At 35.3% G+C, this 49,835-nt stretch carries 36 protein-coding genes, 1 tRNA gene and 3 pseudogenes; 31 read left to right on the top strand and 9 right to left on the bottom strand.

All coding sequences use genetic code 11. The features are described 5' to 3' along the window. Nucleotides 1–149 precede the first annotated feature (149 nt). Nucleotides 150–797 carry an orotate phosphoribosyltransferase gene (pyrE, locus tag GQ593_RS04705; RefSeq protein ID WP_160430984.1) on the bottom strand — a complete coding sequence of 216 codons (648 nt, stop codon included), beginning with the start codon at nucleotides 795–797 and terminating at the stop codon, nucleotides 150–152. A 13-nt stretch (nucleotides 798–810) separates the two neighbouring features. Next, nucleotides 811–1,527, bottom strand: coding sequence for a ribonuclease PH (gene rph / locus GQ593_RS04700; RefSeq protein ID WP_160430982.1), 717 nt, complete (start codon nucleotides 1,525–1,527; stop codon nucleotides 811–813). A gap of 159 nt (nucleotides 1,528–1,686) precedes the next feature. Here rph and GQ593_RS04695 point away from each other — a divergent pair, with 159 nt between their 5' ends. From GQ593_RS04695 to GQ593_RS04685, 3 genes are all read left to right on the top strand, one after another. Next, the gene (locus GQ593_RS04695) at nucleotides 1,687–2,553 is read left to right on the top strand and encodes a YicC/YloC family endoribonuclease (RefSeq protein ID WP_160430980.1); all 867 of its coding nucleotides are present in this window, start codon (nucleotides 1,687–1,689) and stop codon (nucleotides 2,551–2,553) included. A gap of 11 nt (nucleotides 2,554–2,564) precedes the next feature. Beyond that, nucleotides 2,565–3,458 carry a DMT family transporter gene (locus tag GQ593_RS04690; RefSeq protein WP_160430978.1) on the top strand — a complete coding sequence of 298 codons (894 nt, stop codon included), beginning with the start codon at nucleotides 2,565–2,567 and terminating at the stop codon, nucleotides 3,456–3,458. Nucleotides 3,459–3,603: 145 nt separating this feature from the next. After that, the gene (locus tag GQ593_RS04685) at nucleotides 3,604–4,287 is read left to right on the top strand and encodes a tetratricopeptide repeat protein (RefSeq protein ID WP_160403728.1); all 684 of its coding nucleotides are present in this window, start codon (nucleotides 3,604–3,606) and stop codon (nucleotides 4,285–4,287) included. Nucleotides 4,288–4,359: 72 nt separating this feature from the next. On the opposite strand, the gene GQ593_RS04680 is transcribed toward GQ593_RS04685, so the two are convergent. After that, nucleotides 4,360–5,739 carry an MATE family efflux transporter gene (locus GQ593_RS04680; RefSeq protein WP_160430976.1) on the bottom strand — a complete coding sequence of 460 codons (1,380 nt, stop codon included), beginning with the start codon at nucleotides 5,737–5,739 and terminating at the stop codon, nucleotides 4,360–4,362. 594 nt (nucleotides 5,740–6,333) lie between these two features. On the opposite strand from GQ593_RS04680, the gene yejK reads away from it, so the two are divergent. From yejK to GQ593_RS04635, 9 genes and pseudogenes are all read left to right on the top strand, one after another. Further along, nucleotides 6,334–7,338: a nucleoid-associated protein YejK gene (gene yejK / locus GQ593_RS04675; protein WP_085247806.1), complete on the top strand. Its 1,005-nt coding sequence runs from the start codon at nucleotides 6,334–6,336 to the stop codon at nucleotides 7,336–7,338. Nucleotides 7,339–7,369: 31 nt separating this feature from the next. Then, nucleotides 7,370–8,212, top strand: coding sequence for a deoxyribonuclease IV (gene nfo, locus GQ593_RS04670; RefSeq protein WP_160430974.1), 843 nt, complete (start codon nucleotides 7,370–7,372; stop codon nucleotides 8,210–8,212). Nucleotides 8,213–8,369: 157 nt separating this feature from the next. Further along, nucleotides 8,370–8,727, top strand: a pseudogene (locus GQ593_RS14175) (DUF4132 domain-containing protein); the annotation flags it as partial. Beyond that, on the top strand, nucleotides 8,724–12,428 hold the full coding sequence (locus GQ593_RS04660) for a DUF4132 domain-containing protein (protein ID WP_160430971.1): 3,705 nt from the start codon (nucleotides 8,724–8,726) through the stop codon (nucleotides 12,426–12,428). The pseudogene GQ593_RS14175 and the gene GQ593_RS04660, both read left to right, overlap by 4 nt. Beyond that, nucleotides 12,422–16,165 (top strand): DUF4132 domain-containing protein, encoded by a 3,744-nt coding sequence (locus GQ593_RS04655; RefSeq protein WP_160430969.1) that lies wholly within the window; start codon nucleotides 12,422–12,424, stop codon nucleotides 16,163–16,165. Before GQ593_RS04660 ends, GQ593_RS04655 begins: the two co-directional genes overlap by 7 nt. Then, nucleotides 16,159–17,256 carry an ATP-binding protein gene (locus GQ593_RS04650; RefSeq protein ID WP_160430967.1) on the top strand — a complete coding sequence of 366 codons (1,098 nt, stop codon included), beginning with the start codon at nucleotides 16,159–16,161 and terminating at the stop codon, nucleotides 17,254–17,256. The genes GQ593_RS04655 and GQ593_RS04650 overlap by 7 nt, the downstream gene beginning before the upstream one ends. A gap of 16 nt (nucleotides 17,257–17,272) precedes the next feature. Beyond that, the gene (locus tag GQ593_RS04645) at nucleotides 17,273–19,828 is read left to right on the top strand and encodes a DUF5682 family protein (protein ID WP_160430965.1); all 2,556 of its coding nucleotides are present in this window, start codon (nucleotides 17,273–17,275) and stop codon (nucleotides 19,826–19,828) included. 9 nt (nucleotides 19,829–19,837) lie between these two features. Beyond that, on the top strand, nucleotides 19,838–21,022 hold the full coding sequence (locus GQ593_RS04640; RefSeq protein ID WP_160430963.1) for a VWA domain-containing protein: 1,185 nt from the start codon (nucleotides 19,838–19,840) through the stop codon (nucleotides 21,020–21,022). Further along, nucleotides 21,019–23,190, top strand: a complete 2,172-nt coding sequence (locus GQ593_RS04635) for a hypothetical protein (RefSeq protein ID WP_160430961.1) — start codon at nucleotides 21,019–21,021, stop codon at nucleotides 23,188–23,190. The genes GQ593_RS04640 and GQ593_RS04635 overlap by 4 nt, the downstream gene beginning before the upstream one ends. A gap of 547 nt (nucleotides 23,191–23,737) precedes the next feature. Here GQ593_RS04635 and GQ593_RS04630 read toward each other — a convergent pair. Further along, nucleotides 23,738–24,943, bottom strand: a complete 1,206-nt coding sequence (locus GQ593_RS04630; protein WP_160430958.1) for a phospholipase D family protein — start codon at nucleotides 24,941–24,943, stop codon at nucleotides 23,738–23,740. A gap of 187 nt (nucleotides 24,944–25,130) precedes the next feature. Further along, the gene (yccS, locus tag GQ593_RS04625; protein WP_160430956.1) at nucleotides 25,131–27,275 is read right to left on the bottom strand and encodes a YccS family putative transporter; all 2,145 of its coding nucleotides are present in this window, start codon (nucleotides 27,273–27,275) and stop codon (nucleotides 25,131–25,133) included. A 580-nt stretch (nucleotides 27,276–27,855) separates the two neighbouring features. On the opposite strand from yccS, the gene GQ593_RS04620 reads away from it, so the two are divergent. The 7 genes and pseudogenes from GQ593_RS04620 to GQ593_RS04590 all read left to right on the top strand — a co-directional run bounded on the left by GQ593_RS04620 (nucleotide 27,856) and on the right by GQ593_RS04590 (nucleotide 32,072). Beyond that, nucleotides 27,856–28,389 carry a hypothetical protein gene (locus tag GQ593_RS04620; protein ID WP_160430954.1) on the top strand — a complete coding sequence of 178 codons (534 nt, stop codon included), beginning with the start codon at nucleotides 27,856–27,858 and terminating at the stop codon, nucleotides 28,387–28,389. A gap of 344 nt (nucleotides 28,390–28,733) precedes the next feature. Beyond that, entirely contained in the window at nucleotides 28,734–29,105 is a 372-nt protein-coding gene (locus GQ593_RS04615; RefSeq protein WP_160430952.1) for a hypothetical protein, read from the top strand. Between the two features lie 206 nt (nucleotides 29,106–29,311). Beyond that, a complete protein-coding gene (locus GQ593_RS13590) occupies nucleotides 29,312–29,866 on the top strand; it encodes a hypothetical protein (protein ID WP_202115372.1) in 555 nt (184 codons plus the stop codon). Nucleotides 29,867–29,869: 3 nt separating this feature from the next. Then, nucleotides 29,870–30,238: a hypothetical protein gene (locus tag GQ593_RS04605; protein ID WP_160430951.1), complete on the top strand. Its 369-nt coding sequence runs from the start codon at nucleotides 29,870–29,872 to the stop codon at nucleotides 30,236–30,238. Between the two features lie 625 nt (nucleotides 30,239–30,863). Beyond that, nucleotides 30,864–31,328, top strand: a complete 465-nt coding sequence (locus GQ593_RS04600; protein WP_160430950.1) for a DUF4279 domain-containing protein — start codon at nucleotides 30,864–30,866, stop codon at nucleotides 31,326–31,328. Nucleotides 31,329–31,534: 206 nt separating this feature from the next. Further along, a pseudogene (locus GQ593_RS04595) lies at nucleotides 31,535–31,795 on the top strand (transposase); the annotation flags it as partial. After that, entirely contained in the window at nucleotides 31,791–32,072 is a 282-nt protein-coding gene (locus GQ593_RS04590; protein ID WP_160430949.1) for a hypothetical protein, read from the top strand. The pseudogene GQ593_RS04595 and the gene GQ593_RS04590, both read left to right, overlap by 5 nt. Nucleotides 32,073–32,304: 232 nt before the next feature. Here the strand turns inward: GQ593_RS04590 and proB are convergent, their stop codons facing one another. Genes proB through gpt form a run of 3 tightly spaced genes read right to left on the bottom strand, consistent with a single transcriptional unit; the run spans nucleotide 32,305 to nucleotide 35,276 of the window. After that, complete coding sequence (gene proB, locus GQ593_RS04585) at nucleotides 32,305–33,432, bottom strand: glutamate 5-kinase (protein ID WP_160430948.1); 1,128 nt, start codon at nucleotides 33,430–33,432, stop codon at nucleotides 32,305–32,307. Nucleotides 33,433–33,459: 27 nt separating this feature from the next. Next, the gene (locus GQ593_RS04580; RefSeq protein WP_160430947.1) at nucleotides 33,460–34,716 is read right to left on the bottom strand and encodes an alpha/beta hydrolase; all 1,257 of its coding nucleotides are present in this window, start codon (nucleotides 34,714–34,716) and stop codon (nucleotides 33,460–33,462) included. 23 nt (nucleotides 34,717–34,739) lie between these two features. Continuing rightward, nucleotides 34,740–35,276, bottom strand: coding sequence for a xanthine phosphoribosyltransferase (gene gpt, locus GQ593_RS04575; protein ID WP_091346754.1), 537 nt, complete (start codon nucleotides 35,274–35,276; stop codon nucleotides 34,740–34,742). Between the two features lie 146 nt (nucleotides 35,277–35,422). Between gpt and GQ593_RS04570 the strand changes: the two genes are divergently transcribed. The 6 genes and pseudogenes from GQ593_RS04570 (at nucleotide 35,423) to serC (ending at nucleotide 43,151) form a co-directional block, all read left to right on the top strand. Then, nucleotides 35,423–36,886 (top strand): aminoacyl-histidine dipeptidase, encoded by a 1,464-nt coding sequence (locus tag GQ593_RS04570; protein ID WP_160430946.1) that lies wholly within the window; start codon nucleotides 35,423–35,425, stop codon nucleotides 36,884–36,886. Nucleotides 36,887–37,126: 240 nt separating this feature from the next. Next, nucleotides 37,127–38,137, top strand: a complete 1,011-nt coding sequence (gene argC, locus GQ593_RS04565) for an N-acetyl-gamma-glutamyl-phosphate reductase (protein WP_160430945.1) — start codon at nucleotides 37,127–37,129, stop codon at nucleotides 38,135–38,137. 78 nt (nucleotides 38,138–38,215) lie between these two features. After that, on the top strand, nucleotides 38,216–38,995 hold the full coding sequence (argB, locus tag GQ593_RS04560) for an acetylglutamate kinase (RefSeq protein WP_160430944.1): 780 nt from the start codon (nucleotides 38,216–38,218) through the stop codon (nucleotides 38,993–38,995). A gap of 104 nt (nucleotides 38,996–39,099) precedes the next feature. Continuing rightward, nucleotides 39,100–40,317, top strand: a pseudogene (locus tag GQ593_RS04555) (argininosuccinate synthase); the annotation flags it as partial. A 214-nt stretch (nucleotides 40,318–40,531) separates the two neighbouring features. After that, nucleotides 40,532–41,905 (top strand): argininosuccinate lyase, encoded by a 1,374-nt coding sequence (gene argH, locus GQ593_RS04550; RefSeq protein ID WP_160430943.1) that lies wholly within the window; start codon nucleotides 40,532–40,534, stop codon nucleotides 41,903–41,905. 160 nt (nucleotides 41,906–42,065) lie between these two features. Next, a complete protein-coding gene (gene serC / locus GQ593_RS04545) occupies nucleotides 42,066–43,151 on the top strand; it encodes a 3-phosphoserine/phosphohydroxythreonine transaminase (protein WP_160430942.1) in 1,086 nt (361 codons plus the stop codon). A gap of 73 nt (nucleotides 43,152–43,224) precedes the next feature. On the opposite strand, the gene GQ593_RS04540 is transcribed toward serC, so the two are convergent. Then, nucleotides 43,225–43,584: a DUF4156 domain-containing protein gene (locus GQ593_RS04540; protein ID WP_160430941.1), complete on the bottom strand. Its 360-nt coding sequence runs from the start codon at nucleotides 43,582–43,584 to the stop codon at nucleotides 43,225–43,227. 205 nt (nucleotides 43,585–43,789) lie between these two features. Between GQ593_RS04540 and GQ593_RS04535 the strand changes: the two genes are divergently transcribed. The 6 genes from GQ593_RS04535 (at nucleotide 43,790) to GQ593_RS04510 (ending at nucleotide 49,698) form a co-directional block, all read left to right on the top strand. Further along, nucleotides 43,790–43,866 (top strand) — tRNA-Ile (locus tag GQ593_RS04535). Between the two features lie 53 nt (nucleotides 43,867–43,919). Continuing rightward, nucleotides 43,920–44,816, top strand: a complete 897-nt coding sequence (locus tag GQ593_RS04530) for a ParA family protein (RefSeq protein ID WP_160430940.1) — start codon at nucleotides 43,920–43,922, stop codon at nucleotides 44,814–44,816. A 41-nt stretch (nucleotides 44,817–44,857) separates the two neighbouring features. After that, a complete protein-coding gene (locus tag GQ593_RS04525; RefSeq protein WP_160430939.1) occupies nucleotides 44,858–46,189 on the top strand; it encodes a replicative DNA helicase in 1,332 nt (443 codons plus the stop codon). 16 nt (nucleotides 46,190–46,205) lie between these two features. Then, complete coding sequence (locus GQ593_RS04520; protein WP_160430938.1) at nucleotides 46,206–47,855, top strand: ParB family protein; 1,650 nt, start codon at nucleotides 46,206–46,208, stop codon at nucleotides 47,853–47,855. 23 nt (nucleotides 47,856–47,878) lie between these two features. Continuing rightward, entirely contained in the window at nucleotides 47,879–48,478 is a 600-nt protein-coding gene (locus tag GQ593_RS04515) for an STY4526/YPO1902 family pathogenicity island replication protein (protein WP_255458431.1), read from the top strand. A 5-nt stretch (nucleotides 48,479–48,483) separates the two neighbouring features. Then, the gene (locus GQ593_RS04510) at nucleotides 48,484–49,698 is read left to right on the top strand and encodes an STY4528 family pathogenicity island replication protein (RefSeq protein ID WP_160430935.1); all 1,215 of its coding nucleotides are present in this window, start codon (nucleotides 48,484–48,486) and stop codon (nucleotides 49,696–49,698) included. Nucleotides 49,699–49,835 lie beyond the last annotated feature (137 nt).

Here is a 49,835-nt window from a genome sequence, read left to right as displayed (position 1 = left end):
AAAATCCAAATTAAAAATCTTATTTATGGTTTAAATAAAAAAATAAACCCCGAATTATATCGAGGTTTGTCATCAATCTGAAACCTCGATATTATTCGAGGTTTTTTAATAATTATATATTAGCCATTGTATATTCAAATACTAATAGCTTATTTTATCCCATATTCAGCCCGATAAGCCTCAACTTGTACTACTTGATCTTTGCGTGATGGATCTTGGTAAAGGTATTGGATCAAATCATCAAGCGTGATAATTGAAATAACATCACAATGATAGATTTGTTTAATTTCTTGAATTGCAGATAGTTCACCACGACCTTTTTCTTGACGGTCTAGGCAGATGAGTACACCAGCGAGTTTTGATTGATTATCTTCTAATATTTTCATCGATTCACGAATTGCGGTACCGGCGGTAATAACATCATCAACCAGCATAACGCGTTGCTGATAGATCGAACTACCTACTAAGTTACCCCCTTCACCATGGTCTTTGGCTTCTTTGCGGTTAAAGCAATAAGGCACATCGATATTATGATGTTCAGAAAGTGCAACAACGGTTGATGAAACAATAGGAATACCTTTATAAGCTGGACCAAAAATAACATCGTATTCTAAGTTGGCATCCATGAGTGCTGCAGCATAAAAACGACCTAATAAAGCCAGATCTTTACCGGTATTAAACAATCCCGCATTAAAAAAATAGGGGCTTTTGCGTCCCGATTTTAAGGTAAATTCACCAAATTTTAATGCTTGTCTATTTAAAGCAAATTCAATAAATTCACTTTTATATGATTTCATCGATTTTCTCCAATTAATCTTTTAAGGACTGTTTTTGCGCATCAATAATTGTTGCGATGCCATTTTTTGCTAATTCTAACAGTTTTAATAATTCGTCATGACTAAATGGTTCGCCTTCGGCAGTACCTTGTATTTCGATGATTCGTCCATCATCAGTCATAACAACATTCATATCGGTTTGTGCGTTTGAATCCTCTATATATTCCAAATCACAAAGCGCTTCGCCTTCAACAATACCGACAGAAACAGCAGCGACCAATGATTTAATTGGATTTTTCTTTATTTTACCCTCTGCAACCATTTTGTTTATTGCATCATTAAGTGCCACACAAGCACCGGTAATTGATGCCGTTCGAGTACCACCATCGGCTTGAATGACATCGCAATCTAACGTGATAGTGTATTCGCCTAATAATTTAAGGTCGATCATGGCACGTAATGAACGGGCAATCAGGCGTTGAATTTCCATGGTGCGGCCAGTTTGTTTGCCTTTAGCCGCTTCGCGCTGGGTACGTGAATTAGTTGCACGCGGTAGCATGCCATATTCAGCTGTTACCCAACCTTGATTTTGACCTTTTAAAAAACGTGGTACACTTTCATCAACTGTGGCATTACACAGTACTTTAGTTTCACCAAATTCAACTAATACAGAACCTTCTGCATGCTTAGTATAATGACGGGTTATTTTTATAGGGCGGACTTGTTCCGCAGATCGACCAGACGGGCGCATGCAATTCTCCAGCTGTTACAATTAAAAATATCTTTTTGAAATAATTATTTAGGAGGACATCAACAAGATAAGGTTGATGTTTAGCCTAAGCTAAGAGCGTATTATACAGAATATGTGATACAATGCCCAGTAAGTTTTTTACAAATTTAGGATGCTATTATGATTTCCAGCATGACTGCCTATTCACGAAAAGAGTTAAATCAACCGTGGGGAACTGCCTCGTGGGAACTTCGTTCAGTTAACCAACGCTATTTAGAAACCTATATTCGCCTACCAGAGCAGTTTCGCTCACTTGAACCAATGATACGTGAACGACTGCGTAAACGTTTAACTCGCGGTAAAATTGAATGTAATTTACGCTTCGAGTTAGATCCAGCTGCGCAGAATCAAGAACTGTCGTTAAATAAAGAGCTTGCCAAGCAAATTCTAAATGCTGCTAACTGGATTCAAACAACGCATCAATCAGGTCAAATCAACCCTATTGATGTACTGCGTTGGCCGGGCGTATTATCAGCTAAAGAACAAAATCTTGACAGCATATCACAAGAAATCCTAACCCTGCTTGACTTCGCTATCGATGAGTTTATAGCCGTTCGTGAGCGTGAGGGTAAAGCACTTAGCGATTTAATTGTTAAACGTTTAGAAGCGATTACCGTCGAAGTCGATAAGATTCGCAACTGGATGCCTCAAATACTGGAATGGCAAAAAGAACGCTTAAATAGCAAATTGGCTGAAGCTAATATTGAGCTTGATCATTCCCGCCTAGAACAAGAGATAGTAATGGTTGCACAGCGAATTGATGTTGCCGAGGAGCTTGATCGCCTGATGACGCATGTTAAAGAAACTTACTCAATCTTAAAGAAAAACGAAGCAATAGGTCGCAGGTTGGATTTTATGATGCAAGAGTTTAATCGAGAATCGAATACTATCGCCTCTAAATCAATTAATTCGGATGTAACAGCGAGTGCAATCGAACTTAAAGTCCTTATTGAACAAATTAGAGAGCAAGTACAAAATATTGAATAATGGCTTGATTAATGAGTAGATATCTTGGTAGTTTAGCTATTGTATTAGCTTCTATTTTGTGGGGGACAACTGGCACTGTAGCCACGTTTGCCCCTTCACTTTCTTCTTTGTTTATTGGTGCAGTTGCAATGGGGATTGGTGGAATTTTGCAGTGTGTGTTAGCTATCCCACAAATTATCAAAGAGCGTGACTTGTTAACCCAACATATCTATTTTCTTATTGTTGGAGCCGTTGCCGTAATGATTTATCCCTTAGCTTTTTATTCTTCAATGCGATTATCGGGTGTGACAATTGGTACGGTTGTCTCTATTGGTTCGGCGCCGATTCTTTCGGCTATAATTGAATATGTGAAAGGTGACTTTCACTTAACTAAGCGATGGTTGATTGGCGCAATGTTTGGCATTTTGGGAATGATACTATTGTCTTTTGCAGAAAATCATTCAACAACTATTGAAAATAATCATATTATTTTTGGCATTTTACTTGGTTTAATAGCTGGATTTACCTATGCTTTATATTCATGGTCAGCGCGTCAATTAATGTTAAAGACAATATCAACCACTTCTGCCATGGGGGCAACCTTTGGATGTGGTGGCATATTATTAATACCGGTCATGGTGCTCACTGGTTCTGGTTTGTTTGATTCATTAACGAATATTTCAGTTTGTGTTTATATGGCATTAATTCCCATGTTTCTTGGGTATTTATGTTATGGCTATGGTTTATCTAAAATATCAGCCAGCTCAGCTATTACTATTAGCTTGTTAGAGCCGGTTATTGCGGCCATATTAGCGATGTTAATTATTGGTGAAAAAATGTCATTAGTTGGGTGGCTTGGGGTTGTATTGATTTTTATGTGTCTTATTTTTGTGACTTTATCGAGTATTACAAACTCATCGCCTTAGACATAATAAGACTACAATACGAGATACTGAGTGGAATTAATAGGTTTTATTTTGATTTTACTAAAAATAGTTCAGTAATTTTAGTTTATAAAAATTTAGAATATATATTTTAACTTCATTAAGTTTTGCTAATAAGGAATATAACGTGAAAAAATTAGTTGCATTATTTTTATTGTTCATATGTTTCTCAAGCCCATCTTATGCTCAAGATTTTCGAGATATTAGTTTTGACGAATTGTATAAAAAAGCGTCAGAAGAAAATAACCCAGAAGCTCAATTCTATCTCGGTATTAGATATCTTTATGGTATTTCTGTTCCAAAAGATGCACAAAAAGCAATAGAATGGTACGAAAAAGCTGCGGCACAAGGCATTGTAGAGGCCGCTTTAAATATCGGTAGCTTGTATTATAAAGGCGAAGAAGTAGAGCAAAATTACAGCAAAGCTTTTGAATGGTATCAAAAAGTGGCAGATAAAAATGCCGAAGCTCAATATAATTTAGGGGTTCTGTACGAAAAAGGTCAAGGCGTTGAAGAAGATCTAACAAAAGCTCGAGAGTGGTATCAAAAAGGGGCCGAAAATGGTAATGTTGACGCTCAATATGCTTTAGGCGATATGTATTTTGATGGTAATACGGTAGATCAAGATTATAGTTTAGCTAGAATTTGGTTTGAAAAAGCCGCTGAGCAAAATGAGCCTTACGCACAATGGAATCTTGGCGTGATATATTCTAATGGCTATGGTGTTAAAAAAGATACCAAAAAAGCGAAAGAATTGTTTCAAAAAGCTTGTGAAAATGGAATTAAGCATGAATTTTGTGAACAAAAATAAAAACAACTGCAGTAAATAAAATTGGGCCAAATTAAAAAGGGCATTAAGCCCTGATTAACTTAAACGGCAGTATTAATTACAACAATGTCTTTTCTTGAGTGATTTAAAATACCAATAAAGTATCAAGCAAGCTGTAAAAGTTGATAACAAATCTGCCGTTGGTGCTGCTGCCCAAACGCCATCAAGCCCAAAGAATAATGGCAAAATATAGAGTGTTGGCAATAAAATAAGGATCTGTCTAGAAAGGCTAAGTAAAATCGATACTTTTGCCATACCAATGCATTGGAAAAAGCTTGTGGTCACCATTTGGAAACCAATAAAAGCAAAAGAAAGTGTGGTATAGCGTAGTGCAATGGCTGATATTGAGATTAAATCCTCGTCAGCACTAAATGCACGAACTAAAATATCCGGAATAAAAAATCCAAGAATAAAGCCAATACTGGTAATTACGGTCGCTACTTTGACGGCATAAAAAAAGGTAGTTTTGACACGCAAATAGTTTTTTGCTCCGTAATTATAACCAATAATGGGTTGCATACCTTGATTAATCCCAATAACAATCATAATCACTAATGTGATCAATCGGTTGGCATTAGAGTAGCCCGCAATAGCATCATCACTTGACACGTTAGACAGTGGCGCATAATGTACTAATTGCCAGTTGATAAAAACCACCACTATAGAGGCTGCAACCTGCATGGCAAATGGCGACATACCGATTGATATAATCGATTTAATATAGGTCAAGTTAAGGGTGAAATTGCGTCGATATAGCTTAATATTACTGTTTTTGCTGATAAAGTGTTGCATAACAAATAAGAAGCTAATAAACATGGATAACGTGGTTGCAAAAGCTGCTCCACGCATGCCCCAGCCTAAACTAATAATAAAAATCGGTGCTAAAATAATATTGGCAATTACACTAATAAACATGGTAACCATTGCTTTAAATGGATAACCACTGGCGCGCATCATATTGTTATAATTAAACGTTAACGTAATAAAAATACTACCTGGTAAATAAACTTCTAAAAATTCTCGAGCATATACATGATTAGTCGCGCTCGATCCGACAAAATGTAAAACGGGATCGACAAAATAGAGCAATAACGCCAAAGTTAAGCCACTTAAAACGGTAGTTAACATAAACGATGTGCCAGCGACTTTTTCGGCTTTGTCGTTCTCGCCACGACCTAAAAAAATCGAAATCCGGCTCGCCGAGCCGATACCTACCAGCATCCCAATGCCTGCAGTTAGGTTCATAACTGGCAAAATAATGCCTGCACCGCTTAATGCTTCGCGACCAATCCAATGGCCAATAAAAATACCGTCAATAATGTTATACAGCGTATTTACAATTGTGCCAATTACCGCAGGCAGTGCATATTGCCAAAATAGTGAACTGATTTTTTTATTTTTAAAATCATTATAAACATCAAGAGAGTGAGCCATTGCTTTTATTTTTCCGCTGTTAAATATTGTAAAGAAGTTTCAGGTAACTATACGTTTTAGTATAAAAAGAGCATAATCACTATTCAAATTAGCCATGATATGCTCATGTCTGCTGTTTGGTATATTATCAAAATAATAAACGCAGTTTGCGATTTTTACTTATTTCTTAATTTTAAATAATGGTTACTTATAGCGGTTACCCAAATCTGTCTATTGTCACTGCGAGATATTAAATCTTGTCAAAAAGTTTCAGGTAACTATACGTTTCAGTATAAAAGATAGTCATTATTTAAACTTGCTATAATATACTTGTCTTTGTCTGTTGAAAATATAGCTAAAATAATAAACGGGTTTGCTACTTTTATTTATTTTTAAATTTTTATGATTATAGTTTATAGCGACAATCCAAATTTTCTATCGGTACTGTATGCAGAGCTTGTCAAAAAGTTTCAGGTAGCTATACGTTTCAGTATAAATTTAAGGCAATTTTACTGCGTTAGTTTAGCAGACTGGCAAATTGTTAATAGCACTTTTTTGGTGCTTTGATAGAATAACCCCCTTAATGATTATTGCGATCCAATAGGAACCTCACCAATGAGCGTACAAATAGAAAAGATCATACTGCATAAATTAATTAGAAAAAGTGACACCGAAATTGAATTACAACTTCGCGAATCAATGTTAGGCAACGAGCAAGCCGTTGTTAATCTAATCGAAGATATCAACCGCATCTACAACAACAAAAGCAAAGCCTATGGACTATTTAATAGCGATAGCTTATTTGAACAATCACTAAAAGAACTGCGCCTTGGCAATCAAGACTTTTTACATTTTAGCCAAGAATCGACCAAACAACTGCGCAACGAATTGGCTAAATACCCTTTTGCTGAAGGGGGAACGGTTGTATTTTGTCAGTACCGTTATTTGGCGGTTGAGTACTTGATTATTGCCGTATTAAATAGTTGTTTAAGTATGTTAGTTAATGAAGATTTAGATATCAGTGAAACACAATATTTAGACATTGCCCATGCCGATATTATTGCCCGTATCGACATTACCGAATGGGAAACCCAAGCCGACTCAAAACGTTATTTAACTTTCTTAAAAGGACGAGTAGGACGCAAGGTATCTGACTTTTTTATGGACTATTTAGGTGCTAGCGAAGGATTAGATGCGAAAGCGCAAAACAAAACACTGGTTAAAGCGGTTGATGATTACTGCCAAGAAATGCAATTTGACAAGCAAGACAAAACCAGTGCGCGCGAAAACGTTTACAACTACTGCCAAGCCCAATTACAAGCAGGCGAAGAAATTGAACTGAAAAATCTAGCCAACGAACTACCTGCCAGTGTTGACAATAACTTTATTGAATTTATTAAAAACAGTGAATATGATTTAGAAGAAACGTTTCCGGTTGATCGCAGTGCACTGCGTCAGCTTAAAAAATTCTCAGGTAGTGGTGGGGGATTAACGTTAAGCTTCGATTCGAATTTATTAGGTGAACGCATTAAGTGGGATCCGCAAACTGACTCCCTAGTGATTAAAGGCGTACCACCTAATTTACGTGATCAGCTACAACGCAATAGCGGTTCCAACTAATTATCAACCAACAACGTTATTAGGACACAACATGAAATACATTGGTGCACATGTAAGTGCAGCAGGTGGGGTAGACAATGCCCCAATTAACGCTTATCAAATTGGCGCAACCGCATTTGCGCTATTTACCAAAAATCAACGACAATGGCACGCCAAACCGCTTGAGCCCACAATCATTGACAGCTTCAAAAAACGTTGCGAAAGATATGGCTTTACTAGCAAACAGATCTTACCACACGATAGTTATTTAATTAATTTAGGTCACCCAGATCGAGAACAGCTCGACAAATCACGTACCGCCTTTTTAGATGAAATGCAACGGTGCGAACAGCTAGGACTGACATTACTTAACTTTCACCCTGGTAGTGACTTAAAACAGATTTCGGTTGATGAATGTTTAGCACGTATTGCCGAATCGATTAATATCACACTTGATAAAACACAAAATGTGGTTGCCGTTATTGAAAATACTGCGGGGCAAGGCTCTAACTTAGGCTATAAATTTGAACATCTTGCCCAGATCATTGACCAAGTTGAAGACAAAAGCCGAGTTGGCGTTTGTATTGACACTTGCCATGCTTTTGCTGCTGGCTATGACTTGCGTACTGAAAAAGCCTGCCAAGAAACCTTTGCCGAATTTGAAAAAATTGTAGGTTTTCAATACTTGCGAGGCATGCATTTAAACGATGCCAAAAGCGAATTTGCCAGCCATGTCGATCGTCATCATAGCCTAGGCAAAGGCAACATTGGCGAAGCAGCTTTTAAATATATTATGCAAGATCCAAGAATTGATGAAATTCCCTTTATTTTAGAAACCATTGATCCCGATATCTGGGCGCAAGAAATAAGCTGGTTAAAGGAGCAGTGTCAATAGCTATTAAAGCTTTACAAGGATGTAGAAGAAAGCTTATTTTACAATAATAAACAAAAAGCTAACCTAGAGCTAAAAATAATATATTGCAACACTTTTAGTGTATTTAATCGTAATACCTTTTGTTATCGGTGATGTCAATACAATTAAAAATAACACAATTGATGACCGTAAAGGTTGGTTAACTGATAGCTTTACTCTACGTAGTATTTTGACCAAAGTCGGTTACCAAAGAAACAATATCGAAGATGGGGCATGCTTTTATAGTTATTATAAATACTTTAGCGATAATCAATTTTATATTAATATTGAGTTTAGCGGCAGCTATGTGCCCGAAAAAAAACATTCCTGTGGTGCTTTACCATGTTAGTTTCAGCCAAAAGCAGGATTGGCACTATCATACTATAGAACTTAGCAAAGTTCCGCGTGTGTTACTTGCTGAAGGTTATGCTGATTATATGGCTGTTGCTAAGGCATGTAGCGGATTTGATCCAGAATGGGAGAAGAAAGGAATATGAAAAAAATAAATGAATTATCATCACAACAATTAATTACCACTATATTTGACCCAGTAAAAGAACTGGATAAAACCATGCCAGCGCGCATTACTCAATATATCTTACAGGGTGATGAAATAAATGTATTAGTTGATTTAAATCAATTGAGTCAGTCTTCAAACACAGCTAATAAACTTTATGAGTTACTTCGAAGACCTTGTGATTTTTATTGGACAGATATTTATGACAAACTTAATTCATCCGAAAAAGCAAGAATGGCCTTTTATCAGCGTTGGACTGATGATTATACTTTTGAACAGATAATCCGTTTTGCACGAGTTTTAACGGCGTTATGTAGTAATTTACGTTTTATTAAACTTATTACTCCAGAGTTACCCTCTTGGTTTTTATACCTGCTATATGATGGATTGATTACTACGTTATCGATTTGTTGTAACAATGAAGAGCGGATTGATGAACGAAAAAATTGGTCAATTAACCAATTGTATCAGTTGTTAGAGATTGAGGAATCAGGATTAGGTAAAAAGTTATTATTTGCTATTTTTGACCGCCAAAATATTACATATAGCAGCTGTTTTCATTATTTCTTTATGATTAATGGTCTGTTGCCTTATATTATTGAGCATATTGAATTATTCAAACAGTTACCGAATCAAGGTATTGCGATATTAGGGCAAGTCGAACAATTAAAATATATTCGAAAACATCCTGAACTGAAAATGCCGCTGATTGATTTTATTGCTGTGCAGTCATTAAATAGCTCCAAACAAATTAGTCAGCTTGCAACTGAAATGTTACTTAGTTCCCCTGTCGAAATAGTAAAGCCCCATTTACAACGTTTGTTAACTGCTGGCACAGTTAAGCAGCGTAGTCATGCTGCCGCATTACAGGCTAGAATATCCTCTGATCCGACAATTTTGCAACAAGCCTTGACTAACGAAACTAACAAAACGGTCATTGCTGCGATCGAGAGTGCTTTATCACGACTTGAAAGTGCAAATACAGCCGAACAACAAGCAACTTTGATAATTCCTGATTTTGAGCCAATCGATGATGTTGATTTACCCATTATTGCTCGTGATATTTTGCAGCAAAATTATGAAGAACATTTAATAGAAAGTGAAAAAGCGGCACAAAAAGAAGTTGAAGATAACAAAAAATATAACCTTCCATACAATTGGGCAAGAAAATACTATAAAACGTTAAAAACGATTACCTCACAGGATTTAGATGATGTCTATCACTATTTAAATGGTAAGATTGAATATTCGGCGTTACTCAAAAAAATCAATAAAAATATCGATATTACATTTTTATTAGCCAAAAAAAGGTTACAGAATCTACCTGAATTTACGCTTTTTCATCTATTACGAGCGACTCAATTAACTAATAAAGAAAAAGGCGTTTATTATTTCGAAAGATTATATGAAAAAAATGAATTTATAAAAAAATTAGATCTTAGACAAATTGCTGATGTATTAGCTAAAATCAATTATTCTCAGCATGTGCCCTATGTCGTTGCTGTGCCATTTTTAACCAAAGATACCTATCACGATGTCTATGAAAATGAACCACACAAATTATGGCCATTTTTTGCTGAAAACGAATTTTTGCTTGATGAGGCCTTAGGTTTTGCTCCCAAACAAGAAGCCTGGTCTTATCTTAATGTTGATGTAGAAAGTACCATTAAAATATTACAAACTTTCCCAAATATTCCAACTAAATATGTTGCTTATCTATTTGAATTAGCTTTGGGCGAAAGTAAACAAGTACGCTATGCCGCACAAAACGCTTTAAGTGTGATTACTAATATTCATTGCCAAGTTGAACAAGCTTTAACATCAGCAAAGCAAGAGGTGCGAATTGCCGCCGCTAATTGGTTAGCAGAGTTAGGACAAAAATCTTCAATTAAAGCATTAAATAATGCCTTAAAAAAAGAAAAACGCGAAACTGTACAAGCTGTTTTATTAGTCGCTTTAGAAAAATTAGGCGAAGATATTAGTCAACATCTAACCGTTAAAAAACTATTAACCGATGCACAAAAAGGCTTAAAAGGTAAAAAACCTGCTGATTTTGACTGGTTTGATAAAAATCTAATTCCACCATTAACATGGAAAAATGGTGATGCAGTTGATCCTCAAATTATTGAATGGTGGGCGTGGTTAGCGGTCAAATTAAAAGATCCAGCTAATCCATTGTTAATTATTTATAGTCGCTTATTAAGTCAGCAAAGCCAACAGCAATTAGGCGAATTTATTTTACAAAGCTTTATTAAGCAAGATACGCGAATGCCAACGGTGGAAGATGCCGAAGCAAAAGCCAATTCATTAGCCGATAAGCGATTGCAGCGATATATTGGCTACTACCAGCAACACCCTCAATACTACCCTAGTTATGCCAATATTACTTTTGAACAAGTATTTGAAGAGATAAAAAAAGAGGCTTTGGCAGTCTATCTTGGTTCAGCCATTAAAGCGAAAGGATTATTAGCATTAACTAGTGGTATTAAAGGTCATATTGCAGTTTCGTTATTACGTAGTTTTATGAAAGATCATCAACAACGACGAGCGCAAATTGAAGCGATGCTTGAACCGCTTGCTCAAAGTGATGATCCGTTGATCACGCAACTCTTGCTATCGCTTGCCCGCCGTTATCGTGCTGCATCTGTACAAGAAAAAGCCCGCTTATTGGTAGAAAGTATTGCAGAACGCAATGGCTGGACTACTGATGAACTAGCTGATCGCACCATATCTACCGCAGGGCTAGATGATAATGGTGTGTTAACGCTTGATTATGGTGAACGCACCTTTACGGCTACTTTTGATGATAAGTTTAAATGGCATTTAAAAAATGCAGATGGTGACGAAATTAAATCCTTACCAGAAGCCCGAAAAAGCGAAGATCAAGCCTTAGTGAAAGAGGCAAAAAAACAGTTTTCCAACAGTAAAAAAGAACTAACGCAATTGCTCAATATGCAAATTACCCGCTTTTATGAAGCTATGTGTACACAGCGTCAATGGCGAGTAGAGGATTGGCAAAAATACCTACAGCCACATCCTATCATAGGACGGCTTATTCAACGTTTAATTTGGCTTGAATTAGATGAAAATGGACAGGTGATAAGCAGCTTTAGACCAACGGAGGATGGTAGCTTAATTACAACTGAAGATGACGAGATTGTTCTAAATGAAGGTAATCGCATTATCCTTGCCCATTCGGCACTGTTGCCAAGTGATATCACCGTAAAATGGCAAGATCATCTTAAAGATTACAAAGTCACCGAGCTATTTGATCAATTGACTCATTCATTACCAGATATGAGTAAAATTAAAGATGACATTATTGATGAACGTTTAGGTTGGTTAACTGACAGTTTCACGATACGTGGTATTTTAACCAAATTGGATTATAAGCGTGACAATGTTGAAGATGCAGGTTGTTTTTATGGTTATTATAAGTATTTTGCTAGTCTTAACCTGTATATTAATATTGAATTTAGTGGCAGCATGGTACCAGAAGAAAATATCCCTGTTGCTCTTTTTGACCTCTATTTTAGTAAAAAGCCAGGTTTAAAAGATAGAGCAATAGCACTCAATAAATTGCCGCCAGTGTTACTCGCTGAAGGTTATGCTAACTATATGGCGGTTGCAGATGCGTGTAGTGGCTTTGATCCTGATTGGGAGGATAAGTTACTATGGTAAAGGATAGCGCTAACAGCAATGAATGCAATTTATTAGCATGTTTTGAGATTTTGCGGGGATTAGATAAATTGATTCCTGAGCGAATTTGTAAATATATTTTACAAGGTCAAGATCCTCAAGTTTTAGAGGATCTAAATCAATTATCGCAAATGTATAATAATGAGAAGCGAGTTTATGGACGTCTAGGCTTTCCTGGTGCGACTAATGTCATTTATTATTTCACTGAGAAAAAGCAACCAATAAAAGCGAGAGCACTATTTTATCGACAATGGACGGATAACTATACGCCAGAACAGATTATCCGTTTTGGTAAGGTATTGGCAGCAACCTATATTGAAAATATGCAGCAAAGTCGCGTTTATTCAGAACAAAAAAATATTGATGTCATCACGCCAAATTTACCTTTATGGTTTTTATATCTATTTTTAGATGGATTGGTTTCAACTTTGTTTAGCTATAATCAAAATGCTGAACAAATTATTCTTGAACGTCAAAATTGGTCTGTTCAACAATTACATCAATTGCTCGAAATAGAACAAAAAGGGCTAGGGAAACAGCTATTATTTGCTATTTTTGACCGCCAACAAACACCAGAATCTTATTTAAAGTGTTTTCATTATGTGTTTATGATTAATGGTCTATTGCCCTATATTTATGATCATCTTGAATGGTTTAAAACCTTGCCTGAACAAGGTCTTTCTAGAGAAGGTCAATTACAGCAATTACAATATATTGCCAATCAAGACAAACTTAAACAAGATGTGATTGACTTGCTTGTAAAACAATCAACAAGTAACATAAAAGCAATCAGTGAGTTGGCAACGACCTTATTATTAAGTTTACCAATTGACATAGTGCAAACTGAGTTACAAGCTTTATTAGACCAAGGAACGCCTAAGCAACGTTGCCATGCGGTAAACTTATTAGCTAGATTATCCGTTGATCGTCAGATTTTAGAAGAAGTATTAACTCAGCAGACCAATAAAACCGTGATTAAAACTATTGAAGGTGCACTATCACGATTAAGTGGCAATGAGGATGCTAAACAGCAAGAAATCGAATTAATTATTCCTCCTTTTGAATCGGTCGTTGAAGTTGATTTACCTTCTAAAGCGCGAGATATTTTGCAACAAAACTACCAAGAAGTATTAGTTCAACAGCAAAAGAAAGCAGAACAGGAAATTCAATATAACCAAGAATATGGTTACAAAATAACATCTGAGCAACAGCGTTATGCGCAATTAAAAATAATTACTGTTAGTGATTTAGATGCGATTTTTGATTGTTTAAATGGTAAAGGTGATATCGATCAGACGGATATAAAAAACAAATTAATTTATGAAGTTATTTTAAATAAAGGGCGTTTGCCATCGTTGCCCGAATTTAATCTTTACCACTTATTACGTGCGGAAAAATTTTTTCATCGTAAGCCTAATTCCTTTCATTTAGGTTTGAGTTTTTCTCATCATGAAATCTTGTTACGTACTGACTTACGCCAGTTAGTTGAAGTAATGAATAAAATAGATTATGTGCCAGATGCGAAACGTACCATCGCTGCCGCATTTTTAATGAATTATTATTATGAAACCACAACTGAGGTCGATCCTAATTTAGTTTGGCCATTTTTTGCCGAAAATTCCGTTTATCTTGATGAAGCATTGGGACTATTGCCAAGTCAGGAAGTGCAAAACAGTGATTATTTTTTTGAGAAAGAACGAGGGATAAAAATATTAACCTTTTTCCCGAAGTTACCCGCTAAATATGTGACTTATCTGCTTGAACTGGCATTAGGTGAAATTCAATCATTACGTTTATTAGCGCAGAAAGCATTAAGTGTGTTGCCTGATATTCATTGCCGAGTGGAAGAGGCGTTGATGTCAACTAAACAATCGCAGCGTATTTTAGCTGCCAAGTGGCTAGTAAAATTAGGACAGAAATCATCAATAAAAGCACTAAATAATGCGCTAAACAAAGAGAAATCTGAATCGGTGCAAGCAACGTTATTAGCTGCACTTGAAAGTTTAGGTGAAAATATAAACCAGTATTTAACGCCAGCTAAATTACTTGATGATGCACAAAAAGGCTTAACGGGCAAAAAAACAGCAGATGCTAAATGGCTTGATGAAAGTTTAATCCCAGTATTAACTTGGCAAAGTGGTAAGCTGGTCGAACCTCAAATTATTACTTGGTGGATTTGGCTTGCGATAAAATTAAAAGAGCCAGCTAATCCATTATTAATCATTTATACCCGCCTTTTAAGCCTCAAAAGTCAACACGAATTAGGGGTATTTATTTTACACGCTTTTATTAAGCAAGACACGTTAACGCCAACACTTGAAGAAGCCGAAATGGAGGCCAATTTAAAAGCAAAACAGCGTTGGAAAGATTATTTAGATTATGCAAAGCGTTATCCCGAATATTATGGTCAATATGAAAATATGACTTTAAACGAAGCTTTTGAAAGGATAAAGCAAGAGGTGCTTGCCCGCTTAGTGGGTTCAGCCATTAAATCAAAAGGTGTATTATCACTAATTGGTGGCATACAAGGTAATGCCGCTGTATCGATAATAAAAAACTATATTAAAAATTACCAAATCAGGCGTGGTCAAATTGAAGCTATGCTGGAATCAATAGCTGTTAGTGACGATCCGCTGATTATTCAATTTTTATTATCAATTGCATGTCGTTATCGAACGCCGTCCGTGCAAAAAAAGGCAAAATTATTGATTAACCAAATTGCTGAGCAAAAACAGTGGACGGCTGATGAACTGGCTGATCGCACCATTCCAACCGCAGGTTTTGATGAATCGGGCGTGTTGAGCCTTGATTATGGTGAGCGAATTTTTACAGTTACATTAGATGATAAATTCAAATTTGTATTGAAAAACGACGAAGGTAAAGAAATTAAAACACTACCCGAAGCGCGTAAATCTGAAGATGAAACATTAGTCAAAGAAGCCAAAAAACAATTTAGTAATAGCAAAAAAGCACTGAAGCAATTGCTTGAATTACAAACAGCTCGCTTATACGAAGCCATGTGTTTGCAACGACGTTGGTCTGTTTTAGCATGGCAAGAATATCTCTATAGCCATCCTATTATGCGTCTATTAATTCAACGTTTAGTGTGGCTTGAAGTGAATGAAGCAGGGGCAATTGTCAAGAGTTTTCGCCCAACCGAAGATGGCTGTTTAATTGATTTAAATGATGACGAGATTACGCTTAGTAAGGAAAACCATATTACTGTTGCGCATAGTGCATTGTTAACTAACGATATGGTCAAAACATGGCAAAAACATCTTACAGATTACAAAGTTTCGCTACTATTTACACAGTTTAACCATTCGTTGCCTGATGTTAGCCATATTGCAGAAAATATTATTGATGATCGTAAAGGCTGGCTAACAGATAGTTTTACTATACGAAATATATTGATTAAACAAGGATACAAACGAGACAATATTGAAGATGGTGCTTGCTTTTACGGCTATTATAAATATTTTGGTGAGCTTGAGCTTTATATCAATATTGAATTTAGTGGTAGCTATGTGCCAGAAGAGAATATCCCAGCTGTACTTTATAATCTATATTTTAGTAAAAAGCAGGGTGGAAACTGCAATGCAATTGATATCAACGATGTGCCGCCAGTATTACTAGCAGAAGCTTATGCTGATTATATGGCTGTGGCTAATGCCTCAAGCGGTTTTGACCCAGAGTGGGAGAAGAAAGGATTATGGTAAAACACACACAAGCCATTCGCTTAAGCGCAGAACAACGTTATGCTAACGAATTAAATAAGTTGCTGAAATTGGATAGTCATAACAATAAACCTAAAGGTTGGCAGTTATCACCAAAATCGGTGCGAACGTTTATTTTGGGCAATGAGGAGATCGGCATCAGCCGTAAATTTTTTGGCGACGATCCCCTTGTTGATCGAGCGATTGTCTCTTTGCTTGGTAAACAAGGTTTAATGTTAGTTGGCGAACCTGGTACGGCTAAATCGATGTTATCTGAACTGTTAGCTGCAGCAATCAGCGGTGATTCAAACCTAACTATTCAAGGCACAGCAGGGACAAGTGAAGATCATATCAGATACTCTTGGAATTATGCTTTATTATTAGCCGAAGGCCCAACTGAACGGGCATTGGTTGGCTCGCCGATTTACCACGGTATGCAGCAAGGTAAAATTGTGCGTTTTGAAGAGATCACACGTTGTCCACCCGAAATTCAAGACGTGCTTGTGTCTTTGATGTCTGAAAAGCAAATGATGATTCCCGAAATGGGGCAGAATGCCAAAATTAGTGCTAAACCAGGATTTAATCTTATTGGCACGGCAAACTTACAAGATCGTGGTGTGCATGAGATGTCAGCTGCATTAAAACGTCGTTTCAATTTTGAAACCGTTAATCCAATTACCGATAAAAACTTTGAAATAGAATTAATTCAAATGCAACTTAATCAGGAATTAGGCGAACTAAAATCGCAAATAATCATTCCAGTCGATGTCATTGAACTATTAGTAACAACGTTTCAAGAGTTAAGACAAGGACAAACGCAAGCAGGCACCAAGCTGAAAACACCAGATGCGGTGATGTCAACAGCAGAAGCTGTCAATATTGTGTATGCCTCAGCATTAGATGCCTATTATTTTGATGAGGGTACCTTAGAGGGTAGGCATATTGCTAAACAGCTTATTGGCGTTGTTTTAAAAGATAATGTTGATGATATTAAACGGATTCAATTTTATATGGATAATGTGGTGCGTGAACGAGCCAAAAACTCACCTGTATGGCATTCATTCTATCAGGTGTCTAAAAAATTCTGGAAATAATAAATAGATAATCATTATGGCTCGATCACCATTACCACAACGCCTACAAAATGCTTTAACATGTCGAGATGCATTACAACAAGAGCAGATCTATTTTGCTCCTGTGCGCCATCATAGTCCTGCTTGCAGTTATGCTTTGCGGCAGTTGATCACGCAAATTAAGCCGACTCATGTGTTGATTGAAGCACCTGCTAGCTTTTCAGCAATACTTGAGGAATTACTAAATAATAAGACACAGCCGCCCATTGCTATACTTTGTCAAACAGATCTTCAATTAGATCAAATCGTTCTTGAGACGAATGATGAATATGAAGAAGATGATACGGCGAACATGCCACCGCATCAAATTACTCGCTCTGCATTTTATCCATTTTGTAGTTACTCCCCAGAGTGGCAAGCAATACAATTGGCAAAACAATACAATGCAAAGATTCAATTTATTGATCTGCCTTGGGCAGAACAAGTGACCCAAGAATTCACACCACAGCAGAGCAAATCATTACTTTCTGAGACCTATTTAAAACATAGTCAATACATTACTCAATTAGCTAAAAAATTACATTGTCGCGATCATGACGAAGTTTGGGAACATTTATTTGAATTAAGAAATTTTACCGATCTTGCTGATTGGCAAACATTTTTTGAAGATACCTTTATTTGGTGTGCAATGGCGAGGCTTGATTACGATTCATCATCACTCGAAGCAGAAGGCTCTAGCCAGCGAGAGCAGCATATGTTAACTGCCATTGGGCGATTAAAAAAATCAACACCCGATGCGAAAATTGTGGTAGTTACAGGTGGATTTCATACGCTAGCATTATTTGAAGGATTATGGCAAAACAAGCTTGTTTTACCGAAAAAATCCGATATTATCCGATTTAATCGACAGCAAAAAAGTGGCGATCGGGATCGAACTTGGCTTATTCGTTATAGTTTTGATCGTCTTGATGCATTAAATGGTTATACCGCAGGGATGAACTCTCCTGCTTATTATCAAGAATCTTGGCTATCGATGTTGGCTTATGAACAAAACCCTAACCAGTCACAAACAACGCAAGGTTATCGCCAAGCGCAAGCTCTCGCGTTTTTGTCAGCTATCGCTGATAAACTGCGAAAAAAGCAAAGCGACAGTGATGCTATTGGCTTTATCCCCTTAAAGTCAGCGATTGAACAAGCCTGCTTATTAGCCGAACTTCGAGGCCATTACGGCCCTGGGCGTTATGATTTGCTTGATGGTATGCAATCGGCTTTTATCAAAGGGAGCATTCACGATGTACGCAGTGATTTTTGGCAAATAGTTTATCGTAGTTTATCGGGCAATCAATTAGGGCAAATTCCTGACAACATAGCATCCCCGCCACTTGTCAATCAAGTTTATGCAACACTTAAACAATACCGTTTTAAGTTGGACGATACATTACCTAAAATCACGCATATTGATATTTACCGTAAACCAGAGCATCGGCAACGAAGCCGGTTTTTACATCTGCTTGCTTTTTTAGACGTTGGATTTGCTAATCGTCTTGATGGACCCAATTATCAATATGGTACGCGATTAACTATTATGTTCGAAGATTGGCAATATCTATGGACACCGATGGTTGAAGCTAGGCTAATTGAGCTGTCAGAGCAAGGCACCCAACTTGAACAGATTGCTTTACAAAAATTACAACAGTCGATGGAACAATTAACTGAAGAAGGGACCGCACACTCTTGTCAGAGTGCGGTAAAAGGGGGGATACAAGCCGCTTTAATGGGATTACAATCCTACTTTACCCAATTATTGGCTAAGTTATCAACTTATCTAGACGTCGATAATAATTTATTGTCAGTAGTAAATTGTGGGCATCGTTTGCTCTATTTATGGCAAGGTCGGGACTTTTTAGCGCTTAATGCTAGCTCAACTTTGCTAGCGTTGCTAGCTAAAGTGCTACAACAAGCTTTTTTCTTGCTTGATGCATTAAAGCAACCTGATACAGAGCAACAACAAGAAAATTTAAAAACATTATTATTATTTAGAAATCTAATCAATAATCTACCAGAGCAACTGGATGTAAAAAAGTTGAAACAGGATTTTTACCTAAATTTGTATCGTTTACAACCGCGATTAAACAAAGCGCCATTGATTTGTGGAGCCATTGATAGTATTGCTTATTTGGACTGTCAAATCAGTCAATCAGAACTCGATCATAAAATAAAAGTGGCTTTTGATTCAGGTGCCCAATATGAACAGGCAAGTTGTTATTTTATGGGGATAATGCAATGTGCGCCTGAATTGATTATCCACTCCTCACAATTATTAACAAGCCTTGACGAGTTATTAGCGCATTGGGAACAAGAGCAATTTATTAAAATACTTCCTGATTTACGGCTTGCATTTACACAACTCACACCTAAACAAAATGCAATGATTGCCGAAAAAATTTCTAAAAAATATAACGCCCAAAAAGAAAAACTGAGTTTTCAGCAATATAAATTTAGTGACGAAGACTTACAAAAATCACTTTCTTTGGAATTATCTGTCTGCCAACATATTGAGCAACAACAGCTACAAGATTGGTTTAAACAGTAAGGATTTAGCATGAGTGACAATAAAAAAATCATTGATACCAATAATGTTAATCATGTTAAGCGCTGGCGGTTAATATTAGGAAAATATGCTGATGAACATCTTAATCAGGCAACATTTAACCAACATGATCATAACTTAGAACAATCATTAAATTATCTTTATCAGAATGAATACCGTAAGCGAGGTCTGAAAATAGGTGGTGAGGATAATAGGGATAGCGCTCGAAAAAAGATTTCACCTGGTGGCAATGAAAATTCGGTATTTAATACCGTAAATTGGCTTAATAAAACGCGAAAATTGTTTCCAAAAAGCACATTTGAACGCCTGCAACAGCAGGCTATTGCCCGTTATCAGTTGCAAGGAATTTTAGACGATCCTAATGTTATTCACACGTTAGAAGCGAATATGAATTCAGTTCGTTTATTAATGAATTTGCGAGGACAATTAAAAAGCGAAGTCTATTTAGCGGTTAAAGAACTGATTCAAAAAGTTGTTGATGAGATTTTACAAAAAATCAAATCCAATTTTGTTAATGCTTTGGCTGGCAAAAAAAATCGCTTTCGTCGTTCTAAAATATGTTGTAACCAAAATTTCGATTGGCGAGCAACAATTAAGGCCAATTTAAAACATTTTGATCAGCAAAAACAGCAAATGATTATTGAAAATGCGATTTTTAATTCTTGCGCCAATAAGCACTTACCATGGGATATTATTTTATGTGTTGATCAAAGCGCCTCAATGGATAGTTCAATTATCTATTCTGCTGTTTGTGCCAGTATTATGGCTAAATTACCTTCTGTTAATTTACATCTATTGGTTTTTGACACTCAAATTGTTGATCTGTCTCACTTAGCCCATGATCCTGTTGAAGTTTTAATGACTGTCCAGTTAGGTGGTGGCACTGATATTGCCAAAGCACTTAATTATGCTGAACAAAAAATTAAAAATCCACAACGAACCATTGTGGTATTAATTAGTGATTTTTGTGAAGGCGGGGCACTAATTCACCTTTATACAACCGTTTCAAGAATGAACAGTAATCGAGTCAAAATGTTAGGTTTAGCGGCGTTAGATGATAATGCTGATCCTGTTTATGATTTGCAAATTTCACAGCAATTAGCTAATCGGGGTATGCAAATTGCCGCATTAACACCAGAACATTTTGCTGCTTGGTTAGCGGAGGTCATGCAATGAGTTGGCAACATATTTATTTAAATTATGATCAAGAGGCATTGGCACTTTATGCCAATATTGGTTTAGTTCGCCGTGCGCGTAAAGATATCGAGGCTAATAAAGTTACATTAGTTGAAAAAAATAATGAAGATTATTTAGAATTCGAAGCGGATGGTCAGCAAGTCAGGTTATCAGCTCAAGGTATTCAGGCCGCCAGTTGCAATTGCCCCGCTCTCGGGCATTGTAAGCACATTATATCGGCTGTTTTATGGCTACAATCAAATGCTTCGTTGTTAGATCCTATTACCGATAGCAATAACATCGATGATGACAATCAAATTAAGCCGTTAAATCAATCCAATGATTCGCATAATTCTGATAATAAAATAAGTACAAAACAGCTTGAAACAATAAGACCTTTAGCTAACGTGTTAACAGAATTATTGTCATTAGATGCCAGCAAACTCTTAAAAAAAGCCGGCAAAGCCAATATGTTTACTGCTTACCAATTGGTTTGTGACTGGCAAAAAAATCCCTTAGTGACAATTGAATATCAAGATTCACAAATACGAATTATTGTACCAGAGAGTGATACTCCCATTATTTATATGGCAGGCACTGGCTTTGCTGGGATGATTTCAGCATTCCCCACAAAACAAAAAATGGCAGTACATTTAGCGGTTATTGCTTATCTATTTGAACAAAATAACAAAATATGGACGTGGCCAATAGAATGTCGACAAAGCATAATGCACGAGGTTGATCAGCTTTCTGCTGATGAAATTACGCTCATTAAACAGATTCAACAGCATATTTATACACTTATTAAGCAAGGTTTGTCTCATGTGAGCCATAGCCAAGCTGAACAGCTACAATTACTCAATATGTCGGCAAGATCGCAAGGATTACCTCGTTTGGCTGCAATGCTTCGGCATCTTTGCCAATTAATTGAGTTACTTGCCAAACGTCACTTTACTGTCGAAGAGCAAGATATACTCCTTTTTTTGGGGCAGGTAAAAGCCTATACCGAAATGTTATTACATCATCAGGGTGAGCAACTATTCAAATTACGAGGTCGAATAAAACGCCAATATAAAACAGAATTACAAACACTTGATCTCTTGCCATTAGGTGGGCGTTGGTGGCAAAGTAAAACAGGGGCGATTGGCGCAACTTTCTACTTTTGGGATAGTGAAAAACAACAATACCAAGAAACCACATTAGCCAGATCCTATAAAAACAATATCAATTTTAATCGCTTAATGGTTTGGAATAGTATGTCAATATGGCAAACATCTCCCTATATGTTAATGCAAAAAGCAATAAAGCTTCATCAACCTCGTGTATCAGATAGCGGCGAATTGTCGAGCCATGGATCGACTGTTACTTTACAAGAAACAGCATGGAGTGATGAAAATTACTATGAGTTTAGATCAAAAGCAGGCTTTCAAAATTGGTCAATATTGAGCGACTATTTACAAGATAATAGTTTAGATGATTCTCCTTTTAATGAGATGTTAATTCTTCATATAGCCAGCTCAAATAAACCTTATATAGACGAAATTAGACAAAATTTAGTTTGGAAAGTGCTTGATAATGATGGAAATAGCCTGTTTTTATGCATCTTTTGGGATGAATATGAAAAATTGCGGATTGATGTTCTAACAAGTTTTTTAGAAACTAACAATCAACCCTTAACTGTGTTTGCTAACTGTGTAAAAAATGATAACTTCTTAGATTTAGAGCCTTTTGCATTGCTTTACAAAGATCAACTAACAGGAGAGATCAAAACATTAAGCCTTGATTTTGAAGATTTCTGGTATAAAAACAAAAAATCCATTTCTAAACAAAAATTTATCACAAATACCTATTTAGCGCATAAACAGCAGCTAGGTGAAAATCATTATATGAAAGATTTGTTTACAACTTCAATTATTCAACCTCTTTTAACGATACTTGAGAGTGTGACAAGTTCTGGACGACTTGAATTATTGATAGAGCAAAAACAACAACTAGCCACGCTTCAATATGATTGCGATACCTTAGGATTAAACACTCTAAGTACCGTTTTAAGAAAAATTCTCAGTCAGCCACAAATAGCCATAACTCATATCTTACAAGCGGTTTACTTATGTCATCTCTTAAAAAAGACAAACTATCAATTACCAATATGGCTTAGTGATTTATGATATAAAATACCTTATCGTTATTACATAACTCTGGTAGAAAATAATATTGTGTATTTTAGCGTTTAATATTCAATATGGTTCGATATTATTTTATGCTTGATGGGGTTTTTGAATGTTATCAATCTAACACATCAGTTTGATACCTAAGGTTAAATCGTTTAATACTGTAAATAATACAAAATTAGAATTATTTTAAAGAGTAACAAGTACTAATAAGACTTGTTAACAGCTTTTTAAGGTATTATATTCAACACGTATAACAAAAGATGAATGTATAAGTATGCCTAATATTATTTTGAGTAATACCATCGTAAATATCAGTAAATTAAAAAAACAATGGCAACGGTGGATGCAGGATAAGGTTTACCAATTGCAATATTAAATAGAAATCAACTATCATTTTTAACTTACAAATACACAAAATTTAGAATGGGGTCTTATTTCTTTAGGATATAGACGCCATATCTCTTGTCGATGATAAGGCGTTAATTTTGTTGTTTATGTATATTTATTACAGCTTTTCCTTTTTATTTCAGTAAAAAATGAGTTACTCCTTGTGCTGATAGAAGATAGCATCAATCATGGCAACGCGACCATTCCAAGCTTGTTTTTCTTCTTTTCTTGAATCCTCAGGACAGCTAGATGACCACCATACTGAATCAATGATTCGTGCTATAATTTGTTCCCAATATGTTTCAAAGTCGATTTTTTGAGGTATACCAAAATCTTTGCATAATGCTGAGCGATTTTTCCCATCTAAACACACAAAGTAATCAGGGCGTTTCATTGCTAATAACCTACTTGCAATGCCAATCCCACATTTACCAGTAGGAAATGCCTGCTTGAATGTTTTAATAAATTGATTGTAGTGAGCTTCATTTACAGGACCTGTCAATGGTATACAATTAAGGGCATTTGATATGTTAGGATCATTATTATTTATTTTGCTATGAAATACTCCTGCACCAACCATGCTACCAAACCATTTCCACTTAATTTCTGAACCATCATCTATTAAGCCAGCCACTTGCTTTCGTTGTAATTTAGTAAAACTAGAGAAGATTTGTTTTTCTGTGAAGTAATTATTAATCTTTTGCAGAACCTTAATGCGTTCAGAAAATGAATCATCTTGTTCATCTATTGTACTACGTATTTTTTCATAATATTCATCCCATTGTAGTGAAAGAATATTTGACTTTATCATACTTTTTTTGCTTGTATATCCACCATAAACATTTCTTAGACTATCTAGTTTATTTTTATTTTTCTTCCATAAATTCGTATATTCAGTTATTTTTTCAGTCATTTCTTCTGCATATTCCCAATAACTATCAATGGTTTTCAATATGTCAGTAAATATCTTTTCAGAGCCTTGATCATTACTTGTGATATGAATCATTATTTCATCATTTTTTGTTAATGCTGCCTGTGTAAAATTAGCACTACCAATTAGACATTCCCAATTGCCATTTTCATCTGAAAATAAATACACTTTAGGGTGAAAAATTTTATCAGTTTTTAATATGAATTTTACATTACTATGGCTCGCAAAGTTTTTAATGAAATTTGGGTGAGTTTGATAAAAATGGGTTCCAACTACCATTTTATTTATGTATTTTTCATTGTCTAATAATTTAGATGCAGCGTTTGAATTCATTGATGCCCAAGCAGTCGCTATATAATAGTGGGTATATTTTTCCATTAATTCAACTAATTTATTATCAATATAAGCTGGTTTGGTAATAATTTTCATTCACTTTTCTCCAATTTAGCTAAATGATTTATGGGGTTTAATGGTATCTAAGTAGCTAATAAATCATTTAGAGTTTTATTTTCTGTCTTTTGAATTATCTGATATTTGCCTGTTATATCTTCTTTCGATTAAAGTACATATCAATTTATTGTTTTACAGTTCGCTTTCAGACAGTTTGTTAAAACATTTATTGTTCTAGCTGAGCTACAATCTTAATAATTTCCGGCAAAATATCCAAAATCAAAGCCAATTGTTGCATCACTAATAGATCATTATTGGCTTTTTCATCATCAGTCGAAAGCACCGAAATTGTCTCAATATAATCAGCAATGGACTTTTTAATAAATTGGTATTTGCTATCTATCTTTTTATCGTTTAACAGATTAATAATATAGACCGACAAATCATCAAATAGATCGAGCGTCTGTTTTGAAATACACTTATCACGGTGGGCACCTAAAGTCGAAAGATAACTAATCAACGTATGATTCAGTGTTAATAAACGAAATCCCTGATCAATAACTGCTGGATTCATATGCGGCTCTTTAGTCATCAAACTAATTAAGGAGGATAAATCCGCATTACTATCATGCGCTGCACGCCTTGCTAATCGATATTGCGGGTCATTAGTTTTGCCAGACATATACTGACGACCAATTAACGCTAAGTATTGGCTATCGTCATGACAAACACGATCGATAAGTTTAGGTAGATTTCTAAACTGCCAATCAGGCCAAATAAAGCTCACGGCAAACCAAGCAATAAAACAACCGATCAACGTCGCAATAATGCGTGAAATCGCAACCGCAATGCTACTTTCACCAATCAAACTAAAACTAAAAAATACCAGTAACGTAATAAATGCCGTGGCATAAGCATATTGCGAATTCTTAAATAGAAAAAACAGCCAACCGGTAATAATAATTAGCACTAACTGTTCTGGTACGCTTGGAAATAAAAACGTTAACGGAATACCTACTATGATCCCTAAAATAGTGCCTATTACACGCAATTTTAACCGATGTTTTGTGGTGGAATAGTTAGGCTGGCACACAAATAAGCTGGTTAATATAATCCAATAACCATGTGGCAAGTCACAAAAATAAATGACCATATAACCTACAAAAAACACCACACACATACGAATCGCATGACGAAACAGAGCCGATTTAATCGTCAAATTGGCTTTAATTTTGATAAAAATATCATGAAAACGGATTAACTCTTCGTCAATTAACTGATTGTCTTCTTGATCTTTTGACAGATGCTGTTCAGTATCTATATTGGTAAGTAATAGATCGATTGAGAGCAAATTTTGATGCAAACTTTTCAGCGCCTTAATCATTAGCAGATTTGCCGTATTACTAGCATGATACTGGTTAATCGCCTCTTCAAGATACGAAAAATAACGTGAGAATAGCGGATCATGCTGATAAGTCTGATTTAATTTAATGGCCATTGCCAGTTGGGCACAAGCTTTGGCTTGCAAATTTAAGATACGTGCAAACCGAAATAAAATATCACTATGCTTAAAATGTACACTTAGTGCTTGATAATTCCCATGCGCTGAACTGGCGCGTTCATGAATATCTTGTGCCACAAAATAATAGCTAAGCATCTTTCTAATATAAACTTGTCCGCGATAGCTTTTTAAACGATTAAATAACGAACGCTTAGTATGATTAAAAGCACTAATCAACTGATTATTGCTATTGTTTAACTGCAAAGTTTGCTTTTTAAAACCATCAGACTCATCTGGGTCGAACATTGCTGCCTTAGCGTCAAGATATTGTGCTAAATAAATAAAACAGCTTGATAACGATTGTTGGGTTGTGCGAATGGGCTGGATGATAGATTCAATTAACGAAACAACATTATACCAAAGTGCACCGAGCAATAAAAAACAAGGTAAAGTATAATTATCGGTATATAAATTATGCCCAAGCATGGTATAGGCAGCTATCAAAAGCGAGCCAAAGGCAATTACTCCATAACGTTGCCCAAGTGAACCAAGCATAATAAAGATAAAAGTCGAAGATACTAAACCAATAATAAACAACACAGGATAATTAAATAGCAACTCGACCGAAAAGGTCGCAATAGCAAAACAGATCAACGTAAGGATTAAATTAATACAGCGACTTAATAAACGCGTATCGATCTCGGTCAAACCCGCTGCCACCACACCAAGCGTAAGTGGGATAACGAGTGAAGTTTGTCCAAAATACCACGGAACTAACGTCGAACCGGTTAAACTAATTAACATTCGTAGACTAAAAAGAAGATTACTGCTGTAAAAGACTTTACGTAAAGTCAAAATGAATGTTTGCACGGCGTACTGGGCTTTGATTGAGTTGAAATGATAGCTAGTAGGATACTATATTGTAGAACTTTGGGAAAGCATTGTTTATTTTTCGAGTACAAAAGAAAAAATAAAAACAATATAATAACTAAACTGTTTTATAGGAAACATAATAAATTTTTATAACACATTACGGTTAATATTGTCATTAATTTGGCGTTGGAATGTGTTGACAACTGAGTAATGTTAAGGAAGGCACATAAAAATTATACAACCTTCGATGTTGACACTAAAGTTATTTATTTTCCCAAAAAGCCAAAAGGGAGTGTAAGACCTGATTTTTGTAATGGCACAACTTGTTCAATAGAAGTGAAAAATTATAATATAGTCAAATACGCTGATAATCTGATTAATAATATTTCTAAACAAGCACTTGAACGACAAAACATTTACCAAATGGTATGCAGCAACAAGTTCGGATAGATGTTAGAGGGCAGCATTTAACACCTGCGTTAGAATTCAAAATTAGACGCGGAATTGTTCGAAAATCTAACGGAATAATTAGCTCAAAACAAATTAGGTTTATAAAAGAATAAGGAATAAATGAATAATGTCAAAAGATACCGGTTTTAGTGGGGGAAGTTCTGTATTTGCTCTAGGCACAGACAGTGATATGAAATTATTTTTTGATTGTATTTCATATTATCTTCTGCCTAAATATCCCAAAGAAGATTGGTCTATTTTAACAGACCGTTTATATCGTCGATATTTGAAGTTAGAAGAGCTAGATACGGCTGAATCGTTAATGAAATTGGTCGAGGAGGAGTTTAAACAGTTAGATAGAGAAGCCATTGATTGGGGTCCTATTTTATCAGGTAAAGCCAAAAGTGATTTAGACAGAACAAAATCAACTTTATACGATATTTTTGAGCGTTACTTTTACGCATTTCATTATTGTGTTGAATCTGCCAAGATAAATTATGAAGGTTTTAAATCAGAACCCGATTATGAGTATGAGCCAGTAATGGTATGCATGGCTAAAGTGCCTTATGTTGTTGATTATGGATATATACCACTATCTGTTTTTGATAACTTAGGCGCGGATGAGAAACCGATTTGGTGGACAGGGAAAATTCCTAAATAACCTTGTTTTGCTTTTTCCAATTCTGTGACAAACCTTGCAGAATTGGAATATATGATTCAATTTATAACTAAGTTATGAACTCTAATACCAATTTGATTTGCTCGGTTTTAATTGCAATAGGATGACCTGTATATAAAACTGAGCCATTCGATTTAGGATCTCACAAGACTATAAGGCTATACTGTACTTTATTTACCCTATCCCGCTTAATGCAACTCGTCAAGTAATAAGCTGTTATTGAATTTTAATAAAATGAAACGGTATAGAATCCTGAATTATTTTTACAAAATAACCGCCCACAATTAACGTCGGAGGGGGCATTATTATCGGGTAAAAGTGTCACGGTGTTGGCGGAGCACGATATTGAATCTTCGGGTGCGATATTAGGCAAAGAGCGGGTCGCCTTATTAGGCAATAACGTCAATAACCAAGGTTTGATTGATGCGGGTGCAATTATCATTCAAGCGAAAGATAGCATTAACAGCAGTGGCAAATTAAAAGCGGATAGGTTGGCTTATTTACAGGCGAATAACGACATCAACTTAAATAGCACCACCTCGACCACCGAAACGCATTACGGCGCGAGCAAAAGCAAAAACACGGTGATTGACCAAGTATCAACTCTCAGCGTCAACGATGGTGATATCCACTTAAAAGCGGGGCACGATATTAATTTATCGACCTTAAAGACAGAATGCTATCAAGACGCGAAATGAAATAAAAACCACTCAATTTAGGAACCAAAGAGCAGCAAGAACAATATAATAATGCTTACTGGGAATCTCTCGCAAATAAACCATTCCTTGAAAAATTATTTAGCTCTCGTGCAATGGATGAAAATGAAGAATATTATTGAGCACAATATAATATTCAGAAGTATCTTCAATCAACAGAATGGGAGCGATAAGTTGGTCGTCCAGTAATGAACTTTTTATCGGGTGGAATTGGTTTAGCTTATAATACGATGGACACGGTAGAATCAGCGAATGTGTTATTTGATGTAGTTAAAAGATTGAATAATGGTGAAGAATTTAGTACTGAAATGGTGATGAAATTAATCGATGCTGGTTTTACATTTATACCTGTAGCTGTTTCAAAATCGATTCCTAGAGGGGCTGGAAAGGGGAAAACCACTCTAACACCACCTATAAAAATTAATGTTGCAAATGATTTTACAAAATCGCCCCAATCTATTTGGGAAAGAGCTGCTGATGATATTGCAAAAGATTTTCAGGCAGCTGGTTATCAAGTTAATGTTAGACAACCAACAAGAGGTTCGGGACAGGCGGTCATTATTGAAGTTAAAGGTCATCCTGAAATTAGCCAGATACAGATACACCCAGGCGGAGGACGTCATGGAGGTAGCTATTATAAAGTATCAACAACAACACAAGGTACAATAAAAGTTGTTTATCCAAACACTTATAAACCAAGTGGGGAAGAAAAAGCGATAATTATTAATAAACCAAAGAGATAGAATATGAATAAGATTAAATGGGTAACTCAGGCAATAGCACAACCTTGTGAAATACAAAAGAGTTTATTTCCTGATTTTGTAAATATAGCTGATGAATTAGCAGCTGAGTGGGAGATGGCCTTAGATGAACTTAATGATCCTCTAGTAGCATCTTCTCTTACATCAGAACAAAAACTAGCAGTAAAAAAATTAGATGATTATATGTTATCTATAAGTGGAGCCACTAATATTCAATATTGGAATAATGACGCACTTTGTGAAAGTGCTGAGTGGCAAAAGATGAGAAAAATGGCTATTGATATATTACTCATCATGAATTGGGAAAATATTGTACCAACAAAAGCTGATGCAATATATATCAATCATGGTTAAGTATGAAATCTCCACTTAACTAACAGAGATCTCACTTATTGTTTTTAGAACTGATACGCAAGTTAAATAATTAACTTCTTGTACTCGATTTTTACCACGATAACTTGGACAGGTAAATGGAAAATAATTAAAGGAACAAATTTAGAAAGAGTGAATGCTGGTCGAGTACCTATTGGTAAGTAAATGTATTGATTTTTATTTAATTTTTTAAAACATTTTTTTGCGTTTCTTGCTACAAGGCGAAAACGGTATACAAAGAAAAGTACAGTTACGAAAAGTCAGGTTTAATGTTAGCTTTAATGGGCAGAGCAGCAGATATGTATGAAGCGGCGAAAGCAATAGGATGTAGAAGAATTACCATTACCAGTTCCTCCTAGTGTTGGTGCAAGTGGTAGAGTTCCTAAAGTTTTACAAAGTGGGGGTAATACATTAAATCAAAGTATAGCAAATGCTCTGAATAAATATTTTGGTCAAAATATTAACAAACGCGAATGGAGGTATTTACACTTGAATCGCTCAAAAAAGATAATAATATACGAAATGATCATCATGGGAGCATTTTAGATAATGTTGATTATATTAATTCGAATGGAAAAGTTATAGGTAATATTGGAGACTATTTAAAATGATTTCAATAAATTCTAGGAGAACTCCTGTATCTCCAAAATACCTAAGTTGTGATGAATGTTATGTGACATTGTTAATATACCCGAATGATATTCATCCTGATAAGATAACTGAACTTTTGAAAATTGAACCAACGCAAAAAAATATTATTGGAACGAAGAGTATTAATCGTATCGGAAGAATTAGAGAGATTAAAACTTCTGGATGGTTTTTATCATCAAAAGGTTATATTACATCTAAAGACTTAAGAGAACATTTAGATTGGTTACTAAATAAAATATCACCATGTAAAGATGCGTTAGAAAAATTACAGACATATGAAAATGTGACTATGGGTATTGATTGTGTATGGCGTTCATTGGCTGGTCATGGTGGACCTGTATTATGGCCAGAACAAATGAAAATAATGAGTAGACTTAATTTGGAATGTAGTTTTGACATATATTTTGTCAATGATGAGTAAACTGATATTTTATTGGCAATGGTTTATTATTAATGTGTAGTAGCTCAAACTTAATCTGACAATCCTAGCCTATATTAGAGTATTAGTTATTAAAAAGTGATAGTTAATACTGTCACTAGGGCGTGTTGATCTTTCGTGATTATTTTTTAGACGGCATGATGTGAGTTATAATAATTCTGCAAAAAACAACCATAACTCGATTCATCATGCCAAGAACAATGCTAACAGATAAACGGTGGGAAAAGCTACTACAAATAATGAGAAATACCGGCCGAGTTTATAATAAATCCGAGCATCGGATGACGTTTGAAGGGATCCTTTTCCGAATGAGAACCGGTATTCCTTGGCGAGATTTGCCAGAAGAGTTTGGTGAATGGAGCACCGTCTATAGACGATTTAATTTGTGGTCTAAAAAAGGAATATTAGTTGATATTTTCAAATATTTATCACAACTAGCGGATTATGAAATATGAAGATATATGTTTAGCAATTATTGAGTTTAGTAATTTGGGATATGATCTTATTTTTGACATATGCAGTACTTATGATGGGTATTCTTTAGGTAAAATTCATTGTAAGAATGTGCAGGAGTTTAAATGCAGAAATGAATTGAATGAAGAGGAATTATTTGGCTCTTATATCGCATTACTAAAAATAGAATCAGAAACATTAATAATGGAGTCGGGAGAAATCTGGATTAAAGTAGTTTGCAAAGAAATAAGTTCAACTATTGTATATTCATGATTTTGGTAGATAAAGTAGATAATTATCTAAAACTTATAGACTTGAATTAATATGCCCTCTGTTTTTTTTTATTACCTGTTGCAATAATTAATCCTAAAATAGCAATGAATGCAAAAATAATAGCAAATGGTAAAAGTGTTTGAGATGCCTCATCTTTTTCCAATGAGCTAAGATAGAATATCAATACAGTACTTCAATTGGCAATTATGCCTTCAATAGCTAAACCCATAGTTTATTTCCTCATTTGTTGTTTATTAATTATCATATCATTACGATGAACTGCAACAGGACCATATTCATAACCAATAATTTTGTAAATTTCTTGCGAATGATGCCCTGCAATTTGTCTTAAAGCATCACTGTTATAACGGCTAACACCTCGAGCAATATGTTTGCCTAAGCTATCACATATATCAATAACTTCACCGCGCGAAAAGTCCTTTTCAACTTTTAGAATACCTTTAGGTAATAGCGAACTGCCATTATTTAAAATCGCATTAACAGCACCATCATCTAATAACACTTTGCCTGCTTTAGGTGCGCCAAATAACCAGTGTTTTCGATGTTCTAATGGTGTCTTTTGAGCAATAAATCGTGTACCAACAGGGTGATTATTGATAATATCAATAATCACATTGGCTCTGTTTCCTGCCGCAATCACAACTTCAATACCCGCACTACCAGCAACTTTTGCTGCTTGTAGTTTTGTTGTCATACCACCAGTGCCAAGCCCTGAAACACTATCACCAGCAATGCTTAGTAATTTATCATCAATGTGATCTACTTCGTGAATTAACTTGGCATTTACATCTGATCTTGGATCGGCTGTATAGAGTCCTTCAATGTCGGTTAATAAAATCAGCTTATCAGCTTCGGCTAAAATTGCTGCTAGCGCTGATAAATTATCATTGTCTCCAACTTTTATTTCGGCGGTTGCAACAGCATCATTTTCGTTAATGACCGGAATGATATGATTATCCAACATGGCTTTTAACACATCTTGCGCATTTAAAAATCGTTCACGATCTTCAAGGTCGGCACGGGTAAGTAACATTTGGCCAATATAGATTTTATAGATAGAAAACAGTTGTTCCCAAAGCTGTATTAATTTACTTTGGCCAACCGATGCAAGCAATTGTTTTGATGTAACAGTATTAGGTAGAGTAGGGAAGTTTAAGTATTCACGACCTGCTGCAATTGCGCCAGAAGTAACAATAATAATTTTATGTCCATCTTGATGTAAACATGCACATTGCCTTATCAGCTCAACTATTCGTGCCCGATCGAGTTGTTTTGAGCCAGCAGTTAACACACTGGTACCTAATTTAACAACAACAATTTGTTGTTTTTTATTGATCATAACATTGCTCTTATTTTTAATCGTGAATTATAAAATAGACTCCATCCATTTTACTGATTGAGTAAACGCTTGATGCAAACTGGTTTGTAACTGTTTTTTAGACACTGTTACTATTTTATTTTGTTTAATTGAATGAATCAATTTTGCTTCACAAAGATTACTTAGCTTATCATCCTCAAATATAATATTCATTACTGGCACATGGCAAGCATGAGTTAAAAGGCCTTGATTTTTTAGTGAAAAGTATTTCAGTTCTGCCGCTAATTGCTGATTGGATATCGAAGGTAATGCCAAGCGACTTGCGAGCATATCTTTGTAGCTATTAGGTAGATTTTTTTGCAGCTCATTATCAACAAAAATTTGGTGAATAAATGGAGTGAAGTTAAACAATCCTTTTATTTTATTTGGCATTAAATAGGCCAAACGTGTAGCAATATGCGAACCAAAACGAAAGCCTGCAACAAAAACACGATGATCATCAACCCATGGCACAGAGGATAATTGCTCTAATATAGCTTGATGAATTTGGCTACTATTTTGTGTTAAAGCAAAGTTACGGCTATACCCAACTGTCGGTAAGTCAACAGTTAACATAGCAAATCCATGTGGGGCTAAAAACTCACTAAAATAACGATAGTAATCGATCTGCAAATTACCTAATGCATTACAGATTAGCACAACAGGGCAAACTTTTTCAGTTTTTGGTAGATGCAAAATTGCTTTGACGCTACGATTATCAACCTTAAATTCAAGCTCTTTAATCAAAAGAGGGGAAAAACTAAGCGCTTTAGTATAAGCTTGATAAGCACAAGTTTGGGCATACATTGCCAGTTCATCATTTTTAAAATGAGGATAACTGGCGATACTTGAAAATTCACTAGCAATAAGGTAATAATTGAGTAAATTGTTTTTATCTTCATTGGTAAGATTAGTTTTATCAATCGATTCTGCTTTAGCTTGCCAGATTGCTGCTTGGTTTAAAAATTCATAAACCCAGTTGCCGGATTGATAACCAACAACGGTGTCTAACCAGTTATCATTTGTATGATGCCTAGTTGAAGCGGCAATTTTGGATAAAACCGCTTCAGCTTCTAATTTAGGCAAACCACGCCAATGCCACAAAATGGGATTAATAATACGATACCATCTTGAATCAATTTCACCATCTAACGCACTAATACTACTGCCATCACTACTATCGATACGATTTATGAGTGTTGAAGTTTCAGGATAATCAAATTGTGGTTTGAATATCTGTGCCGTTAGATTTTCGGTAGTTGCCATAACAACTTTAATTTCCCTATTGATTATTTATGATCACAAATTGGTTTAACGAACATCACTCCAGTATCCCAAGGTTGTTCGATCCAAGTATCTTGAGCGATATCGACAACATAATCATCAACAAGTGGTTTACCTGCAGGTTTTGCAAAAATAGTAACAAAGTGTGCTTTTGGATACATTTCGCGGATAGTATGAGCGGTGTTACCCGTATCGACTAAATCGTCAACGACAATAAAGCCTTCTCCATCACCATTGGCCTGTTTTAATATTAGTTTTTCGCGTTGATGATCATGATCGTAACTTGAAATACAAACCGTATCGACATAACGAATACTTAATTCACGCGCTAAGATAGCTGCCGGAACTAATCCACCACGACTAACAGCAATAATACCTTTCCATTGGTTAGCAGGTAATAAGCGTTCTGAAAGTTGGCGACCGTAGGATTGTAACATTTCCCAAGTGACATTGAATTTTTTCTTTTCAGCAATCAGTTCTGCTTTGTGTTGTTTTTTTGCTTGGATTTCTTGTTCTGTTAATAAAGTTTGTTCTGTTGACATGTGTAACCTGCAATTTTAATCGAATGTACGAATAAATAAATATTAATGGACTAAAAATAGATGTAAAATTGCACCTTATTATAGAGTGATTAGTTAAAAAAAACCACTCATTAATTTATTACTTACTTAATAATTGAGGTTATATTATGCTTTCTACCTTAACACCTAAATTTGTTTGGCAGATTTTTAATGATATTTGTAAAATCCCCCACCCATCTCACCATGAACAAATGATCACCAAATATATTGTCGATTTTGCCAATACTCATCATATCGATTGCAAACTTGATAAAGTGGGTAATATTTTATTAACAAAGCCTGCGACCAAAGGCATGGAAGCGTGCCCGTCGATTGCATTACAGGCACATATGGATATGGTGCCACAAAAAAACGAAGGCACTAGTCACAATTTTTTAACCGACCCAATACAAGCTTATGTCGATGGCGAATGGGTAAAAGCCAAAGGTACAACATTAGGTGCAGATAACGGAGTTGGACTTGCATCTGCGCTTGCTGTTTTAATTGATCCAGCAGTTGAACATGGACCAATTGAAGTATTGGTAACTGTATCAGAAGAAACGGGTATGCATGGCGCCTTTGGTTTACAACCAGATTGGCTAAAAAGCCAATATTTAATTAACACAGATTCTGAAGACGAAGGTGAAATATTTACTGGATGTGCTGGTGGTGTTGACTTTACATCGACTTTTTCTATTACTTATGCAGTAATACCTGAAAAACATGATTGTTATATGAGCATTTCGCTTAAAGGGTTAAAAGGTGGCCATTCAGGTTGTGATATTCACCTTGGTCGTGGTAATGCAATTAAATTAATGGCTCGCTTTTTAGCGCAATATGCGCAAGATGTCTCATTTAGATTAGCCGATATCAAAGGTGGATCATTACGTAATGCTATTCCAAGAGAAGCCTTTGCTGAAATTACGCTAAACAAACAGGATTTACCTAAATTAGAGGCTATTATCAAGCAATATAAAACTATTTTACATAATGAGTTAGGGCATGTAGAACCCGCTATTGAAATAACATTATCAGAGGTTGAATCCAATAAAGTAAAACGCATATTAACCACTGAACATCAAGATAAGATCATTAATTGGTTAAATACAGCACCTAATGGTGTGGTTAGAATGAGTGATCAGCTTCATGGTGTGGTTGAAACATCACTTAATTTAGGTATTGTCAGTATTGAAGATAACCAATTTAATACCCATTTTTTAATTCGTTCTCAAGTCGATAGTGCTAAGGATGCTGTTGTATCAACATTGATATCACTTAGCCAACTCGTGAATGCCAATTATGAAATAAGTGGTGGTTATTCAGGATGGGAACCTAATTTAGATTCACAATTACTAAAACTGGCCAAAGATAAATATCACGAAATTTTTTCTCAGCAAGCGAAAATAATGGTGATTCATGCTGGGCTTGAATGCGGTCTATTTAAGCAAAGTTATCCACATATGGATATGATTTCAATTGGGCCAACGATTGTTTCGCCACATTCTCCAGATGAAAAGGTCAATATTCAAAGTGTTTATCGTTATTGGGAATTATTAGTAGCGATATTAAAATCAGCAAGTCTTTTAAAATAATCTACCGCGTTGCCTGCCGATCTTTATCGGTAGGTATCTAAAGTTGTTTGCTTGTATTTACTCAAGAAAATAAAATCATAAATTAGATTTATTTAAAATAGTAAGAAAAAATCCCTAAAAAAAACAAAAATGAAATTAAATTCATAAAAAGTGAATAAAAATTCATTTTGACACTTGTAATAGCCTTATAAATAACCTACTATATACAAATAATTGTATAAAAAATAGATAAGGATAGGTATGTTAAAGGCCATTATTGTAGGAGCAAGTGGTTATGCCGGTGCAAAATTAGCTTATTATTTACATAAGCATCCGCATATAGAACTTATTGCTTTAACAGTATCAGAAAACAGCCAAGATGGTGGTAAGCTTATTTCTGATTACGATTTACATCCCCAGTTAAAAGGTGTTGTTGATTTACCACTTATAGCCACTGCAGATTATTCGGCTTATATTAATGATGTCGATATCGTTTTTTTAGCTACTGAACATGCCGTTAGTCACGATATCGCCCCTTACTTTTTAGAACATGGCTGTACCGTTTTTGATTTATCTGGTGCGTTTAGAGTCAATTCCACCACTTTTTATACTGATTATTATGGCTTTACCCACCAACATCCAAAATGGTTAGACAAGGCCGTTTATGGCTTAGCTGAATGGAATAGTGAACAAATCAAAAGTGCTCAACTTATTGCAGTACCAGGGTGTTATCCTACCGCTTCGCAATTACCTCTTAAACCATTAATTAAAGAAGAATTACTAGACAATTCACAATGGCCTGTCATTAATGCCGTCAGTGGTGTGAGTGGTGCTGGGCGAAAACCTTCGCATAATAATATATTTTGCGAAGTGAGCTTACATGCTTATGGGTTATTTACTCATCGCCATCAACCCGAAATTGCGACACATTTAGGGCAAGAAGTGATCTTTACACCTCATTTAGGTAGTTTTAAACAAGGTATTCATGCCACTATAACTTGCCGAGTAAAAGAAGGCGTAACATCACAAGATATTCTTACGGCTTTAAATAAATATTACCAAAAGAAACCTTTAATCAGAGTCTATCAAAAAGATTGGCCGGCATTAAAATCTGTCATTGGTTTGCCTTATTGCGATATTGGCTTTGTATTAAAAGATCGCCATTTAATATTAATTTCTGTTGAAGACAACTTATTAAAAGGCGCAGCAGCACAAGCAGTGCAGTGTATGAACATTCGATATGGATTTGATGAAACCACATCATTATTATAAAAATGGATGAAATTATATTTAAATTCTGTACAAAAATTTGAACAAATTAGCAGTAGGTTAAATTCATAGGAAACTAAAATGAAACCATTAATTATAAAACTTGGTGGCGTATTACTTGATAACAAAGATGCCCTAAGTAAGTTATTTGTTGTTATTAGTGAATATAAAAAGAATTTTCAGCGGTCATTAATTATTGTGCATGGTGGTGGTACAGTGGTCGATTCATTAATGGATAGACTCTCTTTACCTGTGGTACGTCGAAATGGACTACGAGTCACCCCTGCTGACCAAATCGACGTTATTGTCGGTAGCCTTGCTGGCAGTGCCAATACCACTTTATTATCAGAAGCTAAAAAACAGCAAATAGCCAGTGTAGGACTCTGCTTAGCTGATGGTAATAGTGTAGAAGTCAAACAAATTTCGGAAGATCTTGGTTATGTTGGCGAAGCCAAAACCGGCGATCCTACATTAATAAACCTACTTGTTAATGCTGGTTACTTACCCATTGTCAGCTCGATTGGTATCACTGAAGAAGGGCAAATGATGAATGTCAATGCTGATCATGCTGCGGTCGCGCTAGCTAAAACCTTAAATGCTGACTTGATATTGCTATCTGATGTGGTTGGCGTACTTGACGAAAACAAGCAACGCATTGAATCACTAACGCAATCACAAGCCGATCAGCTGATTGCCAAAGGTATTATTACAGAGGGTATGGTCGTAAAAGTCAATTCCGCTTTTGAAGCTGCCAAAGCTTTAGGACGACCGATTGCAATTGCTAGTTGGAAAGAGTCTGACCAACTGATTCAATTATTTAACGGCCAATCAGGTACAACAGGCACAAGAATTATTGCTTAAATATTAAGCTGATATTATATTAAACTGGTTAGCTATATTTAACAATTTAAAGTAAAGGTCTCTAACTCATTTTTTACCGTAAGTTAATTTAGAAAGGGTGTAGCATGAAAAAAAGTGGAACAAAAAAGGTTGTATTGGCTTATTCAGGCGGTTTGGATACATCGGCGATTATTCCTTGGTTAAAAGAAAATTATGGCGGGTGTGAAGTTTATGCATTCGTTGCTAATGTAGGTCAAGATCCAAAAGAATTAAAAGATGTAGAAAAAAAAGCCAAAGCATCGGGTGCAGTTGCTTGTAAAGTTGTTGATTTACGAGAAGAATTTGTTAAAGACTATGTATATCCCGTCTTAAAAACAGGGGCTTTATACGAAGGTACTTATTATCTTGGTACCTCGATGGCTCGTCCAATTATTGCTAAAGCACAAGTGGAATATGCGCTAGAGGTTGGCGCTGATACATTATGCCATGGTGCAACGGGTAAAGGTAATGACCAAGTACGTTTTGAAACCACTTATACTGCACTCGCGCCACAACTTAAAGTGATTGCACCTTGGCGTGAATGGGATCTACGTTCACGTGAAGCATTAATTGATTATTTAAAAGTTCGTAAAATTCCAACTACTGCAACCGTTGAAAAAATTTATAGTCGTGACGAAAATGCATGGCATATCTCAACAGAAGGCGGCGTGTTAGAAAGCACATGGAACCAAGCTAATGCTGATTGCTGGGCTTGGACTGTTTCGCCAGAAGAAGCGCCAGACAAACCAGAATTAGTGACCATTGGCATTGAAAAAGGTGAAGTGATTTCAGTCAATGGTAAAAAATTATCACCTTACAACTGTGTTGCAACATTAAATAAAATTGGTGCAAAACATGGTGTTGGACGAGTTGATATTATTGAAAATCGCCTAGTTGGCATTAAATCACGGGGTTGTTATGAAACGCCTGGCGGCACAATCATGATGACAGCATTACGCGGTTTAGAACAATTAATCTTAGATCGTGACAGCTTTAAATGGCGCGAACAACTTGGTTTAGAAATGGCATACGTTGTTTACGATGGACGCTGGTTTGCTCCATATCGTCGATCAATTCAAGCCGCAGCCGAAGTTTTAGCGCAAGATATGACAGGCGAAGTAGTGGTTAAACTTTATAAAGGTAATGCGACTGCGGTACAAAAGCAATCACCAAATAGCTTATACAGCGAAGAGTTTGCCACATTTGGTGAAGATGAAGTTTATGATCATAGCCATGCTGGTGGGTTTATTCGTCTATTCTCGTTATCATCACGTATACGTGCATTAAATGAAGAAAAGCAAAAACAACCTGCAAAAAAAGCTAAAACAGCTAAATCCGCCACTAACACAAAAACAGCAGCTAAAAAATCAACAACAAAAACGAAAAAGTAAACGCTAATGCGCAAATAAAAAAGTGATAATAATAAATATATACAGGTTAAACCCTGTATATATTATTTTTATTCTTGATAAAATTTAAATTATTTAAGCAATTATTGAAGATAATATTGAGGTAATTATGGCATTATGGGGAGGACGTTTTAGTCAAGCAGCAGATCAACGATTTAAGCATTTTAATGATTCATTACGCTTTGACTATCGTCTTGCAGAGCAAGATATCATGGGTTCAATTGCTTGGTCAAAAGCATTGGTGACGGTTAACGTTATATCTTATGATGAACAAAAAAAATTAGAAAAAGCCTTAAATGAATTACTGATTTCGGTTCAACAAGATCCCAAACAGATTTTACAAAGTGATGCCGAAGATATACACAGTTGGGTTGAACAAAAACTGATCGAAAAAATTGGCGATTTAGGTAAAAAATTACATACAGGCCGAAGCCGTAACGACCAATCAACGACCGATTTAAAACTATGGTGTAAAGATCAGATTCCTTATTTAATTAGTACGATTAATCACTTGCGACAATCTCTGGTTATAACTGCCGAACAGCATCAAAATGCGATTATGCCCGGTTACACCCACTTGCAACGTGCTCAACCAATTACTTTTGCTCACTGGTGCTTAGCTTATTTTGAAATGCTTAGCCGTGATGTCAGTCGCTTACAAGATACACTAAAACGCTTAGACGTTAGCCCATTAGGTTCAGGTGCATTAGCCGGAACCGCCTATCCAATGGATCGTGAGCAATTGGCGCATTGGTTAGGGTTTGCTCGAGCAACTAATAATAGTTTAGATTCGGTGTCTGATCGTGATCATATTGTTGAATTATTAAATAACGCCTCAATAGGCATGGTACATCTATCGCGTTTTGCTGAAGATCTTATTATTTTCAACAGTGGCGAAGCCAACTTTGTTGAGTTATCAGATCGCGTTACGTCAGGTTCTTCACTCATGCCACAAAAAAAGAATCCCGATGCATTAGAACTGATTCGCGGCAAAGTAGGGCGGGTTACGGGTGCTCTAATGGGAACACTCATGACTATCAAAGGTTTACCGCTTGCTTATAATAAAGATCTACAAGAAGACAAAGAACACCTATTTGATGCGCTCGACACTTGGCAAGAATGTTTAGATATGGCCACACTAGTGTTAGAAGATATCAACATTAACTATACAAACTGCCAAGAAGCCGCTAAACAAGGTTATTCAAATGCAACCGAACTTGCTGATTATTTAGTTGCCAAAGGCATACCATTCCGCGAAGCTCATCACATTGTTGGCGAAGCCGTTGTTGATGCGATAGCAAAGCAAAAAGCACTCGAAGAACTCTCGCTTGCAGAACTACAAAAATTCAGCCCCGTGATCAATAATGATGTCTATCCAATATTATCGGTAGAATCATGCTTAGCTAAACGTTGTGCTAAAGGTGGCGTTGCACCACAGCAGGTGAAATCAGCGATTGAAGTTGCCAAGCAACAACTTTCATAATCACCTATATCAATCTAATTACAACCATGCCGGCATTCGCCGGTTTTTTATACTAAAACATATAGTTTTCTGAAACTTTTTTACAAAAAATATGATTGTATATCTGTCCATACAGTGTAAAAATAGAATTCTTTTTTTGAATGGATCAAAGTGAATCGTAATGAATAAAAGTTATAACTTTAGTGCAGGTCCTGCAAAATTGCCTGCTGATGTATTAAAGCAAGTTCAAATTGAATTATTAAATTGGCGTAACACAGGCGCATCAGTTATGGAATTAAGCCATAGAGGTAAAGATTTTGATGCATGTGCTATTGAAGCCTCTAACGACCTGCGTGCAATTTTAAACATCCCTAATAATTATAAAATCCTTTATTGCCAAGGTGGTGCTAGAGCACAATTTGCCGCAGTTCCATTGAACATCTTAGGTAAGAGAACTAGTGCAGACTATATCAACAGCGGTTATTGGAGCCAATGCGCAGCCAAAGAAGCTAGCAAATATTGCCAAATTAATGAACAAAATGTTGTTATCAAACAAGATGGACTAACAGCTATCAAACCTATGTCAGAATGGCAATTAAATGATAATGCCGCCTATGTACACTATTGCCCAAACGAAACAATCGACGGGATTCAAATCTTTGAAGAGCCCAACTTTGACAATAAAACCGTGGTTGCTGACTTATCATCATGCATATTATCACAACCTATTGATGTAAGCCGATATGGCATTATTTATGCTGGTGCACAAAAAAATATTGGTCCATCAGGCATTACCATTGTTATTGTGCGTGAAGATCTTATTGGTTATGCGCAAAAAATCCTACCATCAGTATTAGATTACAAAATTTTATTGGACAACGATTCCATGTTTAACACGCCACCTACATTTGCATGGTATATGTCAGGCTTAGTATTTAAATGGATAAAAAGCCTTGGTGGACTAAAAGCAATGCAGCAACGAAACCAAGCCAAAGCACAATTGCTATACCAATTTATCGATCAATCCGATTTTTATCGAAATACTGTCTCAACAGTGAATCGATCAATTATGAATGTCACTTTCTTATCGCCAAATGAAGAACTAGATAAAAAATTTGTAAGCGAAGCAACTCAAGCTAACATTATTGGCATCAAAGGTCACCGTATTGCCGGTGGAATGCGTGCATCCATTTATAACGCGATGGATCAAGAAGGCGTGAATTATTTAATTGATTTTATGCGGCAATTTGAAAAACAAAATGGTTAAATTAACTCAAGATATTACAATTCATTAATACCAATAAAAGGGAGGCAAAGCTCCCTTTCTTATTTAACTAGCCTTATTTACAACTATAAACATCACCAACCATAACCGCATCTGTTGGCGCAATATCCGAAATATATTGCATAGAGGTATCTTGTGCGTTATAAATCACATTCCCCCCCATTGCAGCAGCCTTATTCATCAGCTCAGAAGCTGCATCGCGAATTAGCTCGCTATGAGTTTTAAGGCCAGAAAAGAAACTACTGCGACGCCCCTCCACTTTACCCAATAACTGACAAGAAGCCGCAGGCTTAGTATCAATAAACTGAACTTGACTACCAGCAGAAGTCGGTTGATATTTAGAGCCACTACAAGCACCTAAAAGCAAGGTTGCAAACATCGCAACACTAATAAATAATAATTTCTTGAGAGACATAACATTTCCTCAACCAATAAATAATAAACCAAATTATTGTATCAGTTTAATTAAACAAAAAATATAAGTAATTAAACTCGCATAAAATCCAATAAATTACAGATTAAGAAATAATCAAACCAACCTATTTTATTAATTAACTATAGCAAATTTGATTCAACTCTATTATAATCATAACCCTACTAACTCAGTAGCACATCCAAATGGCCCCTTAGCTCAGTTGGTCAGAGCAGTCGACTCATAATCGATTGGTCACTGGTTCAAGTCCAGTAGGGGCCACCATCAATCATGATTTTAATGTTTAATAAATTTTTAATTTTTTAAGGGTTAATATCATGAAAAAAAATGCAACAGTGATCACTATAGCCGATACTAAAGGCGGTTCTACCAAATCTACTACAGCAGTTAATATTGCTGCTTTTATAGCTCATTCTGGGTTAAAAACACTATTACTGGATTTTGACTTAGAGCAGCCTACAGCTTGTTCATATTTTCCATTGCAAAAAGAAGCTCCATATGGCGTTTATGAGTTTCTTATAATGCATGAAACAGATTTAGATAAACTAATATCTGCGACAACAACACAAAATTTAGATGTTATGTCATCAAACAGCGTTAGACAAGAAATCGTTTCACATTTAAACGCTTCGGCGGATGGTATTATCCGTCTAAAATCATGCTTAAAACTTCTCAAAAGTGAGTATGATGTGATAGTCATTGATACGGTCGGAACAATTGATCCAACTGTTAACATGGCAGTACTTGCTTCTGATGTGGTTTTATCTCCGCTAGATCCTTCCATGCCAGGCGTTCGAGAATATCTACGGGGTACTATTTCTAATTTATTTAGAAGTTTGATTCCTTTCACTGACTACGGAATAGAATTACCTCCCGTTTATACGTTTTTTAATCGAGTAGAAGAAAATAATGATTGTCATCGTATAAAAGAACTTTTTAATCAACAAATCAATGCTCTGCCACCATTACCTTTTAAAATTACTGTTTTAGATAAAGATATTAAAAAGAAAAATAGTTACAAAGTTGCCGCATCCCTCGGTATTGCAGCATTTCAACATTATACCGAACCAACAAATAAAGTAGCACATCCGTACAAAATAACAAAAGCCCAGGCTCAAAGTATCAAAGACGATATTTATTATTTGTGTCAACACCTATTGCCCAGGTACCAGCCACAATTTGATGCATTCATGAAAACCGAAATTGCTCATTAATCATTTTTATTTCTGTTCACAATAAATAACAAGGTGATTATATGAATAAGCAATTTTATTCTAATGATACTGAGCGATCAGTATTAGGTGCATTATTAATCGATAATAGCTGTATTGATGATACATTTGAAATAAATGTGGATGATTTTTATATACCACAACACAAATTGATCTTTAATGCTACAGTTTCTTTAATTCAAGAAGGTAAGCATGCTGATATTCTGACTGTATCTCAGGCTCTTTCCGAAGAACAACTAAAAAATTGCGGAGGGTTAGCATATTTAGCTGAGTTGAGTAGAGATACACCGCGAGCAACAAATTTTAAACACTACGCATCAATTTTACGCAATTATACAAAAGCTCGTAGTGCAAATAATATTGCAAAGACATTGATAAAAAATCTCACAAAAGCGTCATTTAGTAATTCAGACAGCAGTAATCAGATTATAGCACAAACTGAATCAGAACTATTTCAACTTGGGCACGATGTAGAAAATCAAAATGAACAACGTATACCTGAATTATTGACTAATGTCATGAATTTCTTAGAAACAGAACACAACCCATTTATTCCAACAGGTTTTAAAAATTTAGATTATAAAATAGGTGGATTAGAACCAAAAGAAATAACAATTGTTGCAGCAAGACCATCTATGGGGAAAACAGCATTTCTTATTTCATTGATTTACAATCACATAATAGCTCTTAATGATAATCCTAATTTACCTATACAACCTGTTTTTGTTTTTAGTTTAGAAATGGATGCACAATCGTTGATGTTGCGATTATTAGCTACATTAGCTCATGTACCATTTATCGATATAAAGAATAAAAATCTTGACGATAGTGATTATGGAAAAATTTCTGCAGCGATTGCAATGTTATTGAAGTTAAAAAAGTTTCTTATTATTGATGATAATGCGTATTTAACTCCAGCTATTTTTAGGCGTAAAGTTCAGCGTTATACACGTTTATATGGTCAACCAATATTTGTTGCAGTTGATTATGTGCAGTTAATGTCATCAGGTGAAAAAAACAGTGAAAATCGTGCTGTTGAAGTGGGCAATATTAGTAGACAGCTAAAAATTCATTGTAAAGATTTCAATATTCCCTTAGTTCTGCTTTCACAATTAAACCGATCAGTTGAATCTCGTTCTGATAAACATCCTCTTTTGTCTGATTTGAGAGAATCAGGCGGTCTTGAGCAAGATGCTACAACAGTAATATTGTTATATCGAGATGAAGTCTATAACGAAAACAGTGAAGCTAGAGGGACTGGTGAATTAATTGTGGCCAAAGCTCGTAATGCTGCTACAGGTAAAGTAGCAGTCAAATTTGATGGGCCATACATGCATTATCAAAATTTAGTTTAAGGAAAATATTAATATTATGGTAGAACAAAAATCATCTGTTGATGTTATGCGTGAACGTATGTCTACAGGTTTCCCAGACGGTGATAGGGCAACAACTAAAATTACATTGAATGAAATGCCTATGCGGGTCAATCTTGACGAATTAAGACCTAGTCAGGTATTACCACGCCTGAAAAAAAATGAATCATATGAAGATATTAAAGAATCTATTCGAAAAAAAGGACTTGATCATGCTCCTGCAATTACAAAAATACCAGGAGAAGAGGGCTATGTAATTTCAGATGGGGGAAATACACGATTACAAATTTTGAAAGAGCTGTATGAAGAAACTGGTGATAAACGTTTTTATACAATTAATTGTATTTTCAGGCCTTGGGGCGGAGAGCTGAAATCTATTGTTGGACATTTAACTGAAAATGGCCTTCGTAGTGATTATACATTTATAGAAAAAGCATTGGGTGTTTCAAAGAGTAAAGTTTTGTATGAAGAAGAAGTAGGTAAACAACTATCTTCACGAGAGTTAAGTGAACGGTTAAAAAATAGCGGATATCCTATTTCTTATGTATTAATCACAAAAATGCTTAATACAGTTGATTATTTGTATCCTCATATCCCTGAGATTTTGAAATTAGGATTGAGTCGAAATCAAATTGAAAAAATTCTAATGTTAAGAAGTATATGTTGGGATTTATATAAACGTTCAGAAAAATATGATGACGACAATGCTTTTGTTGAAGGTTTTAATTTAGTATTAAGTGAATTTGATTATGAGCCAGAATTATTTAGTTATGAACGTTTACAAGACGAGATGTTTGGTTATTTTGCGAAATTGTTGGGAATTAGCTATCAGCTTTTTGAATTTGAATTAGAGGAAAAAAACCATAAAGGGATAAAGAAAAACTTGCCGCCAATTGATGTTAGCCAAAATGAGGCCAATGCTGGACAAGGTGGGGAAGATAAATTGGAAGTTGTTCCAACATTAAAAGGTCAATTGCAACAGGATATTTCATCAGAAACTAATGTTAATAGCCAACAATCAACTAAAGTTGACCCAATTTCATTAAAAAGAGAGATAAATCCAACAATCATATCCGATGATGAGCCTGAATTGGAAACTGCTGTAAGTTCCTCTTATACTGTTTTACCTAGTGGTGAGATTACTGTACATGACGGGGCTGATGTTAAATTAGTGATGGAAGACATAATTAAAAGTACTGATTTAACTAAAATTAATCCACATGCTTATAGTCTCAGTGCTAATTTAAATACATATGGGAAAACGGAAAGAACACCTATTTTAGATATTTGGAAACTGCCTGAAGAGGCCACTAATTATGAATATGTTTTTCGAGATATTGCAGGGCATGTACTTGATATTTTTGATGAGCTAGGCATCAATAACCAATCTTTTGCATTTTCAATTGACGATAAAGATAAATCAAAATTACCCATTATTGCATTTAATCCTCTCACTACAGAAGATGAAGTAGATAGCAAAAAACGCACCGCATATAAACTATTATTATCATTACTTACAAAACAGACAGAGGAATTGATTAGTATGCATTATTTAATCACTGAATTCAATGATTTTTTAGTGATTAAATTTTTACGAATTATTCGATTGTTCCGAGTTTATAACGAGTTTTTAAATCAACAACATTAAATATAGGAAATATAGGGCATATCATGGTAAGTGTCAGTAATAATATAAATTTGGCGATCCTGAACATGGTTCATAATTTTATTAATGAAGGAAAGATTCACTCATTAATTGAAATGGGATTTACAATTGAACACTTAAAACAAATGAAAGAATTGAGTTATTCACAAGTTACTTATATTGCAAACTCACCCGTACTATTGATTCAAGTTACCATAGATACAAAATTATTTGATGTTGTACTTGCAAGAGCAAGAGAATTTGAAGAAAGAAGCCATATTATTGACAAAGCACATTCACTTGGCGCATCTATAGAAATTTTAAATAAATATTTTGGGTTATCAACATCTGATATTAGTTGTTCCAGAAAACTAAAGGATTTAACTGTATCAAAGGGGCGTTTTAGGAAACCCGACGAAGCCGAAAAAATAGTTATTTGGGAACAATGGCAGCTTAAAAAAAATGAAAATCCAGATATTGTAATAAACGATGATTTGAATCGTTTATTAGTTTATATGGATATTACTCAACATGTTTCGATGATGAGCGATGATAATACTGAGCCTTTAACATTAACATCGGTAATTAAAGAGCTAGAGCCATTAATTAATTCAAATAGTTTGTAAATATTATGGTAGATTTTGAAAATCAAATTAGCGTATTACGTAATGCATTAGTTGAGCAGAAAACAAATAGCATTTCTTCTGATGAAAAGATTGCCATGTTTTTTGCAGGTCATCAATATGACTCAATGCCTCGTGCATTATTAGAAGATGATTCTATTACATCATTAGATAAATATGCTTGGCAACGGTTGTATATTGAATTACAAAAATACAGGCACAATAACTACTTTCCAACTTACGATAATTTACAAAAGTTGTGGGGGAACCTAGGCGGTACATTGTCTAGAAAAACTGTACGAGAAATACTTTCTAGATTAGTTTTATCAGGCTGGTTGTCATTTAGAATGATTAGAAGTAGTAATGGTCAAATTATGGGTAATATTTATATTCTTCATAATACAGCACTGCCTCTTGAAAAGATTATTGATGACAGTGTTATACACATTTTAACATCATTGTTAAATAAAAGTAGCATTACAAAATCATTAGCGATGTTGGCATATAATCTAATCAAGACATATGTCAATAAAAGCACTCAATCTGACAAAAACATTTTCTTGCACATTAACGATTCAAAAAATGAAAGCAATATAAATTACAAATTTAATAATATTGCATCATCGTTACTCACTCACTTACAAAATTTATTAAGTTCCCAAAAGGAACTAAGTGAAAAAGCACCAAGTTCCCAAAAGGAACTAAGTGAAAAACAACTAAGTTCCAAAAGTGAACTAAGCCTAAACTCACTAAGTTCCAAAAAGAAACCACCTAAAAAATCATTATGTTATGATTCCTCTAGTAGTACTACTAGTAGTAGTTTATATAGTAGTACTACTACTAATAGTAATGTTTTGTTAGATTTAAATGTTCCAGACAATATTAAAGCTAATCTTGGTATTCAAGGATTGAATGATGTTATCAGTGCGATAAATAAAAATAGTTTAGACATACAAATTGCCAATAGTGTATTAAAAACTATCTCGATGAAAGATATCACTAAAATTAAAAATATGACTGCTTATCTTGTAACAAATATACAAAAAGCCGCTCGAGGTGAATATAACCTCATTTCAACGAGTAATCAGACCACAGCAGATGAGGATTCTAGCAAACAGGAAATTTCAAGAATCTTAACTGTTGAGAAGAAGATGATTAGCAAAGAAAAAATAGAACAACTCTTGAATCCATTAAAAAACATGTTATGTGAGGCTAATCCTTAATGTGAACTAAGTAGTTAATTTGCTGTTACGGGGGGTAACAGTGAACTGAGTAGTTAATTTACTGTTACGGGGGGTAACAGCTAGCTGAGTGGTTAATTTACTGTTACGGGGGGCAACAGCTAGCTGAGTAGTTAATC

The sequence above is a fragment of the Gilliamella sp. Pas-s25 genome (assembly GCF_009795885.1).
GTDB lineage: Bacteria > Pseudomonadota > Gammaproteobacteria > Enterobacterales > Orbaceae > Gilliamella.
Note: the sequence above shows the minus strand (reverse complement) of the source record. Positions and strands in the feature narration are given on the sequence as shown.

Bases quoted from the DNA above. Each gene is read 5' to 3' on its own strand.
- GQ593_RS04690 (WP_160430978.1), top strand. From the start codon at position 2,565: ATGAGTAGATATCTTGGTAGTTTAGCTATTGTATTAGCTTCTATTTTG.
- GQ593_RS04510 (WP_160430935.1), top strand. From the start codon at position 48,484: ATGGTAGATTTTGAAAATCAAATTAGCGTATTACGTAATGCATTAGTT.
- pyrE (WP_160430984.1), bottom strand. From the start codon at position 797: ATGAAATCATATAAAAGTGAATTTATTGAATTTGCTTTAAATAGACAA.
- GQ593_RS04520 (WP_160430938.1), top strand. From the start codon at position 46,206: ATGGTAGAACAAAAATCATCTGTTGATGTTATGCGTGAACGTATGTCT.
- GQ593_RS04540 (WP_160430941.1), bottom strand. From the start codon at position 43,584: ATGTCTCTCAAGAAATTATTATTTATTAGTGTTGCGATGTTTGCAACC.
- argC (WP_160430945.1), top strand. From the start codon at position 37,127: ATGTTAAAGGCCATTATTGTAGGAGCAAGTGGTTATGCCGGTGCAAAA.
- GQ593_RS04650 (WP_160430967.1), top strand. From the start codon at position 16,159: ATGGTAAAACACACACAAGCCATTCGCTTAAGCGCAGAACAACGTTAT.
- GQ593_RS04515 (WP_255458431.1), top strand. From the start codon at position 47,879: ATGGTAAGTGTCAGTAATAATATAAATTTGGCGATCCTGAACATGGTT.
- gpt (WP_091346754.1), bottom strand. From the start codon at position 35,276: ATGTCAACAGAACAAACTTTATTAACAGAACAAGAAATCCAAGCAAAA.
- GQ593_RS04635 (WP_160430961.1), top strand. From the start codon at position 21,019: ATGAGTTGGCAACATATTTATTTAAATTATGATCAAGAGGCATTGGCA.
- GQ593_RS04580 (WP_160430947.1), bottom strand. From the start codon at position 34,716: ATGGCAACTACCGAAAATCTAACGGCACAGATATTCAAACCACAATTT.
- GQ593_RS04695 (WP_160430980.1), top strand. From the start codon at position 1,687: ATGATTTCCAGCATGACTGCCTATTCACGAAAAGAGTTAAATCAACCG.
- GQ593_RS04640 (WP_160430963.1), top strand. From the start codon at position 19,838: ATGAGTGACAATAAAAAAATCATTGATACCAATAATGTTAATCATGTT.
- GQ593_RS04660 (WP_160430971.1), top strand. From the start codon at position 8,724: ATGAAAAAAATAAATGAATTATCATCACAACAATTAATTACCACTATA.
- GQ593_RS04620 (WP_160430954.1), top strand. From the start codon at position 27,856: ATGTCAAAAGATACCGGTTTTAGTGGGGGAAGTTCTGTATTTGCTCTA.
- serC (WP_160430942.1), top strand. From the start codon at position 42,066: ATGAATAAAAGTTATAACTTTAGTGCAGGTCCTGCAAAATTGCCTGCT.
- yejK (WP_085247806.1), top strand. From the start codon at position 6,334: ATGAGCGTACAAATAGAAAAGATCATACTGCATAAATTAATTAGAAAA.
- GQ593_RS04590 (WP_160430949.1), top strand. From the start codon at position 31,791: ATGAAATATGAAGATATATGTTTAGCAATTATTGAGTTTAGTAATTTG.
- GQ593_RS04680 (WP_160430976.1), bottom strand. From the start codon at position 5,739: ATGGCTCACTCTCTTGATGTTTATAATGATTTTAAAAATAAAAAAATC.
- GQ593_RS04645 (WP_160430965.1), top strand. From the start codon at position 17,273: ATGGCTCGATCACCATTACCACAACGCCTACAAAATGCTTTAACATGT.
- GQ593_RS04630 (WP_160430958.1), bottom strand. From the start codon at position 24,943: ATGAAAATTATTACCAAACCAGCTTATATTGATAATAAATTAGTTGAA.
- GQ593_RS04605 (WP_160430951.1), top strand. From the start codon at position 29,870: ATGAATAAGATTAAATGGGTAACTCAGGCAATAGCACAACCTTGTGAA.
- rph (WP_160430982.1), bottom strand. From the start codon at position 1,527: ATGCGCCCGTCTGGTCGATCTGCGGAACAAGTCCGCCCTATAAAAATA.
- nfo (WP_160430974.1), top strand. From the start codon at position 7,370: ATGAAATACATTGGTGCACATGTAAGTGCAGCAGGTGGGGTAGACAAT.
- argB (WP_160430944.1), top strand. From the start codon at position 38,216: ATGAAACCATTAATTATAAAACTTGGTGGCGTATTACTTGATAACAAA.
- GQ593_RS13590 (WP_202115372.1), top strand. From the start codon at position 29,312: ATGAACTTTTTATCGGGTGGAATTGGTTTAGCTTATAATACGATGGAC.
- GQ593_RS04600 (WP_160430950.1), top strand. From the start codon at position 30,864: ATGATTTCAATAAATTCTAGGAGAACTCCTGTATCTCCAAAATACCTA.
- argH (WP_160430943.1), top strand. From the start codon at position 40,532: ATGGCATTATGGGGAGGACGTTTTAGTCAAGCAGCAGATCAACGATTT.
- GQ593_RS04530 (WP_160430940.1), top strand. From the start codon at position 43,920: ATGAAAAAAAATGCAACAGTGATCACTATAGCCGATACTAAAGGCGGT.
- GQ593_RS04570 (WP_160430946.1), top strand. From the start codon at position 35,423: ATGCTTTCTACCTTAACACCTAAATTTGTTTGGCAGATTTTTAATGAT.
- proB (WP_160430948.1), bottom strand. From the start codon at position 33,432: ATGATCAATAAAAAACAACAAATTGTTGTTGTTAAATTAGGTACCAGT.
- GQ593_RS04525 (WP_160430939.1), top strand. From the start codon at position 44,858: ATGAATAAGCAATTTTATTCTAATGATACTGAGCGATCAGTATTAGGT.
- GQ593_RS04655 (WP_160430969.1), top strand. From the start codon at position 12,422: ATGGTAAAGGATAGCGCTAACAGCAATGAATGCAATTTATTAGCATGT.